47 protein-coding genes and 3 tRNA genes (2 of these 50 running past the window's edge) are annotated in these 57,671 nt (G+C 47.6%); 13 read left to right on the forward strand and 37 right to left on the reverse strand.

Going from position 1 to position 57,671, the window contains the following annotated elements; all coding sequences use genetic code 11:
• The 5 genes from FDZ78_RS04930 to gdhA all read left to right on the forward strand — a co-directional run.
• Positions 1-531: the 3' portion of a UxaA family hydrolase gene (locus FDZ78_RS04930; protein ID WP_123398833.1), read on the forward strand. 981 nt of this gene lie to the left of the window's left edge; 531 of the gene's 1,512 nt are visible here — the last part of the coding sequence; its start codon lies beyond the left edge, outside the window; its stop codon occupies positions 529-531.
• Between the two features lie 50 nt (positions 532-581).
• On the forward strand, positions 582-1,997 hold the full coding sequence (gene uxaC, locus FDZ78_RS04935) for a glucuronate isomerase (protein WP_107032133.1): 1,416 nt from the start codon (positions 582-584) through the stop codon (positions 1,995-1,997).
• A 3-nt stretch (positions 1,998-2,000) separates the two neighbouring features.
• Positions 2,001-3,503, forward strand: coding sequence for an MFS transporter (locus FDZ78_RS04940; protein WP_136408133.1), 1,503 nt, complete (start codon positions 2,001-2,003; stop codon positions 3,501-3,503).
• A 302-nt stretch (positions 3,504-3,805) separates the two neighbouring features.
• Positions 3,806-3,976, forward strand: coding sequence for a DUF362 domain-containing protein (locus FDZ78_RS04945; RefSeq protein ID WP_107032135.1), 171 nt, complete (start codon positions 3,806-3,808; stop codon positions 3,974-3,976).
• 431 nt (positions 3,977-4,407) lie between these two features.
• Complete coding sequence (gdhA, locus tag FDZ78_RS04950; RefSeq protein ID WP_107032136.1) at positions 4,408-5,745, forward strand: NADP-specific glutamate dehydrogenase; 1,338 nt, start codon at positions 4,408-4,410, stop codon at positions 5,743-5,745.
• A 159-nt stretch (positions 5,746-5,904) separates the two neighbouring features.
• On the opposite strand, the gene FDZ78_RS04955 is transcribed toward gdhA, so the two are convergent.
• The 4 genes from FDZ78_RS04955 to ung are packed head-to-tail and all read right to left on the reverse strand — an operon-like array spanning position 5,905 to position 8,911.
• Complete coding sequence (locus FDZ78_RS04955; protein WP_136409152.1) at positions 5,905-6,492, reverse strand: DUF3109 family protein; 588 nt, start codon at positions 6,490-6,492, stop codon at positions 5,905-5,907.
• A gap of 43 nt (positions 6,493-6,535) precedes the next feature.
• The gene (locus tag FDZ78_RS04960; protein ID WP_160630425.1) at positions 6,536-7,807 is read right to left on the reverse strand and encodes a DUF5103 domain-containing protein; all 1,272 of its coding nucleotides are present in this window, start codon (positions 7,805-7,807) and stop codon (positions 6,536-6,538) included.
• A complete protein-coding gene (locus FDZ78_RS04965; protein ID WP_107032138.1) occupies positions 7,797-8,195 on the reverse strand; it encodes a C-GCAxxG-C-C family protein in 399 nt (132 codons plus the stop codon). Before FDZ78_RS04965 ends, FDZ78_RS04960 begins: the two co-directional genes overlap by 11 nt.
• Before the next feature lie 44 nt (positions 8,196-8,239).
• Complete coding sequence (ung, locus tag FDZ78_RS04970) at positions 8,240-8,911, reverse strand: uracil-DNA glycosylase (protein WP_123400004.1); 672 nt, start codon at positions 8,909-8,911, stop codon at positions 8,240-8,242.
• Between the two features lie 155 nt (positions 8,912-9,066).
• On the opposite strand from ung, the gene FDZ78_RS04975 reads away from it, so the two are divergent.
• From FDZ78_RS04975 to FDZ78_RS05000, 6 genes are all read left to right on the forward strand, one after another.
• Positions 9,067-9,138 (forward strand) — tRNA-Arg (locus FDZ78_RS04975).
• 143 nt (positions 9,139-9,281) lie between these two features.
• A tRNA-Leu gene (locus FDZ78_RS04980) sits at positions 9,282-9,365 on the forward strand.
• A gap of 149 nt (positions 9,366-9,514) precedes the next feature.
• Positions 9,515-10,876, forward strand: a complete 1,362-nt coding sequence (locus tag FDZ78_RS04985) for a TrpB-like pyridoxal phosphate-dependent enzyme (RefSeq protein WP_107032140.1) — start codon at positions 9,515-9,517, stop codon at positions 10,874-10,876.
• On the forward strand, positions 10,860-14,192 hold the full coding sequence (gene porU, locus FDZ78_RS04990; protein ID WP_168181945.1) for a type IX secretion system sortase PorU: 3,333 nt from the start codon (positions 10,860-10,862) through the stop codon (positions 14,190-14,192). Before FDZ78_RS04985 ends, porU begins: the two co-directional genes overlap by 17 nt.
• Positions 14,193-14,254: 62 nt before the next feature.
• Positions 14,255-15,223 (forward strand): methionyl-tRNA formyltransferase, encoded by a 969-nt coding sequence (fmt, locus tag FDZ78_RS04995; RefSeq protein ID WP_107032142.1) that lies wholly within the window; start codon positions 14,255-14,257, stop codon positions 15,221-15,223.
• A 304-nt stretch (positions 15,224-15,527) separates the two neighbouring features.
• On the forward strand, positions 15,528-16,535 hold the full coding sequence (locus FDZ78_RS05000; protein ID WP_107032143.1) for a YeiH family protein: 1,008 nt from the start codon (positions 15,528-15,530) through the stop codon (positions 16,533-16,535).
• A 161-nt stretch (positions 16,536-16,696) separates the two neighbouring features.
• Here the strand turns inward: FDZ78_RS05000 and miaA are convergent, their stop codons facing one another.
• From miaA to FDZ78_RS05020, 4 genes are all read right to left on the reverse strand, one after another.
• A complete protein-coding gene (gene miaA / locus FDZ78_RS05005) occupies positions 16,697-17,617 on the reverse strand; it encodes a tRNA (adenosine(37)-N6)-dimethylallyltransferase MiaA (RefSeq protein ID WP_107032144.1) in 921 nt (306 codons plus the stop codon).
• A gap of 7 nt (positions 17,618-17,624) precedes the next feature.
• Entirely contained in the window at positions 17,625-18,965 is a 1,341-nt protein-coding gene (locus FDZ78_RS05010) for a hypothetical protein (RefSeq protein ID WP_124075716.1), read from the reverse strand.
• Positions 18,966-19,055: 90 nt separating this feature from the next.
• Complete coding sequence (locus tag FDZ78_RS05015; protein WP_136408135.1) at positions 19,056-21,239, reverse strand: DPP IV N-terminal domain-containing protein; 2,184 nt, start codon at positions 21,237-21,239, stop codon at positions 19,056-19,058.
• A gap of 100 nt (positions 21,240-21,339) precedes the next feature.
• Complete coding sequence (locus tag FDZ78_RS05020) at positions 21,340-22,779, reverse strand: hypothetical protein (protein WP_136408136.1); 1,440 nt, start codon at positions 22,777-22,779, stop codon at positions 21,340-21,342.
• Between the two features lie 236 nt (positions 22,780-23,015).
• Between FDZ78_RS05020 and FDZ78_RS05025 the strand changes: the two genes are divergently transcribed.
• Complete coding sequence (locus FDZ78_RS05025) at positions 23,016-24,665, forward strand: glycoside hydrolase 43 family protein (RefSeq protein WP_136408137.1); 1,650 nt, start codon at positions 23,016-23,018, stop codon at positions 24,663-24,665.
• Positions 24,666-24,795: 130 nt separating this feature from the next.
• On the opposite strand, the gene FDZ78_RS05030 is transcribed toward FDZ78_RS05025, so the two are convergent.
• From FDZ78_RS05030 to FDZ78_RS05170, 29 genes are all read right to left on the reverse strand, one after another.
• Positions 24,796-25,977 carry a site-specific integrase gene (locus FDZ78_RS05030; RefSeq protein ID WP_124075714.1) on the reverse strand — a complete coding sequence of 394 codons (1,182 nt, stop codon included), beginning with the start codon at positions 25,975-25,977 and terminating at the stop codon, positions 24,796-24,798.
• A gap of 12 nt (positions 25,978-25,989) precedes the next feature.
• Entirely contained in the window at positions 25,990-26,778 is a 789-nt protein-coding gene (locus FDZ78_RS05035; protein ID WP_136408138.1) for a glycosyltransferase family 2 protein, read from the reverse strand.
• An 85-nt stretch (positions 26,779-26,863) separates the two neighbouring features.
• Positions 26,864-27,769, reverse strand: a complete 906-nt coding sequence (locus tag FDZ78_RS05040; RefSeq protein WP_107032151.1) for a glycosyltransferase family 2 protein — start codon at positions 27,767-27,769, stop codon at positions 26,864-26,866.
• Positions 27,762-28,307: a putative colanic acid biosynthesis acetyltransferase gene (locus tag FDZ78_RS05045; RefSeq protein WP_136408139.1), complete on the reverse strand. Its 546-nt coding sequence runs from the start codon at positions 28,305-28,307 to the stop codon at positions 27,762-27,764. The genes FDZ78_RS05040 and FDZ78_RS05045 overlap by 8 nt, the downstream gene beginning before the upstream one ends.
• A gap of 29 nt (positions 28,308-28,336) precedes the next feature.
• Positions 28,337-29,473 carry a glycosyltransferase gene (locus tag FDZ78_RS05050; RefSeq protein ID WP_136408140.1) on the reverse strand — a complete coding sequence of 379 codons (1,137 nt, stop codon included), beginning with the start codon at positions 29,471-29,473 and terminating at the stop codon, positions 28,337-28,339.
• 5 nt (positions 29,474-29,478) lie between these two features.
• Positions 29,479-30,468, reverse strand: coding sequence for an acyltransferase family protein (locus FDZ78_RS05055; RefSeq protein ID WP_136408141.1), 990 nt, complete (start codon positions 30,466-30,468; stop codon positions 29,479-29,481).
• On the reverse strand, positions 30,446-31,552 hold the full coding sequence (locus tag FDZ78_RS05060; RefSeq protein WP_136408142.1) for a glycosyltransferase: 1,107 nt from the start codon (positions 31,550-31,552) through the stop codon (positions 30,446-30,448). The genes FDZ78_RS05055 and FDZ78_RS05060 overlap by 23 nt, the downstream gene beginning before the upstream one ends.
• A gap of 9 nt (positions 31,553-31,561) precedes the next feature.
• Complete coding sequence (locus FDZ78_RS05065) at positions 31,562-32,956, reverse strand: hypothetical protein (RefSeq protein ID WP_136408143.1); 1,395 nt, start codon at positions 32,954-32,956, stop codon at positions 31,562-31,564.
• Entirely contained in the window at positions 32,953-34,065 is a 1,113-nt protein-coding gene (locus FDZ78_RS05070) for a glycosyltransferase family 1 protein (protein ID WP_107032156.1), read from the reverse strand. Before FDZ78_RS05070 ends, FDZ78_RS05065 begins: the two co-directional genes overlap by 4 nt.
• 4 nt (positions 34,066-34,069) lie before the next feature.
• The gene (locus FDZ78_RS05075) at positions 34,070-34,963 is read right to left on the reverse strand and encodes an acyltransferase (RefSeq protein ID WP_136408144.1); all 894 of its coding nucleotides are present in this window, start codon (positions 34,961-34,963) and stop codon (positions 34,070-34,072) included.
• Positions 34,942-35,931, reverse strand: coding sequence for a glycosyltransferase family 2 protein (locus FDZ78_RS05080; RefSeq protein ID WP_136408145.1), 990 nt, complete (start codon positions 35,929-35,931; stop codon positions 34,942-34,944). The genes FDZ78_RS05075 and FDZ78_RS05080 overlap by 22 nt, the downstream gene beginning before the upstream one ends.
• Before the next feature lie 7 nt (positions 35,932-35,938).
• Entirely contained in the window at positions 35,939-36,964 is a 1,026-nt protein-coding gene (locus FDZ78_RS05085; protein WP_137426185.1) for an acyltransferase family protein, read from the reverse strand.
• A complete protein-coding gene (locus tag FDZ78_RS05090; RefSeq protein WP_136408147.1) occupies positions 36,931-37,881 on the reverse strand; it encodes a glycosyltransferase family 2 protein in 951 nt (316 codons plus the stop codon). Before FDZ78_RS05090 ends, FDZ78_RS05085 begins: the two co-directional genes overlap by 34 nt.
• Positions 37,878-38,741, reverse strand: a complete 864-nt coding sequence (locus FDZ78_RS05095) for a glycosyltransferase family 32 protein (protein ID WP_255575972.1) — start codon at positions 38,739-38,741, stop codon at positions 37,878-37,880. The genes FDZ78_RS05090 and FDZ78_RS05095 overlap by 4 nt, the downstream gene beginning before the upstream one ends.
• The gene (locus FDZ78_RS05100) at positions 38,672-39,898 is read right to left on the reverse strand and encodes a transposase (protein ID WP_136408044.1); all 1,227 of its coding nucleotides are present in this window, start codon (positions 39,896-39,898) and stop codon (positions 38,672-38,674) included. The genes FDZ78_RS05095 and FDZ78_RS05100 overlap by 70 nt, the downstream gene beginning before the upstream one ends.
• A gap of 92 nt (positions 39,899-39,990) precedes the next feature.
• Complete coding sequence (locus FDZ78_RS05105) at positions 39,991-40,959, reverse strand: glycosyltransferase family 2 protein (protein WP_136408149.1); 969 nt, start codon at positions 40,957-40,959, stop codon at positions 39,991-39,993.
• Positions 40,960-40,961: 2 nt separating this feature from the next.
• Complete coding sequence (locus FDZ78_RS05110) at positions 40,962-41,963, reverse strand: glycosyltransferase (RefSeq protein ID WP_136408150.1); 1,002 nt, start codon at positions 41,961-41,963, stop codon at positions 40,962-40,964.
• A 10-nt stretch (positions 41,964-41,973) separates the two neighbouring features.
• Complete coding sequence (locus FDZ78_RS05115) at positions 41,974-42,954, reverse strand: glycosyltransferase (RefSeq protein ID WP_136408151.1); 981 nt, start codon at positions 42,952-42,954, stop codon at positions 41,974-41,976.
• Between the two features lie 15 nt (positions 42,955-42,969).
• Positions 42,970-44,079, reverse strand: coding sequence for a polysaccharide pyruvyl transferase family protein (locus FDZ78_RS05120; RefSeq protein WP_160631691.1), 1,110 nt, complete (start codon positions 44,077-44,079; stop codon positions 42,970-42,972).
• The gene (locus FDZ78_RS05125) at positions 44,076-45,626 is read right to left on the reverse strand and encodes a lipopolysaccharide biosynthesis protein (protein WP_136408153.1); all 1,551 of its coding nucleotides are present in this window, start codon (positions 45,624-45,626) and stop codon (positions 44,076-44,078) included. The genes FDZ78_RS05120 and FDZ78_RS05125 overlap by 4 nt, the downstream gene beginning before the upstream one ends.
• Before the next feature lie 5 nt (positions 45,627-45,631).
• A complete protein-coding gene (menD, locus tag FDZ78_RS05130; RefSeq protein ID WP_136408154.1) occupies positions 45,632-47,362 on the reverse strand; it encodes a 2-succinyl-5-enolpyruvyl-6-hydroxy-3-cyclohexene-1-carboxylic-acid synthase in 1,731 nt (576 codons plus the stop codon).
• Positions 47,363-47,376: 14 nt separating this feature from the next.
• On the reverse strand, positions 47,377-48,189 hold the full coding sequence (locus tag FDZ78_RS05135; RefSeq protein WP_136408155.1) for an aldo/keto reductase: 813 nt from the start codon (positions 48,187-48,189) through the stop codon (positions 47,377-47,379).
• 2 nt (positions 48,190-48,191) lie between these two features.
• Positions 48,192-48,809, reverse strand: a complete 618-nt coding sequence (locus FDZ78_RS05140) for a hypothetical protein (RefSeq protein ID WP_136408156.1) — start codon at positions 48,807-48,809, stop codon at positions 48,192-48,194.
• A gap of 63 nt (positions 48,810-48,872) precedes the next feature.
• The gene (locus FDZ78_RS05145; protein ID WP_136408157.1) at positions 48,873-50,180 is read right to left on the reverse strand and encodes a UDP binding domain-containing protein; all 1,308 of its coding nucleotides are present in this window, start codon (positions 50,178-50,180) and stop codon (positions 48,873-48,875) included.
• An 18-nt stretch (positions 50,181-50,198) separates the two neighbouring features.
• Positions 50,199-52,595, reverse strand: coding sequence for a polysaccharide biosynthesis tyrosine autokinase (locus FDZ78_RS05150; protein ID WP_136408158.1), 2,397 nt, complete (start codon positions 52,593-52,595; stop codon positions 50,199-50,201).
• Between the two features lie 3 nt (positions 52,596-52,598).
• Positions 52,599-53,435, reverse strand: coding sequence for a polysaccharide biosynthesis/export family protein (locus tag FDZ78_RS05155; RefSeq protein ID WP_123397976.1), 837 nt, complete (start codon positions 53,433-53,435; stop codon positions 52,599-52,601).
• 47 nt (positions 53,436-53,482) lie between these two features.
• Entirely contained in the window at positions 53,483-54,079 is a 597-nt protein-coding gene (locus FDZ78_RS05160; RefSeq protein ID WP_136408159.1) for a UpxY family transcription antiterminator, read from the reverse strand.
• 322 nt (positions 54,080-54,401) lie between these two features.
• Positions 54,402-54,483 (reverse strand) — tRNA-Leu (locus FDZ78_RS05165).
• Positions 54,484-54,638: 155 nt separating this feature from the next.
• Complete coding sequence (locus FDZ78_RS05170) at positions 54,639-55,862, reverse strand: pitrilysin family protein (RefSeq protein WP_136408160.1); 1,224 nt, start codon at positions 55,860-55,862, stop codon at positions 54,639-54,641.
• A 191-nt stretch (positions 55,863-56,053) separates the two neighbouring features.
• Between FDZ78_RS05170 and FDZ78_RS05175 the strand changes: the two genes are divergently transcribed.
• Positions 56,054-57,671: the 5' portion of a valine--tRNA ligase gene (locus FDZ78_RS05175; RefSeq protein ID WP_136408161.1), read on the forward strand. The gene runs 1,004 nt beyond the window's last position; 1,618 of the gene's 2,622 nt are visible here — the first part of the coding sequence; its start codon is at positions 56,054-56,056; its stop codon lies off the right edge, out of view.

The raw sequence follows: 57,671 nt of genomic DNA on the forward strand, positions 1-57,671 counted from the left end.
CAGACCGTGTCACTCATCAACAACTTCAAGGAATACTTCCTCAGCCACGGCGAACCCGTAGGCGAAAACCCCTCTCCGGGCAACAAGGCCGGCGGCATCTCCACCCTTGAGGAAAAAGCCCTCGGCTGCACCCAGAAGTCCGGCAAGAGCCCCGTATTCGGAGTGATGGAATACGGCGAACGCATCAGCAACCACGGCCTCAACCTCCTGTCGGCTCCCGGCAACGACCTCGTGGCCTCCACAGCTCTCGCCGCCGCAGGCTGCCAGATGGTGCTCTTCACCACAGGCCGCGGCACACCGTTCGGCACCTTTGTCCCCACCATGAAGATCTCAACCAACTCCGGACTCGCACAGCGCAAGCCCACCTGGATCGACTTCAACGCCGGACGCCTTGTGGAAGACAGCTCGATGGCCGACGTACTCGCCGACTTCATTGACTACGTGCTCAAAGTAGCCTCAGGCGAAGAAGTCAACTCCGAAAAGAGCGGCATCCACGAAATAGCCATCTTCAAAAACGGCGTGACGCTCTGATCACCTCTCCTTATCACCAAAAACAATAACCATTAAAAATCCATTTCTGCATGAAACCTTTCATGGACGAAAACTTCCTGTTGCAGACCGAAACCGCACAGAAGCTATATCACGAACACGCGGCTAAGATGCCCATCATCGACTATCACTGCCACCTCATACCCAAGATGGTAGCCGATGACCACCGCTTCAAGTCAATCACTGAAATCTGGCTTGGCGGCGACCACTACAAATGGCGCGCAATGCGCTCCAACGGTGTTGACGAACGTTTCTGCACCGGCACCGACACTTCAGACTGGGAAAAATTTGAAAAATGGGCCGAAACAGTTCCCTACACCTTCCGCAACCCCCTCTACCACTGGACACACCTCGAACTTAAGACCGCTTTCGGCATTGACAAGCTGCTCAACCCCGAAACCGCCCGCGAGATCTTCGACGAATGTAACGACAAGCTCCTCAACGACCCCAACATGACCGCCCGCGGACTCATGCGCCGCTACAACGTGGAAGCCGTCTGCACCACCGACGATCCCGTCGACACACTCGAATACCACAAGCAGGTACGCGACAGCGGCTTCGAGATCAAGATGCTCCCCACCTGGCGTCCCGACAAAGCAATGGCCGTTGAAAACCCCGCCGAATTCCGCGCATATGTTGAAAAACTCGCCGAAGTTTCAGGCGTTGAAATCAACAAATTCCAGGACATGATCGATGCCCTCCAGAAGCGCCACGACTTCTTCGAGGAGATGGGCTGCCGCCTGTCAGACCACGGCATCGAGGAATTCTACGCCGAAGACTTCACTGACGGCGAGATCGAAGCCATCTTCGACAAAGTCTACGGAGGCAAGCAGCTCACAGCAGAAGAGATCAACAAGTTCAAGAGCGCCATGCTCCTGGTGTTCGGCGAGATGGACTATGCCTCAGGCTGGACCCAACAGTTCCACTACGGTGCCATCCGCAACAACAACTCCAAGATGTTCAAGCTCCTCGGCCCCGACACCGGCTTTGACTCAATCGGCGAATTCACCACTGCCAAAGCCTGCGCCAAATTCCTTGACACCCTCAACTCACGCGGCAAACTGACCAAGACCATCCTCTATAACCTCAATCCCTGCGCCAACGAAGTGCTCGCCACAATGCTCGGCAACTTCCAGGACGGCACCATCCCCGGCAAGATCCAGTTCGGCTCAGGCTGGTGGTTCCTTGACCAGAAAGACGGCATGGAGAAGCAGATGAACGCCCTCTCGCTTCTGGGCCTGCTCAGCCGTTTCGTCGGCATGCTCACCGACTCACGCTCATTCCTCTCATATCCGCGCCACGAATACTTCCGCCGCACACTGTGCAACCTCGTGGGCAATGATGTGGAAAACGGTCTCATCCCCTACACCGGCTATGAAGAAAACCGGGTCAACCAGATGATCGAGGATATCTGCTACAACAACGCCAAAAACTACTTCAAGTTCTAATCTATGGCAGCAGCAACCTCACCCCTCGCAGCAGCAAACCAGAAGATGACCAACTTCCGCTGGACCATCTGCGCACTGCTTTTCCTCGCAACGACCGTCAACTACATGGACCGCCAGGTGCTTTCGCTCACCTGGAAAGAGTTCATCTCCCCTGAATTCCACTGGACCGACGCAAACTACGGTCTGATCACTGCAGTCTTCTCCATCGTCTATGCCGTGGCCAACCTACTGGCAGGCCGCTTCATTGACTGGATGGGCACCAAGAAAGGCTACCTCTGGGCAATCGGCGTATGGTCAGCCGGCGCCTGCCTCCACGCAGCCTGCGGCATCGCCACCGAAGCCACACTCGGTCTTCATGACGCCACCGGCCTTGTAAAGGCCACCGGCGACCTTGCCATCACAATCGCCACCGTATCGGTCTACTTCTTCCTCGCAGCCCGCACCATACTCGCCCTCGGTGAGGCCGGCAACTTCCCGGCAGCGATCAAAGTGACAGCCGAATACTTCCCGAAACGCGACCGCGCATATGCCACCTCGATCTTCAACGCAGGCTCGGCCGTAGGCGCTCTTATCGCACCCTTCTCCATCGGCCCGCTCGCCAAATACTTCCAGAGCATCGGCTGGGGCAACGGCTGGGAAATGGCCTTCATCATCATCGGTGCCCTCGGCTTCGTCTGGATGGGCTTCTGGATTTTCCTCTATAAGAAACCCGCTGAAAACCCGCGTGTCAACGCCGCCGAGCTCGCATACATCGAGCAGGACGATGACGCTGCTGACGAAACAGCCAGAGAGAAAGCCGAGACCGAAGACAGCAAGACCGCTACCATCCCCTTCCTGAAATGCTTCAAATATCCGCAGACATGGGCTGTATTCTTCGGCAAATTCCTGACTGACGGTGTCTGGTGGTTCTTCCTCTTCTGGACACCCGCCTACATCACCGATGTCTTCAAACTGTCGACTTCATCGGGCGAAGGCATGATGATGATCTTCGTGCTCTACCTGATCACCATGCTCTCGATCTACGGCGGCAAGCTCCCGACCATCTTCATTGACCGCGCCGCAAGCAAAGGCATCACCGTAGACCCCTACTCGGCCCGCATGAAAGCCATGCTTATCTTCGCCGTGTTCCCCCTGCTTGCCCTTCTGGCCCAGCCCATGAGCTCAGTGTCGCCCTGGCTCCCGATCATCATCATCGGTATAGCCGGAGCCGCCCACCAGTCATGGAGCGCCAACATCTACTCAGTGGTAGGTGACATGTTCCCCAAATCGACCATCGCCACCATCATCGGTATCGGCGGCATGGCCGGCGGCATCGGATCATTCCTGATCAACCTCTGCTCAGGTGTGCTCTTCGACTATGCAGCCCAGACCAACATGTCGTTCATGAGCTATGAAGGCAAGCCCGCAGGCTACTTCATCGTGTTCTGCATCTGCGGCGTCGCCTACCTCATAGGCTGGTGCATCATGAAGCTCCTCGTACCCCGCTACAAGAAGATCGAAGCCTGATCCTTAAGGGTTTCCATCAGAAATAACTCAGAATTACCGACAGACTGCCTGAAACGCGCTTTCAGGCTGTCTGCTTTTTGTCAGTTCCGGCTGCCGGAAGCAGCAGGCCGCACACCCGAAAGCACAGACTGATGTCCGTCTGAGACAAAATAATTTCACCGGGGCCGATTTTTTCTGAGTTTTTTAGATGATAATTCAGCGAAAAGAGTTACTTTTGCATCATCTATCCGGTGGGCCTTCGGGTTGCGCCGTGTCCAAAAATTTTCGTATCAAATTATCTAACAACTCAAATTTATCAGATCATGGCTTACGTAATCACTGACTCTTGCGTGGCTTGTGGCACTTGCCAGCCCGTTTGCCCCGTTGACGCAATTTCTGAAGGCGACATCTACCACATCGACCCCGATACTTGCATCGAATGTGGCTCTTGCGCTGAAGTTTGCCCCAGCGAAGCTATCATCCCCGGCGAATAATCCGCCAGCGAGAAGTCTCAAGATTTTACTGCCGCTGAACAGAATTCCTCTGTTCGGCGGCAGCTTCTTTTTATCCCAAGCTGAAGCAGTGAAGCATGGCGGCCCTCACTGAGTCAGGCATATCTCACAGATCCATCTGTATTCCGGAATGCCACATAGCAATCTGATTCATTTTTCAGGAATATCCGGCATAATCCACCCTTTTGCCGCCATAGACTGACACTTTCATCTCAAAACCAGGCCAAGACTGACAAATAGTCAAGCCAAAGATGCCACTGAAATAGCTGAGAAGCCATTTTTATGTTCAATTCTTATGCTTTATAACATCAAAAAAATCTCGCTTTTTTGATCCACCATATTGAATTTAGTGTTACATTTGCAGCGTTAACCAAATCACCAATACCCTTTAAATCCATCAATTTCTTTTTATCATGGATATTAACAATATTCTGAACAGCCTGGAAGCCAAGCATCCCGGCGAAAAGGAATACCTTCAGGCAGTGAAGGAAGTCCTTATCTGTGTTGAGGACGTCTACAATCAGCATCCTGAATTCGAAAAAGCAAAAATCATTGAGCGCATGGTCGAGCCCGACCGCATCGTCACTTTCCGCGTGACCTGGGTCGACGACAAAGGCGAAGTCCAGAACAACATCGGCTACCGCGTTCAGTTCAACAACGCCATCGGCCCGTATAAAGGCGGCATCCGCTTCCACGCATCCGTCAACCTCTCCATCCTCAAATTCCTCGGTTTCGAGCAGACTTTCAAAAACGCTCTGACCACCCTTCCGATGGGCGGCGCCAAAGGCGGCAGCGACTTCTCGCCCCGCGGCAAGAGCGACGCTGAAATCATGCGCTTCTGCCAGGCCTTCATCCTCGGCCTCTGGAAGAACCTCGGTCCTGACCGCGACGTGCCCGCAGGCGATATCGGCGTAGGCGGCCGCGAAGTAGGCTACATGTACGGCATGTACAAGAAGCTCGTCAACGAATGCACCGGCACTTTCACCGGCAAGGGCCTCGACTTCGGCGGTTCACTCATCCGCCCGGAAGCAACAGGTTTCGGCGCTCTCTACTTCGTTCAGAGCATGCTCGACGAAAAGAAAGACAACATCACCGGCAAGACTATCGCCATCTCAGGCTTCGGCAATGTGGCATGGGGCGCAGCCCTCAAGGCCACCGAGCTCGGCGGCAAAGTAGTCACCATCTCCGGTCCTGACGGCTACATCTACGATCCTGACGGCATCTCAGGCGAGAAGATCGACTACATGCTCTATCTCCGCGCCACCGGCGAAGACATCGTAGCACCTTATGCCGAAAAATATCCCAACGCCACATTCTATCCCGGCCGCAAGCCCTGGGAACAGAAGGTAGACATCGCCCTCCCCTGCGCAACTCAGAACGAAGTCGACGGCGAAGACGCCAAGAAGCTAGTAGCCAACGGCGTTGAACTCGTAGCCGAAGTCTCCAACATGGGCTGCACACCCGAAGCCATTGACACCTTCCTCGCCGCCAAGGTAACCTATGCCCCCGGCAAGGCTGTCAACGCAGGCGGTGTGGCCACTTCAGGTCTCGAAATGAGCCAGAACGCCGAACACCTCCAGTGGAGCGCCGAAGAAGTAGACCGCCGTCTCCATGAGATCATGAAGAACATCCACACCCAGTGTGTGAAACACGGCACCGAGGCTGACGGATATATCAACTACATGAAGGGCGCCAACATCGCTGGCTTCATGAAGGTTGCCAACGCCATGATGGGCCAGGGCATCATCTGATCTCCCCGCTGACACTACTCATAACCAGATAGATAACCGGAGGCTGTTTCGCAAGGAAACGGCCTCCGGCGTTTTTACGGGCTATTGAACGCCTCCCTTTACCCAAGATTCTGACAGGCAACTACATATTTCATACAAACCTCACCTCAGAAAGGCCCGCTACTTGTCGCCATACTCTTCGAGGTAGGCTTCGCAGGCCATTTTCAGTTCATCGTACCACTCGCGGCCGAAATGGGCCGTCAGAGGAGCTTCGAGGAACTGATAGAGCCTTACACCCAGTTTGCGTCCAAGCTGTTCGGCCGAACGGCAGATCTTCCAGCGGTGATAGTTCACGGCGGTGAAAGTCGGATACTTGGTCAGACGCACCGGATAGAGCGCACATGACGACGGCTTGCGGAATCCACCGGTCTTCCCCTCGTTGAAGGCGCACTCGATGGCACACTGACACACTCCGCCAGGAGCATAGCAGGTGTAGATGCAGTTGCGGCCATCCACAATCTGAGTGACCAGGTCACCGTCGGGGTCAAGATAGCTCGTGCCCTCCTCGGCTATGCGCTCCTTGGCCGAAGGGAGCAGTTTGTCTTCGAAACGCGGCAACAGACGGTCGATCTCATCGCGTTCCTCCTCGGTAAGCGGCGCGCCAGCATCGCCCTCGATGCAGCATTCGCCCTTGCATTTCTCAATGTCGCAGCAGAAAAAGACCTCGGCAAGGTCAAGCGACACTAATGTATCCTGTATCTGTAGCATAATTTCTTCAGTTGTTTCTTCCATAATCATATAATTCCGGCACTCAGACTCCGGATTTTACAAACGCCACTCCTATCAGCCGGTCGAAGCGCGAACCGCGCGGACGGTGATAGACCCTGACGGTATATTCGTTTACAGTCTCGTAATAATTGCCCTCTATGCTGTTCTCGCCTCTCGTAGCTCCAAAGGGCAGATAGAGATACTGATAGTTGTAGGCTCCCTGCTTGAGAAGCATCGACTGCTCGTAGGCTCCGGTGGCTTGATTGTAGACCATGCGCGAAGAGGTGTCGAAACGGCGCTGGGTCAGATCTCCGTCAATAAAAACATCGCCTCCGGTCATCTCAGGCATGGCAAGCGAGAAGTGGGTCATCACATAGTCGGCCTCCGTGTCGGAATTGTCTGACGACCATTCCCTGATGAAGAAACGCCCATGCTGGGTGCTGTCATAAAGATATTTGCCGTTGGCACGCGGCTCGTCGGTGTAGAGCTGCATATTGTAGACCGGAGCGTCATAGCGGACTTCGGCCACACCCATACCGGGATAGGTAGTGGAGACGGTCTCGAAACGGCGATACTCGTTGCCGGCAGGAAATATCAGCGGCCGCAGATGGGAATAGAACACCCTGCTGCCCGCCACCCGCTGGGGTGTGGTGAGCACCACTTCATTGTCAGTGCGTCCGTTCTGGCTGATGACCAGGGTCAGATCATTGTAAGGATCGGTCACTCCTCCCGTACGGCTAAGGTCAAGGGCTATCTCAAGCTGCTGATGCGAACGGTTGGTGTCAATGTCGGTCTTCGAACTTACCGTTACAGCCACGCCGGCTGAGAAGTCAGCCACACCGAAACGCGCCTGGAGCAAAGTCTCGTCGGGATCAGACTCATCATAGACCCTCAGCAGATAGTTGCCCGGCTGAGTGATGCGGACATCCCCGTTCGGCACCGTTATTGTATAGTGGACATAATGCACCAGCGTGGCGCGAGAAAAATCGTAGTCCTCCACAATGCCCTCGTTGAATCCGTCGAGAAACTCCGACGCCACCAGCCCTTCAGGACGCCAGCGGGCATCGCAGTGGACCAGCTCATAGCGCATGAAACGCCGCTCGTCTGAAATTTCGTCAAACGAGATCTCGATGCGGCTGTCGCCGTCGCGGAGCGCCACCACCGGCGGAGCGAACTCATCTCCGGCAAGCGTCACTCTGAGCGACCTGAAAGCCGGGTGGAAAATGCCCTGCGACGTATCGACAGACAGATCCTGCCCGGCCGACGCAAGAGCGGCAGCGAGCAGCAGCAGGAAAACCGACAGTCTACCTGCCATCGGCCTCAAGCTGTCTGTGGAGAATCTCCACGGCATCGGTTATCAGTTCAAGGCAAGGCTTGCGGCCCGGACCTTTCAGATCGCGGCAGGAGCAGGACCCCTCAAGTTGCTCGAAAGCGCCCATCGCAGCCTTCACCTTGCCGTAGATATCCTTGCGGTCCATGCCGGCATAAGCCACGCCGCAGATCATAGTGGTCCCAGAAACGGCGCCACAGACCTCCTGACGGCCTCCGAAACCACTCCCGAAACCCTCGGCGAGACGGCCAACGGTCTCGCCGTCAAGACCTGTGACATCATCAAAGGCCATAGCCACCGACTGGCAGCAGTTACGCCCTTCGGCGCGAAGCCGGCGAGCCAGTTCTTTACGTTGCTCAATGCTGTATTTCATAATTCTTTTGTATTCTGTCTATTGCTGTTGCTTTCACTTATCGTTCAGCGATCCGACCATCTGACCGGCTCTATGCCATGCTCTGCAAGATAGGCATTGGCTCTTGAAAACGGGCGGCTCCCGAAAAATCCGCGCGAGGCACTCAGAGGCGACGGATGTGGCGAGGAGATCACGCAGTGGCGCGAACGGTCAATGAACTCCCCCTTGCGCTGTGCATAGGCCCCCCAAAGGATAAACACCAGATGGTCACGACCTTCGGCAAGGCGGCGGATAGCCGCATCGGTGAAAGTCTCCCATCCGTGATTCTGATGCGAAGCCGGAGCTCCGGCATCGACCGTGAGGGTGGAGTTGAGCAGTAAAACACCCTGACGGGCCCAGAAACTGAGGTCGCCCGACGAAGGAGGCTGACATCCGAGGTCAGCTGACAGCTCCGTGTAGATGTTGCGCAGCGAGCGCGGCAGATCCACCTCCGGATTGACCGAAAAACTGAGTCCGTTGGCCTGCCCGGCACCCGGATAAGGGTCCTGACCGAGAATCACCACCTTGACATCATCGAACGGACAGGCATCAAAAGCGGCGAAAATACGTCCGGCAGGCGGATAGACAATCCGTTCGGCGTAACGCCCGCGCACAAAGCGGGTCAGTGCTTCGAAATAATCCTTGTCCCATTCATCGGCAAGCGCCTCTTTCCAGGAAGGTTCTATCTTTACGTCCATCTTGAAGTTTTTTCATTTAAAGCATCGCCGGCAGCCGGCAGAGGCCCCTGAAACGATCTTGTTTAACATTTTTATATGAAGAATAATTCATATCCGGTCATATAACTTTGCAAAAATACGAAAATTTCACTAATTTTGCACCTCGTAAACGCCATGTTCCCGTAGTTCAATGGATAGAATATCGGATTCCGGTTCCGACGATTAGGGTTCGACTCCCTACGGGAATACAAGTAGACACAAAAATCAGCCGCGAGCAAAACCCAGTGATGCAGCCGGCTGATTTTTTATTTTGCCCGCTCCTTTTTGCATTTAACAAAAAAAAGACATATCTTTGCAGCGCGAAAGCCATTTTCGCACCATTAAAAGGTCAGCTCGAATGGTGGAATGGTAGACACGAAGGACTTAAAATCCTTTGGTCATTGCGACCGTGCGGGTTCAAGTCCCGCTTCGAGCACCGGAAGAAATCAGCCACTTAGCTCCGCGCTAACTGGCTGATCTTTTTTTATGCCGGTGTTGGCAGTTTGGCGAAGATTGACTACTTTTACATTGTCAAAATCAGACACACCCTTACCAATCTCTCAATCCATCTACAAAACCAATCAAATGTCACAGAAAAAAAGATACTTCCTCGAAGAGGACGAGATACCCCGCAACTGGTATAATATCCAGGCCGACATGCCGGTGAAACCGATGCCGCCGCTCAATCCCCAGACCCGCGAGCCGATGAAAGCCGAAGATCTCTATCCGATCTTCGCCCGCGAATGCTGCGACCAGGAGCTGAACATGACCGACCGCTGGATTCCGATCCCCGATGAGGTCCGCGAGATGTACAAATACTACCGCTCCACTCCTCTGGTGCGCGCCTATGGCCTTGAAAAAGCGCTCGGCACATCAGCCCACATATATTTCAAAAACGAGAGCGTCTCGCCGATGGGATCACACAAACTCAACTCCGCCATCCCACAGGCCTACTACTGCAAGAAAGAGGGCGTGAAAAACGTCACCACCGAGACCGGCGCAGGCCAGTGGGGCGCGTCGCTTTCATATGCCGCATCGCTCTTCGGACTTGAAGCCGCTGTCTATCAGGTAAAAATCTCCTACGAACAGAAGCCCTACCGCCGCAGCATCATGCAGACATTCGGAGCTCAGGTAACCCCGTCGCCTTCCATGTCGACCCGCGCCGGCAAAAACATTCTGACCGCCAACCCCAACTCACAGGGCTCGCTCGGCACCGCCATCTCCGAAGCCGTGGAACTCGCCCGCACCACTCCTGACTGCAAGTATGCCCTCGGATCAGTGCTCAGCCATGTCACACTCCACCAGACCGTAATCGGACTCGAAGCCGAGAAGCAGATGGAAATGGCCGGAGAGTATCCCGACATAGTGATAGCCTGCTTCGGCGGCGGCTCAAACTTCGGCGGAATCTCCTTCCCCTTCATGCGCCACAAGATAGCAGCCGAGAACGGAAAATCACACACACGCTTCGTGGCAGCAGAACCCGCCTCATGCCCCAAGCTCACCAAAGGCAAGTTCTGCTACGACTTCGGCGACGAGGCCGGCTACACACCGCTGCTGCCCATGTTCTCACTCGGCCACAAATTCCAGCCCGCCAACATCCATGCCGGAGGCCTGCGCTACCACGGAGCAGGTGTGATAGTCAGCCAGTTGCTCAAGGACGGACTGATGGAAGCCGTTGACATCGACCAGATCGAGTCATTCGAAGCCGGCTGCCTCTTTGCCCGCGCCGAAGGCATCATCCCTGCTCCTGAATCGTGTCATGCCATCGCCGCGACCATCCGCGAAGTCAGAAAACTGAAAGAGGGTGAAGAAAAAGTGATTCTCTTCAACCTTTCAGGCCACGGCCTTGTCGACATGGCCTCATATGACAAATATCTCTCCGGTGACCTGATCAACTACACTGTAACTGACGAAGAAATCGAAGCCAACCTTGCCAAGCAACAGTAAGCCCCTGTCACTCATAACCGCATCCCTGCTGGTGCTCAGCGCGCAAGCAAGCCATGCCGCCGACTATGCACCTTCATCCGTCCTGGCTTCCGGCCAGTGGGTGAAGGTACATGTCGATTCAACCTCAGTCTACCGCATCGACTACCCTACGCTCCGCAGCTGGGGATTCGACGAGCCGGAAAAAGTCCGCGTGTTCGGCTACGGCAGTGTCGAGCAGGCACATCCGCTCGACACCGCCCCTGACGACCTGCCTCCGGTTACCGTATGGCACACCGCCGATGCGATGTATTTCTATGGCGAAGGCGACGAGCGCACCGTCCCCTCCACATCATCGTCAATCATAAACTATCGCAACCACTACTCGCGCGGCTCAAATTACTTCCTGACAGCCTCACTGCCCGGCATCACAATCGGCGACACCCTGTGCACAGCGCAGACCACTCCCGTAGAAACCCACCTGTCAATTGATCTGCACCACCCTGAGGAGGTGAATTTCCACTCTGCCGGAGTCTTTTTCTTTTCTCAGGACCTCACCACCCTGCGCAATGGCTACACCTTTACATTCTCGGCACCTGATTTCGCCGGATACGCCAATCTGGCCTACCGCTACGCCTATCTCCACAGCGAAAACACAGCCCAGAACATAGCCGTCACATTTTCCGGGCCGGTCACCCATTCGGCATTCACCCCTGCCACCCACAAGAATAATACCATAGACAACCGCCTCTACTCACTCTCCACTCTTAAGAAAATCCCCGTGACCGCGGCCTCAGAGTTGCCGTTCAGCGTAAACTTCTCGATTCCGGCAGGCAAACAGTTCGACCGTCTCGCTCTCGCGGAAGTCTACTGGATGTATCAGCGGAAAAACAACTTCCGCGGGCCGGCCATGTTCATGAACTTCCTCCCCTCCACAACCCCGCTCGGAATCAACCTCAGCGGGCTCAGCGATGATGTGGAGATCTGGGACGTCAGCGATCCGCGCGCCATCAAGCGCCTGGGCCACGATCCGCTCTCCGACGGCCGCACATTAGTCACACTCCCCGCCCGATCCACCACCGAAAAGAAACTGTGTCTCTTCACTCCGGGCAGTGACATCCCCAAACCTGCATTTGCCGGAAGCGTATCTGCCCGGAACCTCCACGCCATGCCGGCCACAGACTATCTGATAGTAACCACCACGGCCTTTCAGCCGGAAGCCGAGAGGCTCGCGGAAGCCCACCGCCTGATGCAGGGACTCGATGTCACGGTAGTGACACAGAATGATATCTTTGATGAATTTTCATCCGGATCGCCCCACCCCAACGCGGTGCGCAAGTTCGTCAGAATGCTCCGTGAACGACCCGCCAAACCGCTGCGCTACCTGCTGCTGATGGGAGCCGCCACATACGATCCGCGCCACAACGTCTCTGACGACGGCATAGACTATCTGACAGGCTACGAGGTAGAACGGCCTGACCACGCCGCCTCGATGGCCACGGACCATGCCACAGACCTCTACTTCGGCTTCATGACCGACCGCATTGCCGAAAACCTTAGCTCGACATTCATCGAAACCTCTGTCTCGATCGGACGCGCCCCCGTGCTGACTGCGGCTGAAGCCCGAATCTTCGTAGACAAGTGCATAGCCTACCTGCAGGAGCCCCGCCTTGCCGGACGCCCGGACCTTGCCGTCCTTGTAGCCTGCGAAGGTGACAAAGATGCCCATCTGAAAGGGTCGGAAAAACTGCGCGCCATACTCATGCGCAACATCCCCTCGGTCACTTGTCCGCGCATCTACAACGCGCTTTATCCATTCGACAAAAAGATCGAGCGCAAGCCCACTTTCGCACCGATGGCCTCTCAGGTGGCCCGCGGACCCTTCCTGCTTAACTACACAGGCCACTCCGGGGCATATGAAATCGGATCTGTAATGAGCATCTCGCACATCGACCGCCTGACATTCACCTCCATGCCGGTGACTTTCTTTGCAAGCTGCGAGACAACCCCCGTAGACGCACCTTTCCGCGGAATAGGCACCAAACTGTTCCTGCACCCCTCCGGTCCCATAGCGCTTGTGGGAACCGGGCGCGATGTATATCTCAACAACAACCAGACTCTCAACGAAGAATTCGCCCGGCAAATCTCCCTCCCCGACGGACCGGAGCGTCTCGGCGATGTCTGGCGCACCACCATCAACCTCTCAGGAAAAAACAGCAGTGTGCAGCGCACAAACAATTTCTGCTACAATTTTCTTGGCGACCCCGCACTGCCGGTGCGCCGCCCTGACCGCAGAGCCGCCGTCAGCTTCAGTTCTGAAACCGGTGACGCAGAGTCTACCCTTGACGCACCCTCTCTCAGCCCTCTCATGCTCAACGGACGCATCACTCTGGCCGACGGTTCGACCGACACCGCATTTGACGGCAACATCACCCTCTCGCTCTACGACGCTCCACTCACCACCATGCGCTACGCCCATGCCTCCGGAGACTCCATCAAGCCGATGACACTCGACGAGAAACTGCTGTATGAAACCTCCGCAGAAGTAAAAAACGGCCTATGGTCTGCTACGATCACTCCTCCTCTGAGCTCACGCGAAGGAAGAAACCGCCTCACTATGCTCGCCTACTCCGATGACGGCCATATAGCCTGCGGAATAGACAGCACCCTGACTGTCAGACAGCCGCTCACACCAATTCCGACCGACACCACAGGCCCGCAGATCAGCCTCTATCTCGACTCGCCTGACTTCATCAACGGCAGCGAGACCGGGCCTTCGCCTGTGCTCTATGCCTCAATCCGCGACGACGAAAGCGGTATAGCCACCGGATCTGCCAACATCGGCGACTTGCCTACCGCCGTGCTCGACTCCTCGACACGCCTGGCCGACATAGGACCGGCAATGCGCTTCGGCACCGATGGCAGCGCCGAGGTGGCCTACACCCTGCGCAATCTCCCGGCAGGACGCCACACGCTTACCCTGAGCGCGCGTGACGTTGCCGGAAACACTTCACGCGAGACTCTGACATTCACTGTGGTTGACACCATGTTCTCAGCCATACTCAGCACCGACAGCACCATCTGCCGCAAGAGTGTCGAACTTGATCTTGCCGGTCACCCTACCTCCGGACTGACCTCAAGGCTCATCATCCGCAATATGGAGGGAGCCACTGTGTTCACTCTCGACAACGCCTCCTTCCCATTCGCATGGGACTTCCGTGACTCCTCCGGAGCAGCCCTCCCTGACGGCACATACAGAGCATCGGTCCTCATCACCGACGGACTGCGCTTCGGATCAAGCAACGAGGCAGGATTCACACTCATACGCCCGCGCTACTGAGCCTCTGCCCCCTCTCAGAAATTTCCACATACATCCAATCTTTATAAAGAGCCCCTTACTCCATGACAAAAAATGATCTCAGAATAGTCTTCCTCGGAACCCCTGATTTTGCAGTTGAAAGCCTGCGGAGAATAGTAGACGGCGGCTACAACGTGGTAGGCGTGGTCACCATGCCTGACAAACCGGCCGGACGCGGTCACAAACTCTACCAGTCGCCGGTCAAGGAATTCGCCCTTGCCCAAGGCCTGCATCTGATGCAGCCCGTCAGACTTAAAGATCCTGAATTCATAGAAGAACTTCGCTCGCTTGAAGCCGACCTGTTCATTGTCATAGCCTTCCGCATGCTTCCTGAAGTAGTCTGGACCATGCCGCGCCTCGGCACCTTCAATCTCCACGCCTCCCTCCTGCCCCGCTACCGCGGAGCCGCACCCATCAACTGGGCGGTGATCAACGGCGACACCGAGACCGGAGTCACAACCTTCTTCCTCAAACACGAAATCGACACCGGCGACATCATTGCCCAGGAACGCATCGAGATCCTGCCAACAGACAATGTAGGCCACGTACATGACAAACTCATGATGCTCGGCGCCGACCTCACCATCAAGACCATCGACGATATAATTGCCGGCACACTCAGCCCCATTCCCCAGGACCGGCTGACCGGAGGCACCGAACCAACCCCTGCGCCTAAGATCTTCAAAGAAACCTGCCGTATAGACTGGGGTGCCACAGCCGTGACAATCCACAACCTCGTGAGAGGTCTGTCACCCTACCCTGCCGCCTGGAGCACCCTCTATGACGGAGAAACCGAGCTCGGAGCCGTAAAAATTTTTGAGACCAAGGTAACGGATACAACTGATCAGGCTCTCCGGCCCGGCCAGATACTGATTTCAGGCACCACACTCTCCGTAGGCACAGGCGACGGAAAAGCACTTGAGATCCTCAGCCTGCAGGCTCCGGGAAAACGCCGCATGCCGGTGGCCGACTTCCTGCGAGGCTCACGCCTTTCGGCCCCGTGCTTCCGCTGAGCCAGTCAGTCCGAGAATCCTTTCGTTGGTATAATCTATGCAAAAATTCCATAATCACGAAAAAAACTGTGGCACTTTGTCACAGTTTTTTTGTAATTTTGCGCCCGAAAGAAACAAACACAACACAAAAGGCTGCCTTACAAAAACAACAAAACTATAGATCATACACACACTTTCCCCAACGAGATGCCTCGATGGCACCCGTACTCATCAATTCCAACAGAGGTACTACTTTGCATCAATTTAAAGTCCAATTCTAAAGAGTTCTATTTAAATGCCAAAATTAACTGAAAACCGCATCAGCATGCTTCACGGCATACTGCTGATAGCTCTGTTCGCCTGTGCGTCATTCTACATCGGTGAAGCCAGGCTGCTCAAAGAAATTTCGTTCAGCCCGATGATCATCGGCATCATTCTCGGCATGCTCTACGCCAACTCCCTGCGCAACAACCTCCCTGATACATGGGTGCCCGGCATCCAGTTCTGCTCAAAAAAAATACTGCGTCTCGGTATCATCCTCTATGGATTCCGCCTGACCTTCCAGGATGTGGTCAACGTTGGCGTTTCAGGCATTGTCATCGACGCCATCATTGTTGCCACCACCATTCTCGGCGGCATCTGGATCGGCCGTCTGCTCAAGATGGACCGCGACACCGCACTGCTCACCTCTGTCGGCAGCGGCATCTGCGGTGCGGCAGCTGTGCTTGGAGCCGAATCCACAATCCGCACTCAGCCCTACAAGACAGCTGTTGCCGTAGCCACAGTGGTTATCTTCGGCACTATCTCGATGTTCTTCTACCCGATAGCCTACCGTTCAGGCTGGCTCGATCTCTCGCCACAGGAAATGGGCATCTACTCAGGCGCCACACTCCATGAAGTGGCCCACGCCGTAGGTGCCGGCAACGCAATGGGCACCGAGATCTCAAACGTAGCCATCATCGTAAAGATGATCCGCGTGATGCTGCTGGTTCCCGTCCTGCTCATACTCGGTTTCTGGGTTGCCCGCCGCAACTCAGCCGAAAACACATCGGCTGAAAAAGGCAAGGTCAACATTCCCTGGTTTGCAGTAGGCTTCCTCGCTGTCATCGGCTTCAACTCTTTCGATCTTCTGCCTGCAGCATTCGTTGATGCCATCAACTACTTTGACACCTTCCTGCTGACAATGGCAATGGCCGCACTCGGAGCCGAGACCAGCATCGACAAATTCAAGAAAGCCGGAGCAAAGCCCTTCATTCTTGCCTTCTGCCTTGATCTCTGGCTCATAGGCGGCGGATATATCCTTGCTAAACATCTGGCTCCGCTCTGGCTCTAACAAAGTATAATGGGGCATCAGAGCAAACGTCGCCTGCCCAGTGGACGTGCCGACATATTTCATCTGATCACCATATAGCAAAACTGCCTCCCGCCGGCTTTCATGCCGCTACGGGAGGCAGTCCTGTAATATCTCTTATAGATTACTGTTGCGCCTAAGCCTCATCCCATTCCGATAAGTTCCAGAGCCTTTGCATTGAACTTCTCCGACGGCAGGTCATAGGGGAGCCAGTTGATAGGGAACCCTCTTCTCTCCATGCCGCGGAACCATGTCATCTGCCGCTTGGCAAACTGATGGATGGCAATCTCAAGGCCGCTGACCATCTCCTCGCGGCTCATCTGTCCGGTCAGATGCAGAGTAAGGAATTTGTATTCCAGACCGTAGTAAATCAGATCGTCAGGAGCTATGCCGCTGTCGAGCAGCCGTCTGACCTCTTCGATCATTCCGGCTTCAAGACGCGACTGAAGACGCTCCGTGATGCGCCGTCGGCGCGACTCGCGATCAATTTCCACTCCTATAACCACCGCATCGGTCATAGGGTTCGGCACAGCTTTCACAGCCGCCTCAGGGTGCTCATGATAATAGGTCTGGATCTCGATGGCTCGGATGGCACGTTTCACCGTATCGACATCTGTCACATTGTGGAGATCTTTCATAGCCGACAGCATTACTGTCAGCTCTTCAAGCGACTTGCCTACAAGGCTCCGACGCAGTTGCGGATTCTCCGGCACTTCAGGCAACTGAAGTCCTTTCAGCACACTTTCCACATAAAGCCCGGTGCCTCCGCAGAGAATGGTCCGCTTTCCGCGACTTTCTATGTCTGCCCTCGCTGCTGCGAAATCTCGCAGAAACTCAAAAAGATTATACTTGTAGCCAGCCGGACAGATGTCTATAAGATGCACCGGCACTTCACCGTATTCCTCAAGATCCTTTCCGGTACCGAGGTCCATTCCACGGTAGATCTGACGCGAATCGGCACTGATGATCTCGGCATCGATCTCGCGGGCCAGCTCAACGGCCCGCCGGGTCTTGCCCGATGCCGTCGGTCCTGTGATCACAATCAGTGGCTTGTACGCTTCCATCACGGACTCAGGCTTTATAACCCTCCGATGTGTTCTGTCTGCGCTGGAAGAGTTTGCGGAAGCGGTAGAAGGGCTTGTCTTCATTGAGCCTTGCCACTTCAAGCCAGCGTGAATTGTTGAAATCCACGTCCCAGTCACAGATTCCGTTCAAACGGAAGTTCGGACGATAGTTCTTTATCTTGTAGAGACGGCGGCCATCGCTGTCATAGGTCTTCCAAGCCATAGTGATAGTGTAGAGACGATGGATCTCAGTGGCGAGCATCGGCGTGAGATCTCGGTTGTAGAGCAGGCGCTGAAGCTGCGAGAGTGAATACCATTTGCCTTCGTAACGTGATGAGGAGATCACTTCACGGTTTTCAAGACAGCAGATGAAATGATAGATATTGTTAAGGCCTGAAACATCAGTGCTCTTGTACATGAAACGCATTGAGTAGTTGTCCTCGCTGATGTTGCTTATATCGCCGAACACCTCTTTGGCCCTCTCTCTGCTTATTTCCTTAGCATACGGAAGTCTCAGCACCGCCGGAGTATCGAAGCGGTTGTTGTCAGGTACATCATAGTATCCGTCACTGCGGGTCAGAAAGACATTGTCGCCGGTCAATATTATGTAGCGCACGGTCGAGCCCGGTTCGCTGCCGCGCGGATTCATCTCCAGATGGTTGTAGTAATAGCCCCAGAGGGAGAAATAGCGCAGTCCGAGATAAACAATTGAGAGCGAATAGAAAATCACAGGCACCCAGTTGTAGATAAATGCATCTGTGCCGTTGATGTTGACATTGACGTAGAACAGTGAATAGTAGCTCCATGACAGCACCGAGACCGCAACTGAAAGGATCAGCAGCAGACGCACCTGAAACTGGCTTTCCTGACGGAAGATCTGTCCAAGGAAACCACGCTCGGATGCATTGCCGTGGCGTATGATGCACATGCGGCACACTTCAGCTGTGTCGCCCTTCAGAATAGCTATTCCACATAGGACAGATGCCACCGGACCAAGTATCAGTATAGTCAGATAAGGTATGTGGAGATTGATCACATCATCCGAGTAGAAAATCGACACAAAACCTCTGACATAGGCTACGGCGATAATCAGCATGATGACCACAGAGTAGCCAAGAGTCTTCAGGCAGATCGACTGGATCAGATTGCATGACATTGCTTCGTACCTCATGCCACTGTGACGATAGATAATCAAAAGCAACATAAGGCCTAAGGTAACCATAGGCAACCAGATCTTAGGGATAAACAAACCCACAAATTCAGGTATTGCAAGCGTACCTACCGCCACAGCCCAGTTGAGCCACAGGGAGAATATCGCGCTTTCATTACTTATTCGCTGTTCTGACATTTTATTAAAACAATAATTTGTTAGTAGTGACCGTGCTAATCAACAATTCAGAATGTGTTAAAGTTTCGTTACGCCATGCTTTCACCTCGTTCAGCGCATGTTACGGTCGAAGTAGTCAAGCATCCGGGAGTAGACTGACAGACGGGCCCCGCAGCCATTGATCGAATGGTTCATGTTGGGATATATGAACAGATCACACCATTTGCCGGCAGCCTGAAGAGCCGACGTGAACTGGACTGTATTCTTGAAATGCACATTGTCATCAGCAGTTCCGTGCATGATCAGCACAGGCACTTCAAGGCCACCCACGGCGTTGATCGGAGCGGAGGCCTTATAACCGTCTTCGTTTTCACGCGGTGTCAGCATATAGCGTTCGGTGTATATGCTGTCATAGAAGCGCCAGTCGGTCACAGGCGCTATGGCCACTGCCGCGGCAAAAGGAGAAGAGCCGGTAGTCACACACATCAGTGTCTCGTAGCCGCCGTAGCTCCAGCCGCAGATGCCTATCCGCTTGCCGTCGACATAGGGTTGACGCGCGGCCCAGCGGCCTACGCCCTGCATGTCTATGGTCTCATAATGACCCAGACGCTTGTAGACTATGGTTTCCCACTGACGTCCGCGACCTCCGGTGCCACGTCCGTCGGCACAGATCACTATATAGCCTTTCTTGGCGGCATACTGCATCCAGTCCATGCTCCAGGAGTCGAGCACCTGCTGTGAGCCGGGGCCACTGTACTGATGGAGAATCACGGGATAGCGGCGCGAGGGGCTGAAATCGGACGGCTTGATAATATAGGCGTTGAGTTCGATTCCCTCATCGGTGCGGATGGTGGTGAATTCTTTTTTCGGAGCCGCACCGTAACGCGAAGCCACTGCGGCATTGTCTTCAATCACGCGCTGCTGCTTGCCGTCTATATTATATAAGGTGTAGACAGGGGGCTGGGTCGAGTTGCTGTAGTTGAGGGTATAGACGCTCTTGCCGGGATTGAACCAGGCCGATGCGCAGCCCTTCTCCGGGCTTATGTGCTTCATCACTCCCTTGGCATCAATCCTGGAGACTACTCTGTTGATCGGTCCGGTGGCTGTGGACTGCACATAGTGATTGCCCTTGGCGTCGGTGCCGTAGTAGGCTGTCACTTCGAAATCTCCGCTGGTGATGGTGCGGGTCAGGGCTCCGGAATAGGTGTACTGGTAGGCATGCACATACCCGCTGCGGGCCGAGAGCACTACAAAATTATCGGCGTTGAGAGTCAGATTTTCATAAGTGCAAGGCTCTATCCAGGCCTGCTCTTCCTCCACAAGGATTGATTTGGCCACATTGGAGCGCGGATTCATGCTGAACAGTTCCATTCTGGTCTGGGCGCGGTTGAGCGTGGTGACAATCAGACGGTCAGGCGCACCGCCATAGGCTATACGGGGAATGTATTCGAAATTAGAAGCGGGAATGTCAAGATTTTTGGTCTTGCGGTTGTCAACATCGTAGGAATGTATGCTGACTTTGGAGTTCGGCTCCCCGGCTACAGGATATTTATAAGTGAAGCTACCGGGATAAAATTCATACTGCGTCATCGGGTCGCAGGAGCCTTCATAGAGCGGAAATGTAAATGCCGGGACTTCGGTTTCATTGTATTTGATATAGCAGAGAGTCATGTTGTCAGGAGCCCATGCCATTGACACAGAGGTTGAGAATTCCTCCTCATAAACCCAGTCGGGCACTCCGTTGATAATCTGTCCGGGCTTTCCGTCAGTGGTGACATCGACTTCGGTCTTGAAGTCTATCTTATGGAGGTGGATATTGTTGTCATTAGCAACGAAAGCCACCATGCGGCCGTCAGGCGAGAACTGCGGGGCCTGCTGGCGCTCGAATTTCTCTGACAGCGGATGAAGCTGACGGGTACGGATATTATAGACGTAGAATTTCGACATCGACGAGCGGCGATAGATCATCTTGCGCTCGCGGCCTACTATCAGTTTTGTCCCGTCAGGGCTGAGTATGAAATTTTCAATCTCAGGGATTGTTGTCTCACGTGTGTGGGTCACGTCCATGACGGTCTCCAGTTCTTTACCGGTGCGACTGTCGAACTTCACAATGCGCTTTCTGTCTGACGACAGTTCTATATAGCTCTGCCCGTCAGGCATGTAGGCTGGAGCGGCTACACGCGCGGGTGAGTTTTCCGGATAGACGTAGGGGGCCATCGCGGCATCATCGGAGATTCCGGCGCTGACCGGCAGAACAGCGGCAGCGGCCATGAGACATGATATTATCTTTTTCATCACTGATTTCGAATGTATTTGATCTCAATATTTTATTTTCATTCAGCCATTCGGCTGTCAGCATACGGTAAGGCACTGAAAACCTGTTGATTTTTCTTTGTCAGAAGAGCGACAGCTGGGCTTCGTTGTCATTGGCCGGTTTGCGGGGAGGTTCATGATAACCGAAATCCGGATCGTCATGCTTGCCTTCTGAAAACCATTCGGTATTGTCGAGCGAGCTGTCTATTTTCACTTTTCGCGGGCGGCCTCTTCTTCGCTGCTGGCTCTGCTTCTCCGGAGCCTTAGGCGCGTCATCGAAGCCTATTTCAAGGCCCTGGTCGGCCGGACGGGCATATTCAGGAGCTGATTCCACGGCAGTGGCGGTGGAGTCAAGTTTCGACTGAAGTTCCTTGATCTGTTTGCGCAGACGCATCTCACTGTTGGCCTGGTTGTAGAGGTTTGTCTCTATGGTGCGGCGAAGTGATGCGTTAGATTCCTGAAGTTCTGCAATCTTGGCATCTTTCCGGGCTTTGAGTTCTTCAAATCCGTCGAGTTCTTTCTGTATATGCTCCACGGCCTGAAGCTGCTCCTGCTGCATTGTCTCAAGTTCTCGACGGGCCGCGGCTGCCTGATTGCGGAGATCGTTGATCATGTTGTCGCTCATCGAAGTCTTGACTTCGAGCTGCTCGCGCAGAGTCGACTGACGGGCGGCTTCCTCACGGAGCTTGCCGCACTCGGCTGTGAGTTCGGCTATCTTCTGATCGCGCTCGGCTATCAGGCTTTCATGTTCAGCAATCCGGCGCTCATGTTCCGCTAACAGTTCCTCACGTGCGTCCGGGCTTTCCATGACCTCCGCTTCGGTCTGAATATCATCACCACCTGCGGCTTTCTTCTGTTCTTCCTTTTCAGCCACGGTAGCTTCCAGCTCCTCAATCCGCGACTTGGCCTGGGTTAGTTCCTCTTCAAGCACGCTGGGCTTACGGCGACTGTAGAACCGCTCTTTTTCTTCGGCCTGCTTTGCAAGCTGCGATTCCAAATCGTTGATTCGGTCAAGCAGGGCGCGCTTCTGGCGGTCGACACTCAGCTGCAGTCTGCTATTTTCTTTGCGGAGAACAGTCATGGCATTGTCATCACCTTCAAGCTCCGAGATGCGGGCTTCGAGCCGGCTTTTCTCGTCCTTCCATTGGTTGGCAGATGTGCGCATGGCCTGTTCGGCCTGCTCTCTGAGACGGCTGTCAATGGATTCGATCAGAAATTTGCGCTGGGCTTCGGTGTCGAGACACTTTTTGATGAAATCAGGCTGTGCACTGTTGAACACCTCGATCACGGCATCGAACAGAGCGGCCGGAAGAGCGGCGTTGTCCGCAGTCTCGACAGCCGTAGCTGCAGCCACGGCAGGCATAGAAGCGTTGTCCGCACTGGCAGCCACAGCCGTTTCACGCGACGGCTGTGCCTGCCGGGAATCTCCGGCGGCATATGTGGGGACGGTGGGATCATAGTCCTCTTCTTCCTCCTCACTGTCGGGCGAAAAGCCGAATGCCCGACGCAGAAGTGTCATCATTGACATATTTGCACTGTGGTTTTACCGGTTTTAAGGTAGTTGACTTAAAGGCCGAGGTATTGATAATTGAACGGCGGAGGTGGCCTGAGGCTCTGTGAAGGAATGCCACTCCATTGCAAAGTTAACTGAAAATTTCCAAAATGCCACACAATTGCGGTGGAAATACCCTCCTGGCGCAAAAAAATGACTAAATTTGCATTGCATTCAATCTATCACGCACTGTATTCATCCAGACCATGAAAAAAATCATTCTGTCTCTGATCTCAGCATTCATACTGCCTGCCGGGATGGCCGGAGCCGATTTAAAGGCTGCCGATTCTGTTCCTGACCTGCGTTGGGGCGACCTGGCCGACGGGACATTTGCCAACCCGGTGCTCAACGCCGATTATTCCGACCCTGACATCATCCGTGTTGGCGACCGCTTCTACATGACATGCTCGGAGTTCCATTTTATGGGCATGCCTATCCTCGAATCGACCGACATGGTCAACTGGCGCATTATAGGCCGGGTATATGACCGCATCGACCTGCCTGGCTATTCCGATATGTCAAAATACGCCGAAGGCACCTGGGCTCCGGCGCTGCGCTATCACGACGGAAAGTTCTATATCTTTGTCTGCACTCCCTACGAGGGTCTGTTCATGACCACCGCCACTGACCCCGTCGGTCCCTGGGAACCCCTGCACCTGGTCAAGGGCATCGAGAAGTGGGAAGATCCATGCCCTTTCTGGGATGACAACGGCGAGGCCTATCTGGTGCGCAGCCGTCATCGCGCGGGGCCTATAATCATCCACCGCATGAGTCCTGACGGCCGCAGCCTGCTCGATGAAGGCACTACGGTCTACAAAGGTCCGGTGGCAGAGGGTCCGAAGATGTTCAAAAAAGACGGCTATTACTACATCAGCATTCCTGAAGGCAGTGTCAGCACTGGATGGCAGACCATTCTTCGCTCAAAGGATGTCTATGGTCCATATGAGTCACGCCGTGTCCACGAAAAAGGCTCGACTGACATCAACGGTCCTCATCAGGGCGCGCTGGTAGATACTCCTGACGGTCAAGAATGGTGGTTCTACCACTTTCAGAACGCCGGTACCCGCGGGCGCGTGATACATCTGCAACCCGTGGAATGGCACGACGGCTTTCCGGCAATCGGCACCGACTATGACGGCAACGGTGTCGGCGAACCTATGAAGATCTGCCGCAAGCCTGCCATAGCTGCAGACTGTGTCCCCTCGGCTCCGCAATCGTCTGACGATTTCTCCACACCCTCTGTCGGGCTGCAATGGCAGTTCAACCATAATCCCGACACGGCTTACTATTCTCTGTCAGCCCGCCCCGGATGGTTTGAGATAAAGCCTCAGCCTGCCGACATCCTCCGCAATGCTAAAAACCAGCTGACCCAGAAGCTCATGGGCTACCGCTCAGAGGCTACAGTGACCCTCGATTTCAGCGCCATGACTCCGGGTGAACGTGCCGGCCTGGAATGTATCGGCAAGCAGTTTCACGGTGCGGGTATCATGATCGGCGGCACTGCCGGAAAGCCTGCGGCATCGCTTTATGTAGAAGCCGACAGCTCAGTAGTGTTCAGCAGACCTCTTTCGGCCTCCGAACTCCTTGACGGACAGCAGCAAATCTTCCTGCGTCTGACTGCCGACACCACCTCTGATGACTTCCATTTCAGCTATTCACTTGACGGCAAGAGCTACGCACCGCTGGGTGAGCCATTTGCTGTGCAACCTGGGTTCTGGAAAGGTATCCGTCCAGGCATCTATGCCTACTCAGTCAGAGATGCGGCACAACCGTTATCACCGGCCCCGACCTCAGGACGGGTCTGGTTCGGCAACTTCATCTATCGCCATGACGGACCGGCCGGAGGGCTTGAATAGATGGTTCAGCCATCACCCAATGACCGGTTTCCGTCCACCACCGAAACAGAATCAGCCGACAGCCTAATTTTCAAGACCGTCGGCTGATTTTATTGTAGCAGCTGATTAGAATGAACGCCGCAGCTACGGTTCAGACTATCATCTCCGCAACATTTGACGCAGCCATGATGGCAAGCCAGGAATAGCGGCTCATTCCGAACGTCAGACTGACAGGCGAGACTACAGCATGGCCTATCCTCTTCATAGCCTTCGAAAATTCATCGCGGACATATGTAAAAGAATATGCCTTACCCTTGCGCTGCAACATCGGGAATATGTAAGGATTCCCGGCCTCGGCATATCTGCGCACTATCGCCATAGCCTTTTCACCGAGCTTCACCTCAACGGCTTTGCCCTTCAGACGCCGTCGGTATGAAAGGACATCGCCACGGAGATTCTCCACCCTGAGATTGGCCACATCGACAAGTTCCAGCCCATGAGCATAGAAACAGAACATGAACACATCACGCACAAAGGCCAAGTTGCCTTCTGACGACAAGTCTGCATCTGCAATTTTTCGGATCATGGCGGCATCAAGCGACTTCATGCGGGTGCTTTTCTGACTGTGGTCCACACTGATGTCCACATTGGCCGGCCAATTGAATTCGAGATCAGTCAGCCCGGCCTCCCTGGCCTGATTGAGCACCGACCTCAGTCCGCGCATATAAAAAGACACGGTCGACGGCGCCACACGGCGGCCCTGAAGATAACGGCTATAGTCCATGATCAGATCCGGACTGACCTCACTTACATGCACCTCCGCTCCGCCAAGAAACCCTGACAGACTGAGTCTGAGGCTACGCAAAGTATTGGCAAAACCCTTTCCCTGAAGCCGATATCCGGCTATCAGCGAATCGATATATCCCAGCAGAAGACTGCGGTCAGAGTCTTCCGGCCGCGGAGCCTGAGGCTCGAAATCATCACGAAAGTCACGGCCTACGGTAGCAATATCGCTTTTAATAGGGAAATGCTCTCCACAACTCCTGATCCGGTCAAGATACGGATTATCTCCGGCAAACAATCGGCGACTCTCATCGGCCACCTCATCAAGAGTCACCTGCCCTCGGCTCTCGGACAGATGCTCGATAACACAATAGATACTCTTCAGATCGCAGACAATCTGCCGGCGGGCCGTAAGAAGCACACGTTCATCAGCCCCTCTGACCACACTTGTGACATTGCGCTCAGCCGACCCCTCCCGGATCACATAATAGACCGCCCCGGCCACACCCTCAGTCCGCGACTTTCGAAATCGAGCCGTAATCGAAAACATTCAGAGAATTATCTAATTTATAGCTGATGGGATACTCCGGACTTTTGAGTTGAGGACTTCGCCGACTTTGTAGACGTAGCGGGAAGCGTCGAGGAAGAGGTTAGAGTTGACGCCGTTTTTGCGGTAGGCCTTGAGGTGGTCTGAGAGGATGCGCAGGTGGCTTTTGAGACCGGAGGTGGAGGCGCCGCCGGTGCGCATGGCCACGCAGTCAAGCGGGATGTAGCGGGTGGGGATGCGCTGGATGTAGATCAGACGAAGGAGGTGTTCAAAGTCGGCGGCAACGCGGAAGTTGATGTCGAAGCTACCGTGGCGGTCGTAGACGCTCTTGCGGCAGTAGAAGGTGGGATGGGCGGGCTGGAAGCCGAGTTTCATCATCCAGGGGCGGAAGGTGCGGGAGGAGTAGTAGCGGACACTGCGGCTGAGATCGGAGTCGTCGACGTAGTGGACGTCGGCATAGACGGCATCGATTTCCTGATCGGCGAGTTCGGCTGCAAGGGTGGCTACGATGGTGTCGGCGGTGAAGAAGTCGTCGGAGTTGAGGATACCGATGATGTCGCCTGAGGCCATTGCGATGCCTTTGTTCATGGCGTCGTAGATGCCGCGGTCGGGTTCGCTGACGTAGCGCAGACGGCCTTGGTAGAGAGGTTCAAGTTCACGGACGATGTCCATTGTGTTGTCTGTGGAGGCGCCGTCGACTATGATGTGTTCGATCTGTGTGTAAGTCTGTCGCAACACTGACTCCATTGTGTCGCGCAGTGTCGCACCGCTGTTATAAGTGGCGGTGATGATGGAGATTTTCATTGAGGTTAAATATTGTGTGTGATCAGCAAGTATGAAGAAATGTGTATTGGCAATGAGGGAGAAGGGTGACGGGGGCGGTGGCGTTTTAGAGGCTCACGCCATATTCTTCGCGAAGCAGGCGGGTGATTTTTTCGGGGTCGTTGCCACATTTGCGCTTGATTTCATAGACTTTGGCATCGACAAGAGTGCGGTACCACCAGCCTTGTATGAAGGTGAAGATGAAGCCTTCCTTTCCATCGCGCCATGCGCCTTTGGCGAAGTAGCGGTAGAGGAAGTAGGCAAACGATCGCCAGAACAGCGGCTTGCGGGCATAGCTGTGTTTCTTCCGCCGCTTGCTGCCGGCCTGGGTGTTGATCACGCGGCCTTCATCGGACTGTGCTGCTCCAGTGAGTCCGATTTCGATGTCGATCAGGTCGGCGGCCTCTCGGACTGCGTAGTTGACATGTTTGTGGCAGAACCATGAGAGATTGTTGAGGTTATGATCACAGAAGTCGTTCTCAAAGCAGATGTTTTCACCTTCATCAATCTGAATGTGTTCGTCCATCAGACGCTGTTCGCATTTGCCTTTGCCGAATCTGAACAGGCGCAGAAGAGTGACGGGATAAATGCCGTGTTTCATCCACCGGTCCATGAATATGTGGCGGCGGTTGAACGAGATTCCGGATATATTTTCCGGCATGTCGGGCAGTTTTTCTTTAATTTCCTCGATGAGTTCCGGCAAGAGGTATTCATCAGCATCCAGCCGGAGCACCCATTTACCGGTAATCGGGGCGTTTTCGAGTCCCCAGTTGAACTGATAGGCGTAATTGTTGACCCATTTGTTCTGGAGGATTGTGACATTCGGGTAGCGTTTCGCTATCTCAAGCGTCCGGTCGGTTGAAAAACTGTCGATAATGAATATTTCCTTTGCAATAGCCGACACGTTTTTCAAACAACGGTCAATGTGAAGTTCCTCATCCTTTGTGAGGATTATGACTGAAAGATCAAGCATCTTTTATAATACGTTTCTTAATGAATTTCGCAGGGTTTCCTCCGACAACCGTCCACGGCTCGACGTCTTTGAAGACAGCAGCACCTGCTCCAACTACGGCATAATCTCCAATCTTGACTCCCGGACCGACAAAAGCCCTTACAGCAACCCACGCATGAACTCCAATCACTATAGGCCATGATATCATTTCATGTCCAGGGCTTTTTATATCATGAGTCCCAGGGCAAATAAATGACTCTTGCGAAATTGTTGCATATTCTTCAAGAGTAACCATATTGACATTGTACAAATTAACCCTGTCATCAATGCATGCGCCCTCTTTCATTGTCAAAAACCAAGGCGCCCAAATTCTTACAGAGGCATGCACATTTGCCGTTTTATGAAGTTTTGCACCAAACAGTCTTAAAATAAAATTTCTATATGACCGAAAAAGTCTTGTTCCAAACGGACGAAACAGGACATAATACGCAATTGTCCAAAGCAATCTGCCTATTTTATTTCCCAACGAAAGATGATTCTTATATTTTGGAATCTCCATAATAACGTTATTGATATTATGTTACTTTATCATATAAATACAAATTCAGGTTTTGGTGCTATCCCAAGAATCCATTCATATAGATTTTTCATTTTGGTCCCCAAAGCCTCAACAGAATAATTGCGGCGTATTAACTCACGGCCATTTTCGCCCATTGTTTTCAACTTATCTTCCCCCAGCATGTAGGCGCTAAGGATAGTCTGATTTATTGAATTTTGGTCATTTGAAATCCACCATCCGCAATTGTGCTTCGGAAGTTCCTGCCAAGGCATTCCAGTTGATGCAATAACCGGAACTCCATGAACCAATGCTTCTGTTACAATATTTCCAAAATTTTCATAATCTGATGGAACCACCAATATTGACAATGAATCAATCGCAGCATCCTTCTCTTTTCCTGTCAGAAAACCAGCAAACTTGACATTTGATAGGTTCAATCGGCAGACCTCATCATGAAGAAATTTTTCATAGGCGTTATCTCCACCTCCGATTATAAGGAGCTCAGCATCGTCAGGCAATTTTTCTCTAAGATCGGCCATAGCGTAAATCAGGCGTTCAATGCGTTTACGAGGGTGAACACGTCCCAAATATCCTATCCTGAATTGAGGCTTTTCGGGGATCGGTCTGTCGATCAACCCTTCTGTCTCGATTGGGTTCGGAATTACAGCTACCGGATTTTTAAATCCAAGCGCTCGATAGTGTTCCATTTCTTCAATGCAGGTTGCCTGAACTGCCGCCGCATTACACAAAGTATGATCCTGATAAAGTCTACGCATTATCATTTTTAACAACCTTTTATGGGCCAAGGCCTGAGGATAAAACATCCCCCGCAACGTCACTACGTATGGCTTCCGATGTTTCATTGCATATCGGGCAAGCTGTGTTCCATGCAACATCCAGACTCCCTGGACATGATAAAGATCTGCATCTCCGATAGATTTAATTGTCTCATCATATTTAGGCACATAAGCCAATGTGCCATATTTAGGCTGTCTGTAATAAATCGGCTTGGCGGCTTTATCAATAAGCTGGTCTCCGGGGTCGATAGGAGGCATTACGATATCTGTATCAACACCTTTTTCGCGCAAGCCCTTTATTGTAAGCCATGTACTTAAAGCCGGGCCACCAGAATGAACATTCAGATGGCCGGAATGAATTATGTGCATATTTGTCAGAAAATATGATTAATGTATTTAACCTGTTTGATCTGCTCAATGCCCCTATTCAAAACCAACGAGAGAATTAGAGCTAAAATCAACGTTATTATCTCGCAAATAAGGCTGGAATGATGGAAAACTGAATTTTGAAACAAGTCAGATATTGCGATTATGAAAAGGAGTATAAATAAATGGGATACATAAAGCCCTAAGCTTGAAGTAGAAAAACGTTTCAGAATATTTAAATTAAATGCATCTTGAATTTTATGCAGTACAAGAATAATACTTAATGAAATCGCTGATCCTACTAATATTCTCAAAACATAGGCTCTTACTTCGAGTATGCTATAACACCATATACTGGGATTTTTTGTTAGATAAATATATTCATCTCCTCTCCACAGAAATATATAAAGTATGATGCTGAACAGAATGCTAGCTATTATCGCATAACGATTAGGCTTGATATTTTTTAAATTTATATTCCCAAAACAAAGCCCGATACCGAAGAAAGGAGTAGCAAATTTAATATATTCAAACCCAGGAAGTAATAATATAACAATCGAAACAATAATTGTAGAAATAATCACATTTTTTATACATATGGCTGCAAATTCATAAATCATGGAGACAACAAACAATGTATATAGGAACCAAAAAGAATTTAGTATTCCGCTAATACCAAACTCCTGAGTTATACAACCTAAAAAAAAGCCCCATAAGACATTAGGCACCATCAATCTTTTAAATTGCCTTATTATATTTGTCTTCAATGTTCGCTTTTTAAGTTTATTTGAATAAAGATATCCGCTAATTATTATAAATAGTGGCATATGAAATGCATAAATAAACCTATATATCGAACTGGTAAAGGTAATTTCAGAGCAATATTGAAGACAATGCATCCATATTACAAAAAAAATTGCAATCCCTTTGGCCAAATCTAAAGCTGCTATACGGTCCCCCAGTACGTGCTTTTTGTTATAGTTTGCTGATGATCTCATGCAATCTAATGGCCTGAGACCGACAACTGATCTCTGATTTATATTCCAAGTTTTTCTTTTTAGCTGTATCAAGAGTGTCTTGAGATATCAGAAACGGTATCAATTTGTCAGCAAGGTCACTCGGATTTCCAGCTTTAAACACATTACCTCCTTCAGACTCCTTTACAAGGCAATGAGCACCAATTCCGTCACTGACAACCACAACATTGCCTCTTTGAATAGCTTCATTTATTCTTATCCCCCAAGGTTCTACTCTACCAGGAGCAACAAGTATATCTATTTTTGATAAAAGACTTCTGTATGCTTCAGAGTCTAAGACTCCTTCAAAAAGAACATTCTGCGTTAGCCCTAATTTTTCGACAAGCTTCATCAAACGCGCTTTTTCACTCCCATTGCCGGTGATATGACATACATAATTATTGGAACCTCTTTTTTTTAGAATTGATAAGGCGGAAATAAGAATGTCAACACCTTTATAATGTTCCAATAACCCCGGACAAAGAATATGAACTTTATTACAACGCAGATTATTATTCAACGATATTTCAGTGGGTTCATCTGTAAAATAACCAAATGGATAAAAATTCTTAAATCCAAGGCGCTTGAACTGGGAAGCATCCCTCTTACTCCCTCCAGAAAGGCAAATGACGCCATGACTGTTTGACGCAATCTTTCTGGTCTTGAATGGCAATATTGTTGCCATGAAGATGGTTTTCAATATGCGTTTCCACCCCTTTTCAAGATTAAAATATGCCTCCGACATATTGCAATAAGCAACATTCCGAGCAATGGCATATTCAATCAAATGCCTCATTCGCGGAGTGTAAGTAATTCCATTAAAAACATGCATTCGATCATTGTATTGATCTATAATCGCTTCACCTTTAAAACTCCATTCTTTATCCGAGAGTATAATATGATTATCAAATAGCTTTCCGCCGTCTTCCCAGCCCATAGCTTTTCGAGATTCACTGAGTTCTCCGGTTATGACAATTGCTGAGCTATCAATTTTCTCAGCATATTTTTTTAATACGTTTATCATACCTGCACAAGGTATGTTCCACCAAAATACTATTTTTTTCATTCGCTAAGATTAATATCTAAGATCCAGTTTTTCATCTTTGCTATTTTCTATAGAATCATAGAATGCATATAGCGCCAACATCAGATATACAAAACATGACACTAACGATCCGAACATCAGAGATCCTATAAATGACGATAAAGCCGCAATCGAGAATGCGATCCCATAAATTGAATCAACTCTATAGGAATCTTTAAGCACCTGATATAGTATCAAAAAGATCCAACAATAAATTCCTATACCTATTAGGCCAAAATCAACTAATGTTAAAACCAATCCGGATTGAACCGGAATCAGCGCATTACCGATTGTCTGGCCTGGGATATGAAAGGTATATTGGGATGGACCATAACCTATAAGTTTTGATAATATATCAGGGTCAGCAAAATAATAATCCAAAATCACCCTTTCTTGGCGGTCGCCTTCCATCTCATTCTGCGCACGGCCAAAAGAACGGTCATATAGAGCTTCTATAAAATTTTGATCGTCATTATTATTTTGAATCGTATCCGATGACAACATTGAATATCCACCCCAAACGATAAGCGCACACATCAAGTATGGCGCGATCATTCTGATTAAGCCTCCTGTCGGTAAAAACAGGAATATCAACGGAATTGCAATCGCAAAATTCATAATAACCGCTGATGAATATGTATTAATCATTACAAATATGCCGATCAATATGATCAATAGATGATATTTCTTATTGTCAAAGCGGAAATGACCTTGTCCGAACATTACAATCAGAACCAATACATATGGGCACACTAAAAAGCCTAAACTCTTAGGTTCTCCACTTACTCCATATATTCGAGAAACAATTTCCCCTCCGACTTCCGCTAAAGCTTCTAAATTAACCGATCCATTTTGACGAAGTATCGGCATAAATTCAATTCCTGCTTTCAGACACAAATAATGGAGCAATCCAAAACCAATCGCAACTTCCATTGCAAGACAATATGACGGATATGCTTTTCTCACAAATCCACTCGGCATCATACATCCATAAAACAGTAATGCAAATGAAGTTATATAAGTATAATTTGTATTGAACAGCCGCGAAAACTTGCTTATATGCTGGGCATATTCCCCAGAAATCACAAAGGCCAACACGTCACCTAATATCAATATGATAACGAAAAACGACATCAATGGCCTTATAATAGCAATAACTTCACTCTCGCGTTTTTCTGGACCATACATCATAAGACATAACATCATCCCCAATACAATCACTTTTGTTGGCACCCAAATTGTTATCGCAAACTGATAGCATGTCGCAAAAGTCATTCCCCAGAAATACAACTTAAGCAAATTTAACGTCTGGCGTTTGCTGACAAAGTATAATGTCAGCCCTACAAAAGTATAAAATCCGATTTTTTGCAATAAGAACCAGATCATACGGCGATTTCTTTTATTATCCGCATATAGTTTTCAGCAGCACGCCTATAGCTGAACTGTCGTGCATAATCAATTAATACCTGAGATTTTGATTCATGCCGAGAAAGACGAATGATAGCATCTGCCATTTCATCAATCGAAGCAGGATCAAATAGTATTGCATGTCCACCAGCGACTTCCGGTAAAGATGTTATGTTCGAACAAGCGACATTTACTCCCTGTGAAAAAGCTTCTATGACCGGCAATCCAAAACCTTCATACCATGACGGAAAAATCAGACCTCTACTGTTTTTAACAAGAGATTTCAAAACAGCATCATTCTGAAATGGTATGTTAACGATATCATCATCCAATTCTTTTTTTATTTCCGACATATGATCTGCAATAGCTCCAACTAACAACAACTTTGGTAAGTCCGGATTACTTTTACGCGCCTTTTTATATGCCGCTATGAGATTAGATATATTCTTACGCCTCGAAACAAATCCCCACCAAATAAAATATGAGCGAGGAACTCCAAGCCTTTCCAACTGGCCATCTGAAGCTTCACATGATTCATCAAACCATATGGTTGAAATGCCATTATGGATCGTTATAAGTTTATTCTTTACTTTAGGGAAAAATTCGATAACATCTCGCTTTGTATAATCCGAAATTGTGACAATTTTTGAAAATGTCGGCAATATGTATTCCCAAGTCACTCGCCCCCAATATTTAAAAAACAGCGCATGCCGATTTGTACTTATTCCTTTTATAGTCGATAAGTCAGCCAGAGAACAGATTGTCGGGCCATGAAATCCTCTAATGTATTCCGGATTCCCAGGATTTAAGAAACACGCAACATCATTATCAAACTCAACATATTTTAATCCCAAAAGCCGTTTCAACGCTATCACTTTACGAGAATCCTTAAAATATCGGACCTCAACATTGGGTTGGGAATTAATCTCATCATAAAAATCAGCCAAATTTTCCGGCCATGGCCTTAAAGTATAATATAGCTGAAATTGAATTTCAGGGTTTAGCTTTATAAGTTCAAGCATCATTCCCCGGACTGGGAAACCACTCGTAAAAGAAGCAAAACAATCAGCTGAGACTGCTATTTTCATTATATCAAGGAGTTAATACTTTATCTAATGGTGTGGTATAAGTCAGAATCTTGCCAACAACAATCGATATGATTACAACCATAATAGCAATTGTAAGCACTAAGGCTAAATTAACAATAAACCAATCACTCATACGCGGAATGTAGGGGACAAAATAAAAATGCAATATATACACATTCAATGAGTATCTACCTACATACCCTATCCATCTATTACAAGGCAAATTATGTTCAAATTCTTTTATCACAAAGAATGCTATGACAGCACCACAAAGATATCCGCATACATGAAATATAAACGATATGTTAGTTGACTCCATACTATATGCCAATCCGACTAATGCAATACATAGGAAACTACAACTCACCCATTTATTGATATTTTCCATATTATATAATCGTAATACCGATCCAGCTATAAAGCATGGAAAATACCTTGAAAGATATGGAATTACCAAAATATCATTAATACTGTCCGGTGCATATTTTGTAATTGCCAGTAAGGCGATCTCAACGATAATAGCCCCTCCAATCAGCGACCACGTAGTACGGTATATGCCCCAAAATATTATAAACATTAGAAATAGAGCTTCCAAAAACCAATATCCATGTTTACCTGAACTAATAAAAATCTCAATACAATTTTCTTTATAGAACATTGAGGCAGCCAGACAAGCTAAAATAAAGGGTACCAGCAGCCTGGTAAATGCTTTTTTCAAACTATCAATAAGATTGATGTTCTGCTTATATGCCAACCATCCGCTACACAAAAAGAAAATCGGGACATCAAGTTTGCACAAGAATTGAAGTCCGATATCTTGTGGCGCTCCAATATGCTGCATAACCACCAGAATCATCGCAATTCCTTTAGCGACATCTATGAACGTTTTTCTTTCCATTGCAATATTGGTTTCATCAAATACTCGCCATACAAGGATATGAATATCGGTATAACCCGATAAACCCGATGGTTTGGAGTATAATAATTTTTAAAGAGCGACTTGTAACGGCGCATGGCTATACCAACCGAGCAGATGTTTTCTGCTGTTGCATTTTTCAATGCCAGCATCAATTGATTCAAGCCTAAAAAGGTATAAAGTCTGGCAAGATATCTTTTATCAACGATCTTCCAACGGTTATTACCCTGTTCAATGGCAGTCAACAACTTCTCGGAAGCATTGATAAGTTTATCTGCAGGATGTCGACGCTTGCTCAGAGAAGAGACTCCATTCCGATGTTCATAGTGGTAGTCCGGACTATCACTTAGCCTGACTGACTTAACATATCGCAAATAATTCAATACAAACAAATGATCCTCATGATAAGAAAGAGTCTCGTCAAACCGAAGTTTATATTGTTCGATTATCTCCCTCGAAAATAGCTTTGCTATCGGAAAACCGTTTTCCGGCAACCTATATTTGACTATAAGGTCAACATCATTATCAAGATTGATATTTTGACCGTCTTCATAAGAAAATGAAACAACAGAGTTTCGTTGGTCCGAATAGTCATTTATCACATTGCCATAAACCACAGTGTCATCAGCAGAACTCCTTTCTATCAGGTTCTGCAGATAAGACGGATTTACCCAATCATCACTGTCAACAAACACTACATAACGACCTTTGGCATTATCCAGACCAATATTCCGGGCATGGCTGACACCGTTGTTTTCACTATGTATCACTTTGATACGTTGATCCTTTTCGGCATATTTATCACAAATAGCTCCCGATTGATCCGGAGAACCATCATCAATCAATATCAACTCCCAAGCCTTAAAACTCTGATCAATGATGCTCTTAATACATTTGTCTATGTATTTTTCGACACCATATACAGGGACTATTACTGAAACTTCAGGCATAGTGATTTTATCTTGTTAAAATTAAATGTCCAGTACAGTCCACACCTGGAAAGAATTTTAGCCAAGCAGAAAGAAATAGCAATAACAATAATAGATAATGATATATATATATCAGCCATATATAATCGCCACAATTATCCGGCGAAATCTCAAGATAATGAGATAACAGCACCTCCAGAATCAAAGATTGGAGGATATAAATCTCAAGCGTAAAGCGCCCCAATACAGAAAGACGCTTAATAATTTTGATTTCTGCTGACTCAAAAAGGATCTTAAATAATCCCAAAATGGAAATTCCACCGGAAATACCAATAATTACCTTATATAACTGTATATAATATTGGTCAATCCAATTATCTGATAACATCAGGAACATGTCAGGATAAAGAATGTCTTTATCAAAATAATGCAGTAAAAATAAAAAAACAATAAACGATACAATTGTGATTATAACAGTCTGTTTCTTTGATTTTACAAATATATCTTTGACAAACATACCAGCCATTAAGCTTGGAAGCATTACATTTAGCTGAAGAAACCAAAGATAAGGGATGAAAACCGTGATCTGGCTTAAAATTAGTGAAATAGTCAACGAAAAATACTTATGCCTAAAAATTTGTTGCGGAACAACCAAAAGAATTGTACAGACAAACAGGCTTTTCAAAAACCATAAGCCATACCATAATGCCCTTGAAAATGGCAAATGTCTAACACCAATAGCATTCTCTATGACATAAATAATCGTTATCCAAAACAATGAAGGAAGAATTAACTGACAAAATCGTTTAGTCAGTACTACTTTATAGTTTAGAAGTTTATTATAGTTCAACACATAACCGGAAAGCATCATGAACAACGGCATGTGGAAAGAACATATGGCCACGAACAATGATGATTCTTTATAGTGGTCATCAAACTGCTGAATACAATGTCCGTACACAACTAAAAAAATGGCAAATAACTTGACGATATCAAGCCAGATTATACGCCCAGTAGAATTTATTTGCGATTTATCAATTTCTGAGAGAGCCATGAGCTAATATATAAATCAATGAAAATATATATTTTAAGATATGGATACAAGCGAGTATACGCATTAAAATACAGCCGCCTCATCTCCGCGCGCATCGACTTGCATTTATAATACTGATTGTCAGGATTAAACATAAACGTAGACCATAAAAGCAATTTTCTGAAAGCCTTGCTTCCGGAAAGTTGGCTGCTGATATCAGGATTCTGAAGCGCATATTTATCCAGATAATCTATCGCATCCTTGACGGCATCAAACTTAGCCGGATTAACTGAGCGTGTAACAGACTCTGGATTGCACCGATAGGCGTATAATTCGGCCGATACTGTTCTTATCCGCAGTGGCTTTTTAGTGGCAAGTTCAAGATTAAACATTGTATCCTCTCCAATTCTAAGTCTGTTACAGAATATATCTTTACAGTCTGAAATAATCGAATGTCGATACGCTCCACCACATACACATGAAAGTATTTTACCACTCAATATCATGTCAAGTTGTATAATCCTGTCACCCGGAATGTTTTCGCAGACATAATCATCATTAACATCCATGACTTGGTTAGATTTGACAACTGATTGCATCTTAAAAACAAGGATGTCAATGCTGTTATCAAAACAATCATTTACAATATCCAATGCGCAGGGCGCGAGCATATCGTCTGCGTCGAGAAACATGATCAGATCACCATCTGCCTTTGATAGCCCTTGCCAGCGTGTTTCAGTGACACCCGAATTAGACTTGTAAATATATTTCAATCGTGGATCTGAAAGATAATTGTTTATCAACTCAGCTGAATTGTCTGTCGAGCCATCATCGACAAGAATCAACTGCCAGTCCGTGAATGATTGAGAAAGTACGCTTCTTATACAATCTTCAATATACCGAGAAGCATTATAGACTGGTACAATTATAGATATCATTTCAATCCAAATAAGTGAAGCATTCTCCAAATAATCACCCTAAAAGTAAGCTTTTTAGGATCTGTCATTGACTTCGGATTAATATCCTTGTCGCGCCATGCTCCGGCTACACGATGAATTGCATATACTTTTCTCATCGATGTGTAAAGCGGACGGCAAAAACAATATGAAGGGTAAATTTTGACTCCATTCGTCAATATCTGAGCTTTGTTTTTTGATTTCTCTCGTCTGTCAAGTCCATATTTCAGAGCTATTTCAGATTGCATCTGAGAAATCATAGTCTGATCCATGATAGGTTTGCCATCAGAATTTGTCCCAACAATAAAATGACGATCATTATAATAGTCAAGGCTTTCTTTTATAAATTGGTGCCCCTTAACCGCACCCATAAAATGAGACGTCAGATATACAAATCCATCATTGTCAACCCAACTTTCCTTTCCGATAAAACAATCGCAATCAAGCAGATCATCAATATTCTTAAATAATTCAACATCCGTATCAAACCAGATGCCTCCATATTTATTGATCGCAAACAAGCGAGTATAATCGGCAGCAAAAGCCCATTTACGCTGAGAAATTGCTTCTTTGACAAAATCAGAGTCAATCTCTTTTTCCAATCGAGCCATATCCCAAAGCACAAATTCATATCCAGGTAGCAATTCTTTCCACCGGCAGATATAACGTTCAATATCCTCAGGATATTTGTCTCCGCTAAACCAACTGTAATGTATTATTTTAGGTATCATCTTACAATGATTCGGTAAAATTTGAGGTCGTTCAGTCTTGGCTAAGCCGCTAACTGAGCCAACCGATGGTTTATTTTCTGAATTATTTTTAGATGCGGAGATTTTCCGCAAGTCGAAATAATTGTTGAGGCGAGATAAGATTCAAACATAAGCCGTTTGAACTGCGCTACCGAAAGATCCGGATAATCCTTCCTTATGACCTCTTTGCAGACATTGAGGGCTGTGAAGGAAAGATTGAACGCAAAGTCAAGCCGCTCCCTGTCGCGGGTCTGCTGTGACTGAAGTCCGGTAAACTGCTTGGCATCGCGTATACCGAACTCAATCTGAAAGCGGGTGCGGTAGAAACCGATGATCTTTTCAGGCCTCATGTTGGTGTCGGTAGAGAAGTAAAGAAGAGGCTCTGCGTTTTCAACCGGACAGACCACGATACGGATGTCGCGTTTCAATGCCCTCGAATGTACGACCGCCGTGTGACATCGGGTTTTGTTTCCTTTGGAATCCTCATATATGAATGAAGTGAACACGGATATGTCAAGGCTGGAGAAATCCACTTTCTCTCCATACTTTTTCTTTCTGCCGCGTCTTCGCGGGGCGGAGGAATCCGGTATGGCCAGATACCTCAGATATGAGTTGGCACGTAATCTCCCGACAAATCGAAATCCCATGCCAATCACTTCATTTACAAACTCATATTTGGAGAAAAAGGCATCGGCAACCAGAATATCCGTCAGTGAGAGCAGCTCTGCCGCCTTTGACCTGACAAGTGCCACATACCAGTCAAGCATTGACATGTGCTTCTCGGACTCAAGAGTCTTGAAGTTCGGTGACTGGACAGCACCCAGCATCACGCATGTATGTTTACTCAGACTTATTGCCCCGATCGCCATTATCTCCAGACCGCGTTTGACACGTTGTGCCACCCCTGACCAGAAACGGCCTATGCCATACGTCAGTCTGCCTGCTTTTGAAATGAACGACGGATCGATTGCCACTGCCATGTCATGGGCCGGCCCAAAACAATCCTGCGCCATACCTATGTTGACTTTCATCCAGTCTACGGATGTCTTGAAATTGGAGGCAAAGGTCTTGGCTGTACGACCGCCATAGCGCGACAGCCGGGTAAAATTGACTTTGCCCGGAATCAACGCTACAGTGCGTATTGTTAAAATCAGCCAGTTGAGGAACCTTTTGCTCATCTTGGTTGTAGTATTTTCAAATACCGACTTACACCGAAAGGTGAAGTCTTTGAGAATCGCCAATACGTTCATACGCTAAGTTTTTTTATAATGAACGATTTGGCGATTCATTTGTATTTGATAATTCGTTATATTAACTTAAGTTTCAACTACTTCTGTAATTTTTACCGAATCATTGATCTTAGTAATATCGGCAATAAATATTTATATGCTAATTTTCCAGCCTTCCACCCAAATAATTTCCCAATAAGAGTTATAAGTTTTTGGGGTGATCTTGGGGTGGAATATAGATATGTAATCGGAATCTCAGCTACTATATTATTGAATCGAGAAGTATCATATGAATTGCATCTGAAAGATTCAAATGCTATATCTGACGCCGATTTTATGAGAGAAGTCTGATGGTATATATTATCAATACTTTTTTTAACCCATTCATATACAAATAATAACTGATTTATATACGACGGTTTTATTTGTGTAGTGTACCCCCCTGTTGAAATTCGATAATGATATAACGATTCCTCAAGCCATGAAATTTTAAGTGGACGTATACATAACAATTTTTGCAAGATCAATGCATCTTCGCCCACATTTATGCCTTTGGTATAACTTATATCGTAATCTTTAAATAAAGTACGTTTAAAAAGCTTATTCCACGAATGGAACCAAGATGTATTCATTATCTCTTGCCGAGTAAGTTCAATATTATTCAAATCAGTGAATTTTCTATTCCAAACCTCAGATCTGCCATCTTTATATTCTGCAACATACCCAAAAAAGACAATATCAGAACAATCTTCTTTTGCTTTTTTATATGCCTTTTCATAGGCTGTTGCATCAACCCAATCATCACTATCGCATATAATAACATACTCTCCTATGGAACTATCAAGACCTCTCTGACGGGCCATAGCAGACCCACTGTTTTTTTGATGAATTATCTTTATCCTACTATCTTTTTCACCCCAGCGGTCACAAATAGCTCCGGAGTCATCTGTACTTCCATCATCTACAAGTATTATTTCGATTTCATTCAAAGACTGATTTACAAGACTTTGTATACATTTGTTTATATACTGAGATGTATTATATACTGGTACTATGACAGAAATTAACACTCTATTATTCATATTTATCTGGCTCTTCGTAATCTACTGCTACATAACGACCACAAATTTTGCGCCCTTCTTGAACCGAATATGCGTATCATCCAATAAAGTGCAATATTCTTTAGCCCTTTTGGCATCAATAGTTGTTTGGCAAAAGCGTCAACCGTCATATATACCTCGTTATCAAATACATATCCATACAACTTATCAAGACAACATAATTCATAAAAAATCTTGCACAAATAATTACTCAATATTGATTGACTTATGTTTGCTTTACATGCATTATTCAATACATGCAAATTAGAATTTATTGCATCCGTGGCTTTTTCAATTGTTATACTTTGTCCCATTATGGATTGAGGATTCTGCACATATGCATATCCCACTGTAGAGATCAGTTTCATTCGTTCAATTCTCAAAAACAAATCTGAGGTAAAAATAGCATCTTCAAACTTTACATTTGCTTTAAAATAGAGTGGGGAGCCTGCCATTATGGCAGATCTTCTATAAACCTTATTCCAAACCAACGCTTTTATCACAGCACAACCATCCCCTAAAATATTTTCAAATGCCTCAAAAAATTCACGACTTCCATAATAGTCTATATAGGAACTATTATGAATTCCTATCATTTGATTTGCACTATTTACACAAGAGTATGAAAATTGGACACAATCCAAATCTGAATTATCCTCCAATATTTCTATACATTCTGAATAGATATTATTATCCAACAGATAGTCATCAGAATCAACAAATGCGATATATTCTCCTTTTGCAATTTTCAATCCATTATTACGGGCTTCAGACACACCACCGTTACATGTATGAAGCACTCTAATTCTTGAATCTATCTCGGCATATTTATCACATATCACTCCAGATGAGTCTGTAGCACCATCATCTACAAGAATTATTTCTAAATTCTCATAGCTTTGAGCGATAACGCTACATATACATTTTTCTAAATACGATTCGACGTTATAAATTGGAACTATGATGCTCAGATATGGCTTAGACATTTTTGTTATTCTATTTTTTTAGAACCGCTATAAGATTAAAAAATCTATTGAAACCCATCACACGCGCGATCGCTATAAGAATCCAAATTTTATGTGAAAAAGTCAGTTTTTTAGGACACATTGTTTCTAAAGACCTGAGCATATGAACCGGAAACAAATTTTTCTTAAAATGAATCACTGCATAGTAAATATCGTAGAAAACGACACTGAAAAAACTCATAAATTTAACTTTATCTATTCCATGTTGTCTACAAGCTTCAAGAGTATGAAGATGGGAATATAATGCGTCAATGTGCCTTTTTTCAGTGACGGAACCTGCCATCGTCCCTGCTGAATTACAAACATAAGCATAACAGCCTTTGTCAATCAATTTCACAAACCTAATTCGTTGAAGTATATCAGTAAGTAAAAAGCTATCTTCAAATACTATCCCCTCTGGAAATTTCATATTCTTGAATATTTCTGAGCGATATATCTTAGCCCACGGAGCTGGATAAATATCTCCGTCAATTCCCTCGACTCCAAAATTCTCAAGAGCATCCTTTCCGCCATTTAGTATTTCTGTCCCGTTGCAACAATGCATTCCTTCGTTACCATTATCCCATCCGACACCACAGAATGGAAATTGAACAATGTCAACTCTATTGTCAATTTCAATTTCATGAATCGCTATTTCAAAACTACACACATCTTGAAGATAATCATCAGAATCAACAAACGTCACATATTTCCCTCTAATTCTTTCAATACCTATATTACGAGCTCTTGCCTGCCCTCCATTAGAAGTATGAATCACTTGAATACGACTATCCAAAACAGCATAGGAATCACAAATAAGGCCAGACCCATCTGGAGATCCATCATCTACAAGAATTATCTCCCAATCAAGGTAAGTCTGAGCCAAAATACTATCTATGCATTTTGACAACATGCATTCCACTTTATAGACTGGAATTATAATTGAAAGGTTGGGATGATAACTACTTTGCATATTTGCTAATACTTTTCAATTGATATTTTTACGAAGAAAGAATATACCTTTTTTAGCCAAACTGCACCTCGTTCCATTGACATCAGACCAATTTATAGGGTGCAAACTTCTAATATCTTCAATACATGCAGCGCTTTCAATCAATCTATGGAATAAATTAAACTGTCTAAGCAACGAACTTATACGAGCCATCCCACGTTCTTTATTTCCAAGTACGATAAAGTCTTTGTTAAATATGATTGAAAAAACACATCCGTGAAAAGAATCTGTAATAATAAAATCACTATTTGCAATTGCTAAAAGCCAGTGTTCCAACGGAGGATGTATTCTTTCTATCAATGGAGCCTTCAAATCATCAATTTTGGAATGCACAGTGAATGGTTTTTGGTCCATTGCCCCCGAAATCTTGTCCACGATTTCACGGGTATTGTCATTAGGATCAAGAATGTAGGCAAACAATTTTGTAAAGTAATCCGGACATTCACATTTTTTATAGATTTGTCGATAGTCATCAATGTCCAAAAGCAAAGTCGGATCAGGCATTAACTCCGCATTTGCAAATCCTAACATATTTGAACATAGTGTTAGACCACTTTTTTCACGAACTGAAACAGCATCAAAATTCTTTAACAGAGCCGAAGCCATTGATTTTTCATCAGAATCATATTCAGGATAATCGACTCCGAATGAAGCGGCATAACCAATACGCTTCAATTTCTTTCCCTCAGTAAATTTCAAAAAGAAATCATCCAGATGACCATCCGCATATATCGGCCGCCATACTTGGTCGCTGCCCACGATTATAGCATCAAGATCGTCAATAACCTTTTTATATGAATCATTCGTAGTGACTATCCGGAAGTTTCTATTAATAAACCGAGTTGTATTTTTTATGGTAACATTCTTCTCACATCTGAAAATCTCAACTCCAGCCTTTTTCTTAATCCACTTCGCATAAAGACGTCTCAAAAACAAATTGAAATTTTCAGAGAGAGAGACTTTGTGTTTTCTATGTAATAAAACAACATCATAGCCTAAAGCTTTCAAAGTCTGCTGTAAAGCCCATGCCTGAAGAATGCCTCCGTAATTATGCCCCAGAGGCAGTGTCAATATACCGACTTTCATGATCCCAATTGATGTTTTTTTTGTCCCAATTTTGACATTATCATTCGGACAACCTGCATACGCATATTCTTGGTCAAACCACAATAAAACACCACCATGCAACACCATATAAAAATTATGCACGACTTTAAAATAAGATTGATCCACGGAGACCCAAAATCCCAGTGAACCACATATCCAAGTATCAATGGTAGTGACAATGAAATGCCTAAAACTTTAAAACAGCATATTATAATTTCATATATCTCTTTATATTGATAATTAACTTGATTTACCAAAAGATAGGGTTTCAAAAATGTCCCCATTATAAAATATGTAATCAGAGCCACCCACGACTGTGCAATTGGGGATGACCCATATCTGAATAGTACATAAATTATCGGGAATTGCAAAAATGAAAGTCCGGCACTCATAATCGCATTTCTTTTCAAATTGCCATTGGCATTAATAGCCTGATAAAATGATGTGTTAAACACATTGAATAATGTCTGAAACAAGACTATCTTTAGAAAAATAGTGGTATAGTCAGGGACAGTTTTCAACCATACTTTTAAAAAATCATCACAACAAAAGAATATAGGTATTGTCACTATCATCATCAGATAAAAAGACAATTGTGTTGATTCAAGCAACAGATGCTTTGAGCCAATAAAATCTCCAGCTGCATATCGTTTGATTATCTGAGGGTTGACGGCTGTTCTGAATCCATTGACAAAAAAATCTGACATCTGATTTATCTGCAACGAAATCGCTCTTGCTGCAACAATAGCCGGCGAAAAAAACATACCTAAAAGCATCACCACCCCTTGGCCATTCAACATCAATGTACAACTTGTCAGTATAGACCACGATGAATATGAGAATATCGGTCTTAAAATATCCTTATCCAAGCCTAATGAAACTCTTGATTCTTTAAATTTCCGGACACAATAAATTCTGTTTCCAACCATCTCTGTCAGGCTGATAAGCATCAATAATGTCGCATAAACCTCCAACTTGTCAAATGGCATAATAGCCAACAGATAAAGTATTCCTAGTTTAGCAAAGGTATTGAACAATGCCCAGTATGCCACAACAGACATTCGTTCGTGAGCAATAAGCAGAGACGTATATGGAACTTGAGTCAGTGTGAAAATGGTCGTGAACAAAGATAGGCATAGTACATAGTATGCCGCATCCAACCGATTCGCAGGAATATCAAGTTTATGTCCGATAAGCCACCACCCAACAAAACCCATTATAACGATGACTACTAATGCCAATAAAAGGTGAGCGGTAAGCATCGACGAAAATGTCCGCTTCAAACGGTCAAACTCATTTCTACCCAACTCAAAAGTGATAAAACGGCCAGTACCATTAGCTAAAACACCGTTCATAAATCCAAGTAATCCGACAATTCCGCCAACTTCAATATAAATACCGTAGTCCTCAACCCCAAGCTTTTCAAGGATTATTCGAGAGGTAAATAATGATACTATTACAGCCAAAAATGTACGAATATACATATAGGCTGTATTTATGGCTATTTTCTTTTTACCTGAATCCATTACTTTCAATTTTTCTGCGGCAGCAGACCTCCAAGAATACGTTTCCCTTTCATTATTATACGTTGTGATATTGTATAATGCTGACGATTCATACTCTTATAGTAGTTACTCAAAACTTTTGTATCCACAGGTATGTTGGAGAAAGCCTCAACTAAAACCGGATGATCTGATTCTGCTGTTAATAGCTCAATACCATGCGATATTTCAGATTCGTTTCTAATTGCAAAATATTTAAATCCGAATGCTTTGGCAATCTCATGAGCTTTATGTGTATGGAACGCACATACATGCTCGGCCACACTTTTACGCAATTCTTCGCTCAAAGGAGAATACATTACACCACCACCACCATTGTTGATCAACAATATTCTAAGATTGGGAGTTATGTGACGTATTGATAATGAGTTCAAATCATAATAAAAAGATAGGTCACCGGTTATATAAAATGTCTTCCGACTATTAATAGCCGAAAATCCTATTGCAGTGGACATACTTCCGTCTATTCCGTTAACCCCTCTATTACAATTTACCGTGACACTATCTGGAACTGGAAACAGGTGAGCCATACGTACACTATAACTATTAGCTAATTGCAAATCGCTATCAGCCGGAAGTGCTTTTATCAATGCCCCGATAACCATCGCTTCACTATATTCTGATATCGTCTTATAAGCGATATTTGAAACACTCATCCACGAATGAGCAAAATTCCCGCTTACTTTGAAATCAGCGATATTGTTTATCATGTTGAAAAACATTAATTCGCTCATTTCAAATATCTTTGTCAGAGATCGGAAAGGATCAGAGATTTTGTCATATTTGCCAATTTGCCAATTTTCAATGTCCCCTAAAAATCCTTTAATTTCTCCGTTAAAAAGGATATTTGCACCTATACTGAATACAATATCTGGTTTAAAATCTCTTTTTTCTTCATTAGTCAGAGAATATAAAGTCGCACCAGTATTTGCTATGGTGTGTTTGCAATGACAGTTTGATAATAAATCAGTAAGAATAATAGCATCAAAATTTTCAACAAACTTGTCTACGGCTTCTTTCAGCCCTGCTGTAATACAGACCGATTGTCCCCACACTATACAAATCTTTTTTCCTTTTAACAAATTTGCGATTTTAGCCCATGTTTCAGAACTTGATTCGGCTGAATATAACTCTACTTTTCGCGCTACCGGAATATGTGTATTAGTAAACGTATCTGTATGGTGTGATAAAAACGGGATATTCAAATGGACAGGCCCATTTGAATGATGCGTTAATTCAATTAAACCTTCGTTTATTATTCGATTATTATACCAAAAATCCAAATCTGATGAAATAGGAGTCAATCTTCCGACATATTTTGTACATGAAGTGAACGTAGAGGCCTGATCATACATTTGATCTTCCATCTGATTTAAAAATTGAGGTAACCTGTCACTTGAAATCACCAATAATGGCAATCTTTGATAATAGGCTTCGACAATGGCACTCCCATAATTCATACATGCTGTGCCTGAAGAACAGCAAACAGCTGCCGGGCGACCGGTTCGCTGAATAAGCCCAATGGCAAAAAAAGCAGCACTTCGTTCATCAACAACTGAATACAGTTCAAAGTCTTCACATTGTTCCAACGAATGTACTAATGAAAAATGTCTACTGCCGGGAGATACTACAATCTGATTAATTCCAAATTGCCTCAACAACGATAACAGTTGAAGTACTAATTTATCATTCGAATACATGTCACACTATCTTTTTAGTATCCCGGACATCCCCAGGACTCTAACATAAATTTATAATCTTCATTTAAAGAAGATATTCGTGTAAAATCTTCTTCTTTAATAGTTATCTCAAATGCTTTAAAAATCTCATCTATTCGTTTTGGATTTGACGTCTTGGTTACAGGTATTATGTTTCGACTTTTATTCCATGCATATATTATTTGTGGTATAGATGCCTCATATTTTTTTGCCAACGTAACTAATGTCGAGTTTTCTGAAACTTTCGGAAGCATTTTTAACAATGGCGTGTAAGCTTGAACCTGGATCTCTTGTTCATTACACCATTTAACAATATCTGAACAAGTATTAAATGGGTGTATTTCAATCTGATTTATCATTGGTTTTACCGAAATTCCGTCATTCAAAAGCATCTCAAAATGCCGCAATTTAAAATTACATACACCTATTTCTCTGGCAATTCCAACCTTATATGAATGCTCCATTTCCTTATATGCCTTGATAAAAATATCTGGAAATGGCCAATGGAGAAGAAGGCTGTCAATATAATCAATCTTAAGCCTTTTTAAGGAATTTTTTATAGCTGTTTGGGTGCCGACTTTAATAATATCCTGCCAATCTATTTTCGTTTGAATAAATATATCTTCTCTCTTGAAACCTTCATTTATAAGCCGTTGGATCTTATTCCCTATTGCAATTTCTGCTGACACATAATTAGGAGCTGTATCTATTGCAATCTGATTAGATTCATTCAATCTATCAATAATATTTTCAATAGAGTATGCAGAGAGTCCACTTGTTCCAAATATAACAATTGGTGGTGGGTTCATAATTATAATTCAATTTGGTAATTAACATCAGGGACAATAAGTTTGAACTTCAAATCCCTGCTATTACAAAATTCTTGTATTTCCTTTATAATATCTTCTGTCTCTGATGGGATTATTATTTCTTCATTTGATGCTTTTGATTTTCTATTATTAAAGCATCGTATATTCAAAATTTGAACAGCCCATCCAATATTTAAAATCGGATAATACAGATATTTCCCATGTTTATTTGTTGGCAATAAAGCAGGCTGCAAAATTCTATAATGAAATGGAAGATAGACATTCTTCGGCCGTTCTTGGATCTCAAATCTTGATAATATCAGATTGACCTCCCCGTTTGTTTTGATTATTGAATAAAAATGTTTCAGTATTTCAAATTGGGCTGATATATTATCTTTAGGTAGACACCAATGCCTATCGGCTTCAAATGTCTTTCGATGCCGATAGGCATAAGAACTTCCAATGATGACTTTTAATAAATTACGGTCTAAATTTTTATTGAAATTTTGCCATGTTGGATATTGTTCAATTAAGATTCGCTCAGCTTGTAGCACTTTTCGATTTACAATTTTCAAACATGCAAACATAACAAATCCTATAATCAGGATTGTCGATATCATAACAGCAATATCCATTTATCTGGTCAGTCAATATCGCTTTTTACTTTAATTTTTTTCTAAAATTCAATCCCTTTTAAAAATATCCCTTGTATAAACCTTTCCTTGAGCATCATCCAGACATACATCATAGCGGTTTGCTATGATGGCGTTGCTGAGGCGCTTGAATTCGGTAAGATCGTTGACAACGCGAGAACCGAAGAATGTTGAACCGTCTTCAAGAGTAGGCTCATAGATGATGACCTCGGCGCCTTTGGCCTTGATACGCTTCATCACTCCCTGAATAGATGACTGGCGGAAATTATCGGAATTCGATTTCATCGTCAGACGATAGACACCGATTGTCACAGGGCGTTCGCTGGCAGATCCGAAGTGGTTGGCCGAGGAATAGTCATACCACTCCGCCATTCTCAACACCTGATCGGCGATAAAGTCTTTGCGTGTGCGGTTACTCTCGACGATGGCTGTCATCATCTGCTGGGGCACGTCGGCATAGTTTGCCAGCAGCTGCTTGGTATCTTTCGGCAGACAATAGCCTCCGTAACCGAACGATGGATTATTGTAGTGTGTACCGATGCGCGGATCAAGGCCTATGCCCTCGATGATAGCCTGGGAATCAAGGCCTTTGACCTCGGCATATGTATCAAGCTCGTTGAAATAGCTGACACGGAGCGCGAGATAGGTATTGGCGAAGAGTTTCACAGCCTCAGCCTCCTTCATGCCCATAAAAAGAGTGGGAATTTCCTGTTTTATAGCACCTTGCTGCAACAGCGATGCAAACTCATGGGCTTTTGATTCAAGAAATTCGACATCGGCAATAGTCCGGATCGCATCATTTTCCTCTGCAAACTCCGGATTGTCGATAATCTTCGGATAGCCCACTATGATTCGGGAGGGGTAGAGATTGTCATACAGCGCCTTGCTTTCTCTGAGAAACTCCGGCGAGAACAGAAGATTGAACCTGCTGACCCCCTTGGCCGCATATTTCACATAAAGACTGCGGCAATAACCCACAGGGATGGTGGATTTTATCACCATCACCGCATCGGGGTTGACTTCAAGCACAAGATCGATAACATCCTCTATGCAGTGCGTATCGAAATAATTCTTTACCGGATCATAGTTGGTCGGAGCGGCTATGACCACGAAATCAGCCTCGCGGTAAGCCTCCCTGCCGTCAAGCGTAGCGGTCAGGTCCAGATCCTTTTCAGCGAGATATTTCTCGATATACTCATCCTGAATGGGCGAGATGCGCCGGTTGATCTTCTCGACTTTTTCAGAGATGACATCAACGGCTGTCACCCTATTGTGCTGCGCCAGCAGAGTGGCTATACTCAGACCGACATATCCGGTCCCTGCGACTGCGATATTCATTGTTACTATTTCTTGATTTTATTTTTTCTTCTCCCCGCTGCCATAATTATACCCATACCCGTAGCCATATCCGTAACCGTAGCGGTAGGTATGGCTGTAGCCGTAGCGGCCCTGGTCATTGCGGGAACCGTTGAGGATAAACGACATGTTGCGATACTTCTTCTCCTCATACAGCCGATCGAGATCCGGAAGCATCGAACGGTCGAACAGACCGGCTCGGATCACGAAGAACGTCCGGTCGGCAAACTTGTCGATGATCTGAGCATCAGCCACAACCTCGATCGGCGGACAGTCGATGATCACATAGTCAAACCTCGACTTAAGCTCACCGATCAGCTCACCGAAACGCGGCGACTCAAGCAGCTCCGTCGGATTGGGCGGAATAGAACCGATCGGAAGCACCTGCATGTTCTGACACTCCGGAGTCTTGACAATCAGCGTATCGACCTCAGACACAGCACCACCCAGATAATCAGCCAGGCCCTTTGCTGGAGAACCCATATAGGCCGACGTCGAACCGTGGCGCATATCGCCGTCGACAATCAGAACCTTCTTGCCCTTCAGAGCGATAGCCATGCCTAAGTTCATCGAAACGAACGACTTGCCCGAACCAGGATTAAACGACGTCATGGCAATCACCTTGTTGCCCTCCGAACTGTTGCACATAAACTCAACATTGGTCCTGAGCACGCGGAACGCCTCGTTGATGATATCACGCTTGCCGCCCTTGACCACGATCGTGTTCGCCTCGCCGGCCTCCTTCTTCTTCTCGTGTCCGTCTTGCGGCAGCTCGCCGAGGAAAGGCACAGCCAGATGCTCCACATCCTTGCGTCCGCGCACCTTAGTGTTGTTGCTCTCCATCAGATAGACCACTCCGAACGGAATCGCCAGACCAAGCAGAAAGCTCATCATCAATATATTGCGCGTATTCGGCGCAGTCGGGCCGAAACTTGCCGGCTTATTGACCACACGGGTATTATAAGCCGTAAACGCCTGCGAAAGCTCATTCTCCTCACGCTTCTGAAGCAGGAACAGATAAAGCGACTCCTTCACCTTCTGCTGGCGTTCCACGCTCAGAAGATACTTCGCCTGCGAGGGATTCGACGCGATTTTCGACGTAGTCGATGCCTGCGAACCCTGCAGACTCGAAATCTGCATATTCAGAGCATTGATCGAATTGTCAACCGACGCAAGTATCGCATGACGCATCTGATCCATCTGCTCGTTCAGCTGAACCACCAGCGGATTCTTGTCCGACGACTTGGCCAGCAGCGAATTACGCTGAAGCACAAGATTGTTGTAATCCGTAATCTGCGACTGAATATCAACGTTAGCCACACCCGAATTCATCGGAAGCATCTTCTCGTTATCGCTTGCAGCTCCGAGATACGACTTTATATAAAGCGTCTGCTTCAGCTGATTCTTCAGATCCATGATCTGCTGCGAAATCTGCTGATTCTGCGACATATACATCGACGACGCCGCACTGACATCAGGAATCAGATTGGCCGATTTGTAAGACGAGATATCCGAATCCACATTTCCGAGCTCACTCTCGATCACACCCAGACGCTCGTTGATAAAATTCGACGTCGAGACAGCGATCTGGTTCTTGTCGCGGACCCAATACTCGTTATAGACACCGATCAGAGTGTTCAGCAGCGCCTGCGACCGCTGGGTCGACTGGTCAGTCACCGTCAGATTGATCACACTGCTCTTGTCGCCGCTCATCGCTATCACCATACGGCTCCCATAGCCGCCCGCAGTAGCCGAAACCGGAGCTTTGACAACCTCCAGTTCCACCGCCTCACCGGGCTTATAACCCTCGGCAGCCACCACGACCATCGGCCCGACAGCCGTCATAATCGTATCGTTCATAGCGCCCTGAACCCGCTCTTCCGACTTCAGATCGCCCGACTTAACATCTGACACCGAGACCTTTCCGTCTCCGTCAACCTCAACTCTGAACGACGCCGAACCGTTTTCGGCAAACCCAGGCATCTCGACCCTCACAGGAAGATTCGAGCCATAGGCCACCACATCATGAAAACGCCCCGGAATATAATAATTCATATCCAGATTCAGACGTCTCACCACCTCTTCCATCAGATCAGCCGACTTCAGAGTAGTGATCTCATTCTGTATGTTAGTCTTATTCTGAAACAGCCCGAAATCGCCGAAATCCTCAGCCCCCGCCGACTTACCGGCAGCCTCGTCCTTGATCATGATCGACGCCGTAGTCGTATAAACCTTAGGAGTACACAGCAGATACACCACAGCAGCACCCACACACACCACCAGCGAGAGCAACACCCACGGCCAGTGATGCAGCGTCCTGTACAATATATCCGTCAACGGCACGGCGCTGCCCGCGTTGACACTCTTCCTTGCCTCTGATTTAATAGTCTCTGCCATTGCTTATTTTGTGAGAGTGATGATAAGTGTTGCTATTGTCAGACCGAACGAACCCATTGAAACCCAGAACGAAGGCGTGTAAGGCGTATTGCCGTTAGGCGTCGTCTCGCGCTTCTTCTTGTCATTAGGTTCCACGTAGATCACATCGTCCTGCTGCAGATAAAACACCGGCGACGAAGCCAGACTCTGCGCGTCAAGCAGATTCACCCTGTAAGCCTCCTGCTTACCGCCGCCCACATTGCGCAACACAAGAATATTCTCGCGCATACCGCTGATCGTCAGATCGCCTGCCATAGCTATAGCATCAATGATCGTCAGATGATCCTTGTTAAACTCATAGCGGCCCGGAGCCGACACCTCACCGATAACCGAGATACCCGTATTGGCAAACTCAACCGTAACGATCGGATCTTTAACAAGATCCTTACCGACAAGCTGCTCAGCCACATAATTCGCAACCTGCTCACGAGTCATCCCCGCAATATGCAGCTTGCCTATCACCGGAAAATTGATATCGCCGGCCGAATCCACCGTATAGTAAGCCACCTGACCGTTACCGCCGCCCGAAGCACTGCCGACGCTCTTTGTCGTCGATGTAGTCCCCCCAAGACGGTTCTGGACCTGCAGCAGATTAAACAGTGCCGACAGCGCCGGATCCTGCGTATTGACAACAATCGAAAGCTTATCCTCAGGCTTCACCCTGATATCAAGCTGACGCTCAGCCTGCACCACGGCACCGGTCCCAAGATCCGGAAAATAAGTTATATTTTTCGGAGTCGAGCAAGACCCCAACAGCAACGCAGCTGCAAGAAAACATGATGAGATGAATCGTATGCGCATATGTAAAGTTTTTTCATTCCGCCAGCTCCAAGCTGGAGCGGCATTAATTACTTGTCAACAAGTTCTATATCAACAGCCTCTATCATAACCTTCGCACAGCCAAGAATATCAATCCTGACTATCAGCTCGCTATGTCCGTCATCCGTAGTGACAACCTCACCCTCAAGACCGCAAAGCTTCCCGCGGGCCACTCTCACCCGATCGCCCTTCTGAAAAGAACGCTCGGAAATCGTAACCGGCACATCAGACTGACCAAGCATAAAGCGCAAAGTCTCGATCTGTTTATCCGGAATGACAGCCAGCGGCTTCGCTGTAGAATAGCCCGAAGCCTTGTTGGTCATAAACCTGTTGATATACGGCAGCGCCACAATCTGCATACGCTCCCGCTCCGAACATCTTACGAAGACCAGAGTAGGAAGCACAACATGCTCGATCTTAGCACGTCTGCCGTTTTTCCAGACACGATAAAGTGTTTGTGTGGCCAAATAGCTCTCATAGCCGGCTTTCGCCAGCCGCTCATGAGCCATTTTTTCGGTATTATTCTTAACAATGGCCACAAACCAGCAACGTCGCTCCACGCCTACGGCGCCGCCAACGCCCGAAGACACCGTCGTAACGCCCTTTGTCACTACATCAGCACTCATTGTAAAGAATTGTCAATAAAGGCATATAGCGAAATCACTCTTAATAAGAGATGATTTATCGGGTGCAAAGTTAAGAAATAATTCTGAAATAGAGCGAATTAAAGAGCTTAAATCAAATCTGAAAATTACATAAAATTTCAATCTGTTTAAACGCGCATCGTCAACCATTAACGTAACATTTTGGATCACAATTAATTGGCGTAAATCATCATCTCTTATTAAGAGATAATTCCTCCCCCCTCTCCCCGCCCGTCCAAAACAGCCACAACGCAAAAAGAGCCGATCTTGCAACTGCAAAATCAGCTCTTCTCTTTTTGAACCGTGCGCATGAAGGGACTCGAACCCCCACGTCCTGAGACATTAGATCCTAAGTCTAACGCGGCTACCAATTACGCCACATGCGCATTCAGTTAAAGTTATGGCCAAACCGCCCGCAGAATTACACCTTTCAGACGATTTACCCCGCAAAGTTAAAACATTCCCCCCAAATCTCCAAACAAACGCACTGCTAAGAAACAAAAATCGTCAAAATCCCCCTCCCCCTCACTCCACATACAAATCAGACCAGCGTCAGCCGCGAAAGCGAAGCCAGCGGAGCCGCAGCCTCACGCAGATCAGCCGCACTCACAGCCCGCAGCGCCTCAACAGTCTCATCAAACCCCACAGCACGGCCGCGATAAAGCACACTCCGCCCCATCGAAATCGCCACCTGCTCCGAATTCATCGACCCAACCGTCAGCTGACCTATCAGCTGCCTCCTCGCAGCCTCAAGCCGCCGCTCCGACATAAGACCGCCGGCAAGCGCATCGACCACACCGCCCACAACCCGCAGACAGCGGCTGACATCCGCCGGATCACACCCGAAATAAATAGTCAGCAAACCATTATCACTCATCAGCGACGTCGAAGCGTCAGTCGTATAGACCAGCCCGCGCCTCTCCCTCAGCGCCACATTCAGAAGCGAATTCATCCCCGGACCGCCGAGCACATTCACCAGCAGCGCCAGCGCCGTACGCCTCTCGTCAAGCATCCCCGGCACCCTCGCCCCCAGCAATGTATGCGCCTGATACGACCCCACCTTATCATTCACAACCTCAAAGCGCTCCACCGTCGGCGGCACCACCCTCTCAAGCGCCACACCAGCCCTGCTCAGCCCGCCTAACCGGCGCTCAGCCATCCTGAACACCCTCTCGGCCTCCATCGGACCAGAATAAAACAACACCATTCGCCTAGGCGTAAACCGCTCCTCAAGCCAGCGCCGACACACCCCCTGATCAAACCCCGCCAGCGTCTCGCGCGTACCTAATATATTATGCGCCAACGGCGACCCCGCATAGATCAGATCCTCGAAATCATCAAACACCGCATCTGACGGCGTATCCAGATAAGTATCAATCTCCTCAGCCACCACCTGCTTCTCACGCCCTATCTCAGCCTCAGGAAACACAGCGTCAGCCACCATCTCCCCCAGCAGCGCCATAGCCCGCGCCAGATTTCCCGCCGGAAAAGTCGAATAGACCACCGTTTCCTCCTTCGTAGTATAAGCATTCAGCTCACCCCCCACAAGCTCCATCCGATCCCTCACATAAGCCGCCCTATGGCTCGAAGTACCCTTGAAAATCGTATGCTCCACAAAATGCGCCAGCCCGTGCAGACCCGCCGCCTCATCACGGCTACCCGCATTCACCGCCACACCGCAATGCTCCACAGGCATCGCAACCCGCCGCGCCACAATCCGCAGCCCGTTGCCGAGCCTATGATATTGAATCATCTCGTCAGACATAAAAATAAAGAATATTTAAAAGGTAGTTTAAAAACAAATTCCGGCTGCAAAGATACGCAATTGCCCCGACATCCCCCACCCCAGCCACACACCAAAAAATCCATGCCGCAAAACCAAAATTGCCAATTCACAAAAAAATTGTAATTTTGCACCTCTAAGAATAATAACAACCACACATCGACCAATCAATTATGGAAGAATTAGCAACCAAATATGACCCGCGTGCCGTCGAAGACAAATGGTATGCCTACTGGATGCAGCACCGCCTGTTCCACTCCGAACCCGATGCCCGCGAACCCTACACCATCGTAATCCCCCCGCCAAACGTCACCGGAATCCTCCACATGGGCCACATGCTCAACAACACCATCCAGGACATCCTCATCCGTCGCGCCCGACTCATGGGCAAAAACGCCCTCTGGGTGCCCGGAACCGACCATGCAGCCATCGCCACTGAAGCCAAAGTCGTAGGCAAGCTCGCCGCCGAAGGCATCAAAAAAAGCGACCTCACACGAGAGGAATTCCTCGCCCACGCATGGGAATGGAAAGAAAAACACGGCGGAATCATCCTCGAACAGCTCAAAAAACTCGGAGCATCATGCGACTGGGAACGCACAGCATTCACAATGGACGACATCCGCTCCCGCTCAGTAATCAAAGTCTTCGTCGACCTCTACCGCAAAGGACTCATCTACCGAGGAAAACGCATGGTCAACTGGGACCCAAAAGCCAAAACCGCACTCTCCGACATCGAAGTAGTCTACAAAGAAGAACACTCAAAACTCTACTACCTCCGCTACAAAATCGTCGGCGAAGAAGGCTATGCCATCGTGGCCACCACACGCCCTGAAACCATCATGGGCGACACCGCAATGTGCATCAACCCCAACGACCCCAAAAACCAGCACCTCCGCGGCAAACGCGTCATCGTACCCCTCGTAGGCCGTGAAATCCCCGTCATCGAAGACGACTACGTAGAGATCGACTTCGGCACAGGCTGCCTCAAAGTCACACCCGCCCATGACATGAACGACAACATGCTCGGCGAAAAACACAACCTGGAGACAATCGACATCTTCAATGACGACGCCACCATCAGCGAAACCGCCGGAATGTACATCGGCATGGACCGCTTCGCCGTCCGCGAACAAATAGCCAAAGACCTCGCCGAAGCAGGACTCATCGAAAAAATCGAAGACTACGAAAACAAAGTCGGCTACTCCGAACGCAACCCCGACACCGCAACCGAACCCCGCCTCAGCGACCAATGGTTCCTCCGCATGGAATCCCTCGCCGCACCCGCCCTCAAAGCATCCGAAGACGGCGTCATCCGCTTCGTACCTGAGAAATTCAAGACCACCTACAACCGCTGGATGACCGAAATCCGCGACTGGTGCATCTCACGTCAGCTCTGGTGGGGCCACCGCGTACCCGCATGGTACCTCCCAGGAAGCGAAACCTTCGTCGTAGCCGAAACTGCCGACGAAGCCCTCACACTCGCCCGCGAGATCAACCCCGACCTCACCGCCGACGACCTCCGTCAGGACGAAGACTGCCTCGACACATGGTTCTCATCTTGGCTCTGGCCCATCTCCCTCTTCAACGGCATCCTCGAACCAGACAACGAAGAAATCCGCTACTACTACCCCACATCCGACCTCGTCACAGGCCCCGACATCATCTTCTTCTGGGTAGCCCGAATGATCATGGCCGGCTACGAATTCCTCGGCAAACAACCCTTCAACAACATCTACTTCACAGGCATCGTCCGCGACGAAATCGGACGCAAGATGTCAAAACAATTCGGCA

This window comes from Duncaniella sp. B8 (genome assembly GCF_005304985.1).
GTDB lineage: Bacteria > Bacteroidota > Bacteroidia > Bacteroidales > Muribaculaceae > Duncaniella > Duncaniella muris.

Bases quoted from the DNA above. Each gene is read 5' to 3' on its own strand.
- FDZ78_RS05135 (WP_136408155.1), bottom strand. From the start codon at position 48,189: ATGAACCCACCACCAATTGTTATATTTGGAACAAGTGGACTCTCTGCA.
- FDZ78_RS05100 (WP_136408044.1), bottom strand. From the start codon at position 39,898: ATGAACGTATTGGCGATTCTCAAAGACTTCACCTTTCGGTGTAAGTCG.
- gdhA (WP_107032136.1), top strand. From the start codon at position 4,408: ATGGATATTAACAATATTCTGAACAGCCTGGAAGCCAAGCATCCCGGC.
- FDZ78_RS05060 (WP_136408142.1), bottom strand. From the start codon at position 31,552: ATGAAAAAAATAGTATTTTGGTGGAACATACCTTGTGCAGGTATGATA.
- FDZ78_RS05070 (WP_107032156.1), bottom strand. From the start codon at position 34,065: ATGAAAATAGCAGTCTCAGCTGATTGTTTTGCTTCTTTTACGAGTGGT.
- FDZ78_RS05115 (WP_136408151.1), bottom strand. From the start codon at position 42,954: ATGCAAAGTAGTTATCATCCCAACCTTTCAATTATAATTCCAGTCTAT.
- FDZ78_RS05020 (WP_136408136.1), bottom strand. From the start codon at position 22,779: ATGATGACACTTCTGCGTCGGGCATTCGGCTTTTCGCCCGACAGTGAG.
- FDZ78_RS05170 (WP_136408160.1), bottom strand. From the start codon at position 55,862: ATGTCTGACGAGATGATTCAATATCATAGGCTCGGCAACGGGCTGCGG.
- ung (WP_123400004.1), bottom strand. From the start codon at position 8,911: ATGGACGTAAAGATAGAACCTTCCTGGAAAGAGGCGCTTGCCGATGAA.
- FDZ78_RS05160 (WP_136408159.1), bottom strand. From the start codon at position 54,079: ATGAGTGCTGATGTAGTGACAAAGGGCGTTACGACGGTGTCTTCGGGC.
- FDZ78_RS05150 (WP_136408158.1), bottom strand. From the start codon at position 52,595: ATGGCAGAGACTATTAAATCAGAGGCAAGGAAGAGTGTCAACGCGGGC.
- FDZ78_RS05105 (WP_136408149.1), bottom strand. From the start codon at position 40,959: ATGAATAATAGAGTGTTAATTTCTGTCATAGTACCAGTATATAATACA.
- FDZ78_RS05000 (WP_107032143.1), top strand. From the start codon at position 15,528: ATGCTTCACGGCATACTGCTGATAGCTCTGTTCGCCTGTGCGTCATTC.
- FDZ78_RS05145 (WP_136408157.1), bottom strand. From the start codon at position 50,180: ATGAATATCGCAGTCGCAGGGACCGGATATGTCGGTCTGAGTATAGCC.
- FDZ78_RS05035 (WP_136408138.1), bottom strand. From the start codon at position 26,778: ATGAAAATCTCCATCATCACCGCCACTTATAACAGCGGTGCGACACTG.
- FDZ78_RS05030 (WP_124075714.1), bottom strand. From the start codon at position 25,977: ATGTTTTCGATTACGGCTCGATTTCGAAAGTCGCGGACTGAGGGTGTG.
- FDZ78_RS05085 (WP_137426185.1), bottom strand. From the start codon at position 36,964: ATGGCTCTCTCAGAAATTGATAAATCGCAAATAAATTCTACTGGGCGT.
- FDZ78_RS04985 (WP_107032140.1), top strand. From the start codon at position 9,515: ATGTCACAGAAAAAAAGATACTTCCTCGAAGAGGACGAGATACCCCGC.
- FDZ78_RS05125 (WP_136408153.1), bottom strand. From the start codon at position 45,626: ATGGATTCAGGTAAAAAGAAAATAGCCATAAATACAGCCTATATGTAT.
- menD (WP_136408154.1), bottom strand. From the start codon at position 47,362: ATGTATTCGAATGATAAATTAGTACTTCAACTGTTATCGTTGTTGAGG.
- fmt (WP_107032142.1), top strand. From the start codon at position 14,255: ATGACAAAAAATGATCTCAGAATAGTCTTCCTCGGAACCCCTGATTTT.
- FDZ78_RS05015 (WP_136408135.1), bottom strand. From the start codon at position 21,239: ATGAAAAAGATAATATCATGTCTCATGGCCGCTGCCGCTGTTCTGCCG.
- FDZ78_RS05110 (WP_136408150.1), bottom strand. From the start codon at position 41,963: ATGTCTAAGCCATATCTGAGCATCATAGTTCCAATTTATAACGTCGAA.
- FDZ78_RS05050 (WP_136408140.1), bottom strand. From the start codon at position 29,473: ATGCACATAATTCATTCCGGCCATCTGAATGTTCATTCTGGTGGCCCG.
- FDZ78_RS05080 (WP_136408145.1), bottom strand. From the start codon at position 35,931: ATGCCTGAAGTTTCAGTAATAGTCCCTGTATATGGTGTCGAAAAATAC.
- FDZ78_RS05155 (WP_123397976.1), bottom strand. From the start codon at position 53,435: ATGCGCATACGATTCATCTCATCATGTTTTCTTGCAGCTGCGTTGCTG.
- FDZ78_RS05025 (WP_136408137.1), top strand. From the start codon at position 23,016: ATGAAAAAAATCATTCTGTCTCTGATCTCAGCATTCATACTGCCTGCC.
- FDZ78_RS05045 (WP_136408139.1), bottom strand. From the start codon at position 28,307: ATGGAGATTCCAAAATATAAGAATCATCTTTCGTTGGGAAATAAAATA.
- FDZ78_RS05090 (WP_136408147.1), bottom strand. From the start codon at position 37,881: ATGATATCTATAATTGTACCAGTCTATAATGCTTCTCGGTATATTGAA.
- FDZ78_RS04965 (WP_107032138.1), bottom strand. From the start codon at position 8,195: ATGAAATACAGCATTGAGCAACGTAAAGAACTGGCTCGCCGGCTTCGC.
- uxaC (WP_107032133.1), top strand. From the start codon at position 582: ATGAAACCTTTCATGGACGAAAACTTCCTGTTGCAGACCGAAACCGCA.
- FDZ78_RS04940 (WP_136408133.1), top strand. From the start codon at position 2,001: ATGGCAGCAGCAACCTCACCCCTCGCAGCAGCAAACCAGAAGATGACC.
- FDZ78_RS04960 (WP_160630425.1), bottom strand. From the start codon at position 7,807: ATGGCAGGTAGACTGTCGGTTTTCCTGCTGCTGCTCGCTGCCGCTCTT.
- FDZ78_RS04945 (WP_107032135.1), top strand. From the start codon at position 3,806: ATGGCTTACGTAATCACTGACTCTTGCGTGGCTTGTGGCACTTGCCAG.
- FDZ78_RS05140 (WP_136408156.1), bottom strand. From the start codon at position 48,809: ATGATATCGACAATCCTGATTATAGGATTTGTTATGTTTGCATGTTTG.
- FDZ78_RS05120 (WP_160631691.1), bottom strand. From the start codon at position 44,079: ATGAAAGTCGGTATATTGACACTGCCTCTGGGGCATAATTACGGAGGC.
- FDZ78_RS05010 (WP_124075716.1), bottom strand. From the start codon at position 18,965: ATGTCAGAACAGCGAATAAGTAATGAAAGCGCGATATTCTCCCTGTGG.
- FDZ78_RS05055 (WP_136408141.1), bottom strand. From the start codon at position 30,468: ATGAGATCATCAGCAAACTATAACAAAAAGCACGTACTGGGGGACCGT.
- miaA (WP_107032144.1), bottom strand. From the start codon at position 17,617: ATGGAAGCGTACAAGCCACTGATTGTGATCACAGGACCGACGGCATCG.
- FDZ78_RS05065 (WP_136408143.1), bottom strand. From the start codon at position 32,956: ATGATCTGGTTCTTATTGCAAAAAATCGGATTTTATACTTTTGTAGGG.
- FDZ78_RS05040 (WP_107032151.1), bottom strand. From the start codon at position 27,769: ATGCTTGATCTTTCAGTCATAATCCTCACAAAGGATGAGGAACTTCAC.
- FDZ78_RS04955 (WP_136409152.1), bottom strand. From the start codon at position 6,492: ATGCTACAGATACAGGATACATTAGTGTCGCTTGACCTTGCCGAGGTC.
- FDZ78_RS05075 (WP_136408144.1), bottom strand. From the start codon at position 34,963: ATGGAAAGAAAAACGTTCATAGATGTCGCTAAAGGAATTGCGATGATT.